Origin of the sequence: Stenotrophomonas sp. Bg11-02, assembly GCF_002836635.1 — a bacterium.
GTDB lineage: Bacteria > Pseudomonadota > Gammaproteobacteria > Xanthomonadales > Xanthomonadaceae > Stenotrophomonas > Stenotrophomonas lacuserhaii.
The window spans coordinates 113,475-171,001 of record NZ_PJAY01000070.1; the positions used below are offsets into that span (position 1 = coordinate 113,475).

The window sequence follows — 57,527 nt, forward strand, 5'->3', positions numbered from 1 at the left end:
CCCATCGCCACGGCGGCCCAGGCCAGTGAGGCGATCGCTGCCTGGTCAATGCCGCGCGAGCCCATCAACCTCGCCTCCAGGCCCCCTTGGCCGGTCAACAGCGCGCCGCCCGCGCCGAGCGTGAACAGTGCCAGCCCTGCAGTGAAGGCCGCCAGCAGCCACTGGAACGCGCGCTTGCGCAGCAGGCCGGGCAGCAGCGGCGCCAGCGCCAGGCAGAACATCGGCAGCGAAGGCAGGATATAGACATCGCGCTTGCCATCGGGGATGGAGAAGAACAGCACGATCAACGCCCACCAGCCCAGCAGGACCAGATAGCGCGGGTCACGCCGACGCAGCCTTCGCCACCACGCCGGGATCGCCCAGGGAACGGCCAGGAACGCCGGGATCCACATCGACGGCATGGTCGCCAGGAAGTACCACCACGGCTGGTGGTGGTCCCAGGACTGCGCATAGCGGCCAGCGGTCTGGCGGAACAGGATGTCGTCCATGTAGGCGCGGTACTCGACCGACCCCGTGGACAGCGCGACGACCACCATCGGCACCAGCCACAGCGCGATCGCCAGCAGGAACAGCAGCGGCGCCACCCAGAACCGCCAGTGGCGGACACTCAGCCCCACCCCACGCCACCCCCATACCGATGCCAGCGCGGCCGGGATGATCATCAGCAGCGCGACCACGCCCACGCCCTTGGTGATCACCCCCAGCCCGGCGGCGAACCAGCCGAACCACCACCAGCCCCACGCAGGCCCCAGCAGCAGATGCCGGATCAAGCCATAGTTGGCCAGGGTGATGAAGAACACGATCAGCGGATCGATCTGCGCCTTTTTCGACTGGAAGGTGAAATGCAGTGCGAACAGCAGCAGCCAGGCCGCGTACAGCCCTACCCGTCGCGTCCACAGCCGCCGTCCCAGGTCATGCACGCACCATAGTGTGCCCAGCGCAGCCAGCATCGAGGGCAGCAGGAAGGCGATGCGCCAGTTGCCGATGACCGAATACAGCGTGGCCTGCAGCCACATCAGCATCGGCGGCTTGTCCGAATACAGCTCCAGCCCGCGATGTGGGAACAGCCAGTCGCCGCTGGTCACCATCTGCTTGGCGACCAGCGCGAAACGCGGCTCGTCCGACGGCCAGGGATCGCGCAGGCCCAGGCCTGCGCCCAGCACCAGCAGGGCCATCAGCACCAGCAGCGAGGTCTCACGGGAAGCGCGTGTGGTCAGCATGGGCACCGCAGGCTCGGAAAAGGTATCAGGCGCTTTTTAGCAGACGCGCATAGAAAAAGCCGTCGCCGCCATCATCACCGGGCAGTCGCTGGCGTGCCACTCCCGCACAATCAATGCCGAATCCGTCATCCAGCGTGTCGGCAGAGGCATCCGGATGCCACTTCAGGAACGCCTGCACCTGGTCTATGTTCTCCGCGCGCAGTATCGAGCAGGTGGCGTACAGCAGCACGCCACCCGGACGCAGCATCGACCAGCACGCTTCAAGCAACCGTGCCTGCACGCCCACCAGCGCGTCGACGTCCTCGGCGCGACGATGGAACATCACGTCGGGCTGGCGACGGATGATGCCGGTCGCCGAACACGGAGCATCGAGCAGGATCGCGTCGAACGGCACCCCGTCCCACCACGCACCGGGATCACTCGCATCAGCTGCCTTGACCTGCGCATCGGCACCCACGCCAGTGCGGGAGAAGGTGTCCTTGACCCGCGCCAGCCGGCGCGCATCGATGTCCAGCGCCAGCAGGCGCAGCGACGGATCACGTTCCAGCAGGTGCGCGGACTTGCCGCCCGGGGCGGCGCAGGCATCGAGCACGCGCGCACCCGGCGGCGGCGCCAGCGCATCGGCGGCGCACTGCGCGGACAGGTCCTGCACCGACAGCGCGCCCTCGTTGAAGCCGGGCAGCTGGTTGACCGCCGCCGAGGACGCCAGCCGGATCGCATCGGCGCTCACCGGACCGGCCTCGGCGCTGATGCCGGCGGCCTCCAGCGCGGCCAGCGACGCTGCACGATCACCCTGCTGGCGGTTGACGCGCAGCCACAACGGCGCCGGCTGCAGGCTGGCAGCGAAGATCGCCTCGGCCTGGACCGGCCAGTCGCGCTCGATGCTTTCGGCCAGCCAGGCCGGGAACGCATCACGCGGCGGCTGTACCGGGAAGCCTTCGCGCTGCGCCCGGCGCAGGATCGCGTTGACCAGGCCCGCCTGGCGCTCACGCCCCAGCGCGCGCGCGGCGTCGACCGTGGCCGACAGCGCGGCATGGGCCGGCAGTTCCAGCACGTCCAGCTGCGCAAAGCCGACCATCAGCAACGTGCGCAGGTCGGCATCGCGCGCCGACAACGGCTTCTGCATCCAGCTGGCCAGCGCCGCGTCGTACGTACTACGCCGGCGCAGCACCGCAAAGCACAGCGCTTCCAGCAGCGCACGGTCGCGGGTGTCGGCCAGCTTGGGCAGCGCCCAGGCCAGCTCGGCCTTCAGCGAACGCCCACGGGTGAACACCTGCGCCAGCACGCGCGCGGCCAGCATGCGGGTGGCGGCTCCCGGCGCGGCGTGGGAAATCTTGAGGTCATCCTGCTTGCTCACCGGCTCAGGCTCCCACGCGCAGGTCGCGGCGCGCGTTGAGGTAGTCGGCGGCAGTGATCGCCTTGCCACCCTCGCGCTGCAGCACGCGCAGGCGCAACGCGCCCTGCCCGCAGGCGATGTCGATGCCTTCGCGGGCAGCGCCGATCACCGTGCCCGGCGCATGGCCGCCGTTGTCCTCCAGCGCCACCGCGCCATGGATGCGCACCCGTTCGCCGGCCAGTTGTGCTTCGGCGATCGGCCACGGATTGAACGCCAGCACGGTTCGCGCCAGCGACGCGGCATCCATGCTCCAGTCCAGCCTTGCTTCGGCCTTGTCCAACTTGTGCGCATAGGTCACCCCTTCAACCGGCTGCGGCTGCACGACCGGCTTCAGGCCGGCGCGCAGCAGGCCCAGGCCATCGGCCAGCACCTGCGCACCCAGTTCGGCCAGCTTGTCGTGCAGCTGTCCGCCGGTGTCCGTCGGCAGGATCGGCAGCGCCTGCTGCAGCAGCACCGGGCCGGTATCCAGGCCGGCTTCCATCTGCATCAGGCATACGCCGGTCTGCGCATCCCCGGCCTGGATGGCACGCTGGATCGGAGCGGCACCGCGCCAGCGCGGCAACAGCGAGGCGTGCACGTTCCAGCAGCCGTGGGTGGGGATGGCCAGCACCGCGCGCGGCAGGATCAGGCCGTAGGCCACCACCACCATCAGGTCCGGCTGCAGCGCGCGCAGCTGCTGCTGGGCAGCCTCATCCTTCAGGTTCTCCGGCTGCAGGACCGGGATGCCTCGGGCCACCGCTTCCAGCTTCACCGGCGACGGCGCAAGGCCGCGTCCGCGCCCGGCCGGACGGTCCGGCTGGGTATAGACGGCCACCACTTCGTGATGGCGCGCAGCCGCGCGCAGCGACGACACCGCGAACTCCGGCGTACCGGCAAAGACAATCCTCATGGTCACCCCATTGCGCAGGCCAGCGACCTGCAGGTCAGAAAACGGCACCGCGCTCCGGTGCCGCAGGGTCCGCGCAGGCGCGGACGGTCGGCACGGCAGCGGCCGTGCCCGGTGATGGATCAGGCGACGTGCTTGCGCGCCTTGGCCAGCTTCTTGCGCACCATCTCGCGCTTCAGCGGCGACAGGTAATCGATGAACAGCTTGCCGTCCAGGTGGTCCATTTCATGCTGCACGCAGACCGCCAGCAGGCCGTCGGTGGCCAGCTCCTGCGGCTGGCCCTGGCGGTCCAGGTAGCGCACGGTGATCTGGTCGGCGCGGGTGACGTCGGCAAAGATGCCCGGCACCGAAAGGCAACCTTCCTGGTACACCTGGCCACCGTCCTGCTGGACGATCTCCGGGTTGATGAAGACCATCGGCTGGTTCTTCTCTTCGCTCACGTCGATGACCATGAAGCGCTTGTGCACGTCCACCTGGCTGGCCGCCAGGCCGATGCCGGGTGCGTCGTACATGGTCTCGAACATGTCCGTCAGCAGGGTCTGGAAGGCCGGCGTGGTGACCTCGGCGGCGTCGACCGACGCGGCCTTGGTGCGCAGGCGCGGATCGGGAAACTCGAGAATTGGGAGCAGTGCCATGGCAGTAATCATCTGGGTGGGGGCCGGTCAACGCCGGCCTGCGTTGTAATTCTATCGCCAACGCTTGCCCTGCGCCCCGGTTTCTGGACTATAGTGCGCCAACCTGTTGGGGAACCGGGCTGACCACTCCTATGTTGCTACGAATCCGCACGGTCGTCGCCGCGGCGATGTTGACCGTTGCCGCCTATGCTACCGCCGTCGAAATGAACGGGCACCCGACCACCTATGTCGTCCAGAAGGGCGACACACTGTGGGATATCTCTGCGCGATTCCTGAAAAAGCCTTGGCTTTGGCCGGAAATCTGGCAGGCAAATCCCCAGGTGGCGAACCCGCACCTGATCTACCCGGGCGATGTGCTGAGCCTGGCCTACCTGGACCGCGTCGTGGCGCGCCAGGAGCCCGGACCGCGCCAGGAAGCGCCGATCACCGGCATTCCGCTGTCCGAAGTCGAGCCTTTCCTGAAAGAACTGAGCGTGGTCGATCGCATCGATCACCTGCCCTATGTGGCCGGGCTGGAAGACAACCGCCTGCGCGCCACCTCGGGCCAGCTGGCTTACGTGCACGGGCTGGACGGCGCCGCCGTGGGCCAGCGCTACGCCGTGGTCCGGCCGACGGTGCGCTATGCACTGCCCAAGCCCACCGAGGACCTGGACGCCAGCGGCCGCACCACGCCGGGCAGCGGCAACCTGTGGAAGGACTTCACCGTCCCGAACAAGCGTCCGCACCAGCAGCTGGGCTATGAACTGGCCAAGGTCAACGTCGGCACCATCACGCGCGTGCCCTCGGGCAACGTGGATGTCGCCACGCTGGCGCTGCAGGGCACCGGCGATGGCCGCGAGGTGCGCGCCGGTGACCGCCTGGTCCCGGTGGAAGCCACGCCGTACGACCTGCAGTTCTTCCCGCATGTCCCGGCGCCGGGTACCGACGGGCTGGATGTCCGGGTACTGGCGGTAGCGGACATGCTGCTGTCCGGCGGCGCACGTGATGTCATTGCTCTTTCCGCAGGCAGCGCGCAGGGCGTGGACAACGGCACGGTGTTCTCGCTGTGGCGGCAGGGCAGCCACGTCAAGCACGTGATGAAGGCCCCGAATTCGTCGCAGATGGACGATTCGCGCGTCGATGGCAACAACCGCCTGACCATGCCGGATGAATATGCCGCCCATGCCATGGTGTTCCGTACGTTCGACAACGTCAGCTATGCGCTGGTGATGGAAGGCATCAAGCCGGTGCTGGTGGGCTACAACGCCCGCCACCCCGACGCGACGGAGTAAGTGGACTGACGGCCGGCGGCCGTCTCCCACTGACAGCACACCGCAACGGCGCCCTAGGGCGCCGTTGCCGTATGCGCGGCAGGCTGGGCCATGGATGAGGAAACCCGAGCCCTGTTGAACCTGGTCCTTGCCGGCGGCGGACTGCCGGCGCGGCGCGCGCTGGCCTGCGCTCGCCCCAGCGTGGCCGCCGCGCTGGACGCCGGGCCGGTCGCCTGGCGGCAGGCCGGCTGCTCGCCCGGCCAGCTGCGCCGCCTGGCCGCGCCGGATCCGGCTGCACTGCAGGCCGCCCTGCGCTGGCTGAAGCAAGACGGCCACCACCTGCTGCCGCTTGGCGATCCACGTTTCCCGGCCCTGCTGCGCACGATCCCGGAGCCTCCCCTGGCGCTGTTCGTGCACGGAGACCCCGCCCCGCTGTGGCATCCGTCCATTGCCGTGGTGGGCAGCCGTTCGCCCACACCGAGCGGGCGCGCACTGGCCGCCGAGTTCAGCACCGCATTCTGCAATGCCGGCCTGGCCGTCATCAGCGGACTGGCCGCCGGCGTCGACGCGTCGGCCCATCGTGCCGCGCTGGCCGCAGGCGGCATCACCCTTGCGGTGATCGGCAGCGGGCCGGACGCGGTGTTTCCATCGCACCACGTCGCATTGCAGCGCGAGATCGCCGACCACGGCGTGGTCGTCAGCGAATATCCTCCCGGCACGCCGGCCCGGGCAGCACATTTTCCCGCCCGCAACCGGCTGGTGGCTGGGCTGGCGCTGGCGACGGTGGTGATCGAAGCCGCCAACCGCTCCGGCGCACTGATCACCGCACGATTGGCCGCCGAAGCCGGACGCGAGGTCTGCGCCCTGCCCGGCTCGGTCCGCAATCCACGGGCCGCCGGTTGCCACCGCCTGATCCGCGACGGTGCCGCATTGGTGGAAACCCCCGGCGAGGTGATGGCCCTGATTGCCGCGCAGCTGGCCACCGCCCTGCCCGACTTGCAAAGTCGCCTCCAGGCCCCCACTGAACAGGGACGGCGAGCCCATCTTCCTGCACACCTGGCATCCGAACCGGACTACCAGACCTTGTGGAAAGCGCTCGACCACGACCCAATCCCTATGGATTCATTGATCATGCACTGTGGATTGACGGCCGCCCGGCTGTCCTCCATGCTGCTGGCCATGGAACTGGCGGGTATCGTGGTGTGCGAACACGGCCGCTACTGTCGAAACCCTGGTTTCCCAACCTCCACAGCGTCCAGATGACGCAGGCCGAGGGGCAATGAAAGAGAGCATTCTCGATGTGCTGCTGTACCTGTTTGAACACTATTTCAGCGAAGACGCTGATCTCATCCGCGACCGCGACTCCCTCCAGAACGGCCTGATCCAGGCGGGCTTCAGCCCGGCCGAGACCGCCAAAGCGTTCGATTGGCTGGACGCACTGGCCGCCCAGCGCCCTTCCGTGTCGCAGGCCCGGGTCGACGGCCCGGTACGCGTCTACCACGGTCCGGAGCTGGACAAGCTGGACGTGGAATGCCGCGGTTTCATCCTGTACCTGGAGCAGCACGGCATCCTGGATGCCGACCAGCGCGAGCTGGTGCTGGACCGTGCCATGGCGCTGGACCAGGACGAACTGGATCTGGACGACCTCAAGTGGGTGGTCCTGATGGTGCTGTTCAACCAGCCCGGCTCGGAAGCCGCGTATGCCTGGATGGAAACGCAGATGTTCATGGACGAGCCAGAACCCCTTCACTGACCGTACACTGCATGCCTTGCGCATACAGGGGGCGTTCACGTGAGCGAGTGGTTCCATGCCGAGGGCAGCCGCCAGGTTGGCCCGGTTTCGGCTGAAGACATGGGGGAGCTGTTCCGGGGCAACCGGATCGGACTGGATACACTGGTGTGGCGCGAGGGCCTGCCGGCATGGCAGCCGCTGCGCACCGTGGTGGACGAGCTGGGGCTGACCGCGGTCCCAGCTGCCACTGCTGCGGCCAACGTCCCACCGTTGCCACCGGGCAGTCCTCCTGCCCCTCCTTCGCCCGCTGCGCCCTATGCCGGTGCGCGCGTGCTGCCGATGCAGGCCCAGAAGAAGCCACTGTCCGGCTGTGCGATGACCGCCGTCATCGGCGGTGCGGCGTTGCTGGTGCTGGTGCCGGTGTGCGCCATCCTGGCGGCCATCGCACTGCCGGCCTACAAGGACTACACGATCCGCGCCAAGGTGGCGCAGTCGGTGGCGGCGCTGCAGCCACTGCAGGTGCAGGTGGCGGAATTCGTCAATCGTGAAGGCCGTTGCCCGACCAGCGCCGACCCCGATTTCCCGGCCCACGACCATTACACTGGGCAGGGCCTGTCGAGCGTGCAGTTCGGTCAGTTCGAGAACGATCACTGCGGCATCGAAGCGACGTTGGCGGTAGGCGAGTCAAAGGTCGACGGCGACCTGCTCTGGCAGGAGTACGATCCCCAGGCGTCGCGCTGGGAATGCAGTAGTGACGGCGCCGACAAATACCTGCCCGTGAACTGCCGCGACTGAGCCGGCAGGCGGGCACGGACCGATTTCCAAGGAAGACCCACAGGGGATGATGATGAGTGAGTGGTATTACGCCGAAGGCCAGCAACGCCAGGGCCCGGTAGCCGAGCAGGAAATCCGCCAGCTGTTCCAGCGCAGCCAGATCACGCTGGATACGCTGGTATGGCGCGAGGGAATGGGACAATGGGCCGCACTGCGCACGGTGGTCGATGAGCTGCAGCTGCAGACCCTGGCTTCGGTTGCCGCCGAGCCGAGCACCGGTTTCGACCTGCGCGGCGACTACGCGGCGATCGACAACGGCACCGCGCCGCTGCCGGGCAGTGGCCCGCTGAGCGCGTCGCCGTACGGCGCATCGGCCGCATCGGTGGGCTACGGCAATGCCGTGCCGGTACACGGTGCCGAGGTGCTGTATGCCGGCTTCTGGAAGCGGTTCGCCGCCTACATGATCGACTACGTCATCCTGACCGCGAGCTCGATGATCATCGGCGCTATCGTTGGACTGGGCATCGGTGGCGCGGCCAGCCTGACCGGTGGGGGTTCGACCACCGCAGGCGTGCTCAGCCAGCTGCTCGGCGCGCTGATCGGCTTCGGCATCAGCCTGGCCTATTACGGCTGGTTCCACGCCTCCATCGGCGGGGCGACCCCGGGCAAGATGGCGCTGGGCATCAAAGTGGTGCGCAGCGATGGCGACCGGATCTCCGGCGCGCGCTCGATCGGCCGCTACTTCGCGACGCTCCTGAGCAGCCTGACCCTGCTGGTCGGCTACATCATGGCCGCCTTCACCGAGCGCAAGCAGGCCCTGCACGACATGATCTGCGACACCGTCGTGGTCGACAAGTGGGCCTTCACCGACCAGCCGCACCTGCAGCGTCCGCAACTGGGCGCGGTCGGCGTGGTGGTGCTGGTACTGACCGGCATCCTGTTCATCGGCCTGATCATCGCGATGGTGGTGGCGGTCGGCGCGATCGCCAGGATGGCCGGCTGAATACAGGCGGATGCGGCCGGGACGCTTGACAGAGCGCTCACGACGTGATTCCTCTAATAAGGTAAAAGCTGAACGCCCGGCTCATCCCCGGGCGTTCAGTTTATGGAAATCGACCCGGCCGCTTCACTAATGCGGCCATTTGCTCCACCCTAGCGGCCCTTCCCGGCCGTGCGCACACAAAAGCGACCCCATGCCCAAGCACCTGCTCATCGTCGAATCGCCCGCCAAGGCCAAGACGATCAACAAATACCTCGGCAAGGACTACACCGTCCTGGCCTCGTATGGGCATGTGCGCGACCTGATACCCAAGGAAGGCGCGGTCGACCCGGACAACAATTTCGCGATGCGTTACGACGTCATCGACAAGAACGAAAAGCACGTCGATGCCATTGCCAAAGCCGCAAAGGGCGCCGACGACATCTTCCTGGCGACCGATCCGGATCGCGAGGGTGAAGCGATCAGCTGGCATATCGCCGAGATCCTGAAGGAACGTGGCCTGGTCGGCGACAAGCCGATGCAGCGGGTGGTGTTCACCGAAATCACCCCGCGGGCCATCAAGGAGGCCATGAACCAGCCGCGCGCCATTGCCGCCGACCTGGTCGATGCGCAGCAGGCTCGCCGCGCGCTGGACTACCTGGTCGGCTTCAACCTGTCCCCGGTGCTGTGGCGCAAGGTGCAGCGCGGCCTGTCCGCCGGCCGCGTGCAGAGCCCGGCGCTGCGCATGATCGTGGAGCGCGAGGAAGAAATCGAAGCCTTCATCGCCCGCGAGTACTGGTCCATCGCCGCGGCCTGCGCGCATCCTTCGCAGCCGTTCAACGCCAAGCTGATCAAGCTGGACGGGCAGAAGTTCGAACAGTTCACCGTCACCGACGGCGACACCGCAGAAGCCGCACGCCTGCGCATCCAGCAGGCCGCCCAGGGCAGCCTGCATGTCACCGACGTGGCCAGCAAGGAACGCAAGCGCCGCCCGGCACCGCCGTTCACCACCTCCACCCTGCAGCAGGAAGCTTCGCGCAAGCTGGGCTTCACCACGCGCAAGACCATGCAGGTCGCGCAGAAGCTGTACGAAGGCGTGGCGATCGGCGAGGAAGGCACGGTCGGCCTGATTTCGTACATGCGTACCGACTCGGTCAACCTGTCGCAGGACGCGCTGGCTGAAATCCGCGACGTGATCGCCCGTGATTACGGCATCGCCTCGCTGCCGGACCAGCCCAACACCTACCAGACCAAGTCCAAGAACGCGCAGGAAGCCCACGAAGCGGTGCGTCCAACCTCCGCGCTGCGGACCCCGGCGCAGGTATCGCGCTTCCTGACCGACGACGAGCGCAAGCTGTACGAGCTGATCTGGAAGCGGTCGGTGGCCTGCCAGATGATCCCGGCCACGCTCAATACCGTCAGCGTGGACCTGTCTGCCGGCAGCGAGCATGTGTTCCGCGCCAGCGGCACCACCGTGGTGGTCGCCGGTTTCCTGGCCGTGTACGAAGAAGGCAAGGACACCAAGAGCGCCGATGACGAAGACGAAGGCCGCAAGCTGCCGCTGATGAAGCCCGGCGACCGCGTGCCGCTGGACCGCATCGTTGCCGACCAGCACTTCACCCAGCCGCCGCCGCGCTTCACCGAAGCGGCGCTGGTGAAGGCGCTGGAAGAATATGGCATCGGCCGTCCGTCGACCTACGCCTCGATCATCCAGACCCTGCAGTTCCGCAAGTACGTGGAAATGGAAGGCCGCAGCTTCCGCCCGTCCGACGTGGGTCGCGCGGTCTCCAAGTTCCTGTCCAGCCATTTCACCCAGTACGTGGATTACGACTTCACCGCCAAGCTCGAAGATGAGCTGGACGCGGTGTCGCGTGGCGAAGAGGACTGGATTCCGTTGATGGCCCGCTTCTGGGAGCCGTTCAACAAGCTGGTGGTGGAGAAGAACGAATCGGTCGACCGCGCCGAAGCCAGTGGCGCGCGCGAGCTCGGCACCGATCCCAAGACCGGCAAGCCGGTCAGCGTGCGGCTGGGCCGTTTCGGGCCGTATGCCGCGATCGGCAGCACCGCCGAAGATGCCGAAGACAAGCCGAAGTTCGCCTCGCTGCGCCCCGGCCAGAGCATGCACACCATCAGCCTGGAAGATGCGCTGGAGCTGTTCCTGATGCCGCGCGCGCTGGGCCAGGACAAGGGCGAGGACGTCAGCGTGGGCATCGGTCGCTTTGGTCCGTTCGCCAAGCGTGGCAGCACCTATGCCTCGCTGAAGAAGGAAGATGACCCGTACACGATCGACCTGGACCGTGCGGTCTTCCTGATCGAGGAAAAGGAAGAGATCGCGCGCAACCGGATCATCAAGGAATTCGACGGCAGCGAGATCCAGGTACTGAACGGTCGCTTCGGCCCGTACCTGAGCGACGGCAAGATGAACGGCAAGATCCCCAAGGATCGCGAGCCGGCCTCGCTGACCCTGGCCGAAGCGCAGCAGTTCATGGAAGAAACCGGCAAGCCGGTGCGCAAGGGCTTCGGCAAGAAGGCCGCCAAGAAGACCGTGAAGAAGGAGGCCGCGCCGAAGAAGGTCGCCGCCAAGAAGATCGCGGTGAAGAAGGCCACCAAGAAAGCGACCAAGAAGACCGCCAGGAAAGCGGTGAAAAAGGTCGCCAAGAAGGCCGTGGCGAAGAAGACCGCCGGCTGATCCGGCAGGCTCTGGTAGCGCCGGGGCATCCCCGGTCTCCTGGTAGCGCCGAGCCATGCTCGGCGGAGATCGGGAAACGTGACGACCAACGGTCGTCACCCACCAGGATCGACGGTCGTCACCCACCAGGCGCTACCGGTTTTCGCGTGGCAGGCGGATACTGCGTCCATGAAAGAACTCAACCTGATCAGTGCGGTGGCCAGCCTGCGCGCCGGCGGGGTCATCGCCTATCCCACCGAAGCGGTGTGGGGCCTGGGCTGCGACCCCGGCCATCAGATGGCGGTGCATGCCCTGCTCAAGCTCAAGCAACGGCCGGTGGAGAAAGGCATGATCCTGGTCGCCGCCGAACTGCAGCAGCTGCAGGGCTGGGCGGTGCTGGACGCCTTGCCGGACGAACGACAGCGCGAAGTGCTGGCCAGCTGGCCTGGCGCCAACACCTGGATCCTGCCTGCCGGCCCCCGCGCCCCGAAGTGGGTCACCGGGGAGCACAGCGGGCTTGCCGTGCGCATCAGCGCGCATCCGCTGGTGGCAGCGCTGTGCCGGGCATGGGGCGGGCCGCTGGTGTCCACCAGCGCCAACCTGGCCGGCGAGCCGCCTGCACGCACCCGTGCCGAGTTGGACCCGCGTCTGCTGTCGCTGCTCGACGGCCTGCTGGATGGCGATACCGGCGGCCTGGCCCAGCCCACGCCGATCCGCGATGGGCTTAGCGGCAACGTACTGCGCTTCTGAGCCGCTGGCGCCGCCGCGCCGGATCCCGCACGATGGGCCATGCGCGCATTCCCTGCCCTGCTGATCGTCCTGCTGCCGGCGCTGGCCCTGGCGGCCCCGGCGCCCCCTGCCGCTGACAGCGTGCGGATCTACCGCTGCGTCGGCAGCGATGGTGCGGTTACATTGCAGGACAGCCCCTGCAGCAGCGGGCGACAGGAAGTGCGACAGATGCAGCGGCCGCAGGATCCCCCGCCGCGCCGTGCCAGCACCGGCGACGTCGCCACGCCTGCCGCCAGCAGCGCGCAGGTGCAGCGCGAAATCCGCCATGTCTACGTGCGGCCGCCGCAGCCGATGTACGAATGCGTGACCGAAGAGGGCCGGCGGTACCTGAGCGACAGCAACGAGGGCAATCCGCGCTGGGTGCCGCTGTGGACCAGCGCGTGGGTCGGCGGCGGGCACCGTCCGTGGCACGGCCCGGGCCAGCCCGGACTGCCGCCGATCCGCGCCGAAGGCCGCGGCAACGCAGGGCCCGGACAGCGGCCGCCGCATGGCATCGGCCACGGCATCAGTTTCCCGGCGGGCAACATCCTGGTGCGCGATACGTGCAACGCATTGCCCCCACAAGAGGTCTGTGCGCGCCTGCGTGACCAGCGCTGGGAGCTGGACCGACGCTACAACAGCGCCCTGCAGGGCGAGCGCCAGGCGATCACCCGCGAGCAGCGCGGCATCGACGCGCGCCTGGACCAGGACTGCGGCGGACGCTGATCGCGCGCCCGCGCCGCTACAATCAGCGGATGAAGACCTGGATCTGCCTGGCCGCGCTGGCGCTGCTGACCGCCCTGCCGGTGTCCGCCAACGAGGACATCGTGTTCCGCTGCACCGATGCCAATGCGAAAGTGACCGTGCAGGATGCGCCGTGTCCGTCCGGCACGGCACAGATCATCCAGCGGCGTGGCGCGTCGAGCGCGTCCACGGCCTCCACCGCGCTGGGTGATTCGCCCGTACCCGCCGCGGCGGCGGTGCTGGACAGCGACCAGCTCGACGCGTCGGCAACCGGCGCTGCAGCCGGCAGCGGCGAGGCGATCCTGGACAGCGACGTGCTGCGCGCACGCGCCATCGCCGATGCCAGCGCCGTGCCGGACCGGCCTCCGCCGCCGGTGATTTTCCGCTGCACTTCCAGCGGCGGCGGCCAGTACTTCCACGAATACGAGGCTGCGCCGTCACACTGCACGGTGTTGCCGATCGCCGGCCTGGGCGGCGGCATCGCCCCCTACAACGCGGCCAGCTGCGAAGTCGTGCGTGATGCCTGCAGCGAAGTGGAGCTGGCGCAGCGCTGCGGTGCCTGGCAGCAACGACTGCGCGATGCACGCGGCCGCGAAAGCTTTGCAGCCGCCGACGCCCAGCCAAAGGCACGCGACGAGCGCCTGCGCGTGCAGGCAGTGCTGGAAGCCAGCAGCTGCGCGGTGCCCTGAGCGGTCGGCACCGGTGGCCTGGCGCGGCGTAGCTGACGCGCTGCCCCCGCCCTGTCGCTGCACCTACCCTGCAGCCGCGTCGTGCCTTGTCGTGCGAAGAACAGCGGCCGCGCCGGACAGTGCCGTCGATCACAGCACGATCGCACGGCGCTTCCACGTTCCGGCATGCGCATTCAGTGTGGCCTCGCCGCGCCTCTGCGGCGAAGCCAGACTGCACGAGGAACCGCACCGTGGATCAGCTCGCAACGTCACCCATCGCCCGGGCCATCCGCCCGCTTCTTTTCGCCCCGGCGTTGATCCTGTTCACATCCGCCGCACACGCAGAACCGCCCTTGCTGGACGTGACGGATGATCATTCAGTGGTCGTCGCGGTGCCATGGGGTGTTCCGCGCGCCGAAGCCGATCGCGAGAATCGATGGTTAGCACACAGCAACCTGCAGCCGACGGGACGTTTCGTGCGCCGTGGACAGCGCCTGAGCGTGACCGTCGCAGGGCCCCACGCCGCCGTCATCGCGATCGGATTGTTCGGTGTCTACAAGGATCTCAATGGCGGCGTGGCGCAGTCTTCGTTCAATCACCAGACCGTGCGGCCCGGCGTCCCCACGTGGATAACCGCACCGCTTGATGGGCTGGTCTACGTGAAGAACGAGGGCAGCCAGCCGCTTCAGGTCACCCTCGAAGGCGGTGAGCCGATACCGACCTTCGTAGGCGGGGTAACGACGAAAGCCAGCTTCGACGCGCAGATGACGCGCTGGCCGCGGGCTCCGTTCGCGACCTTCATCGGCGAACAGGTTTTCGCCGACATCCAGTACCGCTGGGTGCGCGACAACCTGGCGTCGGTCACCGCAGGCCGCATCGCGGGCTGGGACCAGGCAGCCAGGCTCACCAACGAGGTGTATGGGCTGTCCGCAATGGCCAGCGGCCTGGACCGCAAGTCCAGCAACCGTATCCATATCACCAATCCGGACACTGGACCCGGCGCCGCCAGCGCCACCAACTATCGCCTGACCTTCCACGGCACCGGCGGCGCGGTCCTGCTGCAGCGTGAAGCAGATGCCCAGTGGGGCCTCTGGCACGAGATCGGGCACACTTACCAGACACCGCAATACCGCTGGGCCGGATTGACGGAGGTAACCGTCAACCTGTCTTCCATGGCAATCGAAGAGCGATTGACCGGCCGCAACCGGCTGGACACCGCCGACTATCGAGCCAAGCGCACGGCCTACTTCGGGCGTGCACCGGCGCAGCGCGACTTCGACAAGCAGACAGACATCTGGTTCAAGCTGCTGATGTTCGACCAACTGCGTCGTTCGTTTGGCGAAGCGTTCTACCCACGCCTGTCGGCCCGCTATCGCCAGCTGCGACGCGACGGAGTCAATCCGCGTACCGACCAGGAAAAGCGGCAGCTGTTCGCCCTCACCGTCGGCCAGGTCGCCGAGCGCAACATGACCCCCTTCTTCGAACAGTGGGGCATCGCGCTGGACAGCAGTACGCGGGCCGCACTGGCACGACTGCCTGCGCTGGCCCACCCGATCTGGAACAACCACGACCGGGCCACCGATGTGGTGGAAAATGCGTTGCCGCCGCTGTGACCCGGGTCAGAACCCGTAGCGCAGGAAGCCGCCGTCCACCGCGATGCACTCACCGGTGACATAGCTGGCGGCAGGCAGGCACAGGAACCCCACTGCGGAGGCGACCTCTTCCGGTTCACCGATACGGCGCATCGGCGTGCGGTCGATCACCTGCTCGTAGTAATCCGGGTCGGCCAACGGCCCGGACGTGCGTCGGGTACGGATGTACCACGGCGCCACGGCATTCACCCGGATCCCGTCTTCGGCCCATTCGACGGCCAGGTTGCGCGTCATCTGGTGCATGGCGGCCTTGGTCATGCCGTAGACCGCCCCGCTGCGCACGTGGGTCAGGCCGGACACGCTGCCGACGTTGACGATCGCCGAAGCGGCATGCCGTGCCAGCAGCGGATGCGCGTAGCGCGACAGCTCGAAGGCCGAGAACAGGTTGGTCTCGAAGATGTTGCGCCATTCGTCTTCGGTGTAATCGATGGCCGGCCGGGTGATGTTGCCACCGGCATTGTTGACCAGGATATGCAGCCCGTCGGCATGGTCTTCGACCCAGTCCAGGATCTCACGCCGGTCTTCGTCATCGGACACGTCGGCGGCCAGGGCGTGGATCGCCTGTGCGGGGAACTCATCGGCGAGGTCGTCGCGGGCACTTTCCAGCATGTCGATATCGCGGCCCACGATCATCACGTCGGCGCCGAAGCCGAGCAGTTCACGTGCGATGGCCAGGCCGATGCCGGCACTGGCTCCGGTGATGAGGGCGGTCTGTCCATCCAGCCGCCAGCGCTGCGCAGTCACGATCTTGAACTCCCATCCGGGCGCTGCCCGTGTAACGATGCGGCAAGCATAGCGCCGTCGCCGGGAGATCTTCGATGCACCAGCTGAAAACCGTCGCCCTGATCGTCACACTGGCCTCGCTGGCCGCCTGCCAGCGCCCCGCGGTCCCGCCGCAGGACAAACCACCGGAGCCCAAGGCGCTGGCGCGCAGCGTGCAGGCGCCACTGGAAAAAGCGCGCGGCGTGCAGCAGACGCTGGAGGATGCCGAACAAAAACGGCGCGCCCAGGAAGAGCGCGCCGAGAAGGAATGATCAGTGCCAGGTAGAGCCGACCGAGGTCGGCTGCTACCGTCTGAAGACAGTCAGAAACCGCAGAAGCAGTACGCCAGCGCCTTGACCGGGGTGCCCTTGCCCTGCTCGCGCGCGGCGTTCTGCACGAAGCGCAGCTGGGTATCCACTTCCGGCATCGTCCGCGCCAGCACCATCCGGCCCACGCCGGATTCGGCCAGCATCCAGGCACCGGCGTGGCTGCCGGCGAAACCGCCCACGAACTGTGCGAACGGGGTAGCGGGCTTTTCGATGTAACGCACGCGGTACTTGTCATCGGCACCGAGCTTGGCCCGGCCCGCAGCGTCGGCCACGGCGTCCTTCAGGCCGCCGAAGGCATCGACCAGGCCGCGCTCCTTGGCCTGGGCACCGGACCAGACGCGGCCACGGGCCACTTCGTCCACGGCCTCGACCGGCTTCTTGCGCGCATCGGCCACGCGACCGGTGAAGTCCGCGTAACCCTTGTCGATCACCGACTGGATCACCTGGCCCACGGCCGGGTCCAGCGGCTTGGTCATGTCGAACGCGCCGGCGAAACGGGTGGTGCCCACGCCGTCGGTATGCACGCCGATCTTGTCCAGCGCGCGCGCCACGTTCGGCACCATGCCGAAGATGCCGATCGAACCGGTGATGGTCGAGGCATCGGCATAGATGCGGTCGGCATTCATGCTGATCCAGTAGCCACCGGAGGCAGCCAGGTCACCCATCGACACCACCACCGGCTTGCCGGCGGCCTGCAACGCCACCACTTCGCGGCGGATCTGCTCGGAGGCGAACACTTCGCCACCCGGCGAATCCACGCGCAGCACCACGGCCTTCACGTCATCGTCGTCGCGGGCTTCGCGCAGCAGCGCGGAGGTCGACTCGCCGCCGATGCGACCGGCCGGCAGGTCACCGCCGCTGATCTCGCCCGATGCCACCACCACGGCCACCTGCGGACGCGAATCCACCGGGCTGCGACGTGCGTCGACCTGGCCCAGGTAGGCGCCCAGGTTGATGCTGCGGAAACCACCTTCGGCATCGCCGTCGGCCACGCCGCGTTCAACCATCAGGTCTTCGAACTCTTCGCGGGTCTTCAGCGCGGTGACCAGCTTCTGCTGCAGGGCGAACTTGGCCAGGTCACCGCCGGCGGCGGCCACGCCTTCGGGCAACGTATCGATGCCGGCGGCCAGCTGTGCCGGATCCAGGCGACGTGCCTTGGCGATGTCACCGAGGTAGCGCTGCCAGACATCGTTCATCCAGTACAGGTCCGCTTCCTTGGCCTGCGGCGATGCGGCGTCCAGCACGTACGGTTCGGCGGCGGACTTGTACTCGCCCACCTTGAACAGGTGCACGTCCACGCCCAGTTTGTCCTGCAGGCCGGTGCGGAAGTACTGGCGATAGCGGCCGAGGCCTTCCAGCAACACCGCGCCCATCGGGTCCAGGTAGACCTCGTCGGCCTGTGCGGCCAGCAGGTACTGCGACTGGCCCATGCTTTCGCTGAAGGCCACCAGCTGCTTGCCGGACGCACGCAGCTGCTGCAGGGAAGCGGCGACTTCGCGCAGCGAGGCGAAGCCGGACGGCTGCAGCTTGTCCAGTTCCAGCACCACCCGCTCGATCTTCTTGTCCTCGCGCGCGGCGTCGATGGCCCGGATCAGATCGCGCAGCTGGATCTCTTCGGCACTGGTATCTCCCATCGCCTTGGCGAAAGCGCGGCTGACCGGATCAGCGCTGAACTGCTCCACCAGGCGTCCTTCCGGGGCGATCACCAGGGTGGTGCGGTCCTGCAGCGACTTGCTTGCGCCCGCACCCATGCCGGCCGCCACGACCAGCGCGACCAGGATGAAGAACAACAGGCCGAAGAACAGCACGTTGAGGATCAGCCGCCGCGTGAAGTTCATCACGTCCCACAGCCCGATGAAGAAAGCCGCGATGGGATTGCGTCGCGCGGGGGGCAGCGGTGGCACGGTTTGGTTCATGGATTGCTCCGGTTGGCGTCTTGCCGTGGAAATTGCGGGATCAGCATAACGGGTGTGGTTGCCTGCAGCATCGGACACAAGTAAGGGTGCCACCGTGAAGCGCGGCCGACGCTGCTGGCATTCAGGACAGCGCTGACTGGCCCACGCGCGCGCCGCTGCGATGCAGGCGCCAGCCCATCAGGAGGGCGGCGGCGGTCAGCCCGACAATCAGGCCAATCCACATGCCCTGCGGCCCCATGCCCAGCCCCAGGCCAAGCCCGGCACCGAGCGGCATGCCCAGCCCCCAGTACGCGAACATGGCGATGAACATCGGCACGCGGGTGTCTTTCAGCCCGCGCAGCGCGCCGGCCGACAGCACCTGGATGCCGTCGGGGAACTGGAAGGCAGCCGCGTACAACAGCAGCGTGGAGGCCAGCCCGGCGACCGCCAGGTCATTGGTGTACACCCCGACGATGGCGTCGTGGCCGAACAACAGCGCCAGCGCCGACACTGTCTGCGTGCCCATGATGATTGCGTAGCCGGCCCACGCCGCGCGGCGCACGCCATGGCCATCGCCGCGCCCGACGCAATGGCCCACGCGCACGGTGGTGGCCTCGGCCACGCCCATCGGGATCATGAAGCACAGCTGGGCCACGTTGATCGCGATCTGGTGCGCGGCGGCCTCGTTGGCACCCAGCCGGCCGATCAGCAACGCGGTGACGATGAACAGCCCACCTTCCATCAGCACGGTGATGCCGATCGGCAGGCCGGTACGCAACAGGTCCCAGATGGCACGCCAGCGCGGGCCTTCGAAATGGCTGAACAACTGCAGGTGTTCGAAGCGCCGGGTCTTCCACAGATAAGCGCCGAAGCACAGCGCCTGCAGCCACATCATGATCGCCGAGGCGATGCCGAGGCCTTCGGCGCCCAGCTCCGGGAAACCCAGTCTGCCATTGGCCAGTACGTAGCCCATCGGCGCCAGCACCAGCAGCCCGCCGAAGCCGATCAGCATGGTCGGCAGGGTCCAGTGCATGCCCTCGCTGAGATAACGCATGCAGAAGTACAGGGTCAGCGCCGGGCCGCCCCAGCGCACCGCATGCAGGAACGCGGTGGCGCCCGGCACGATATCCGGCGCGATGCCGAAGGCAGGCAACAGCGGCGGCACCACGCTGAGGAAGGTGAACATGATCAGGCCCAGGCCCAGCGCCAGCCACAGGGCCTGGCGGAACAACGGCCCGATCTCGCGCTCGCGGCCGGCGCCGTGCAGCTGCGATACCGACGCGGTGAGCGAAATCAGCGTCCCGATCGGGATCAGCATCGGCAGCCACAGCAGCGCGGTGCCGATGGTCACCGCCGCAAGCGTGTGGGTGCCGTGGTGGCCGGCAATCACGTTGTCGACGAAGGAGATCAGGCCGGTGGAGACATGGCCCAGGACGAGCGGCAGGGCAAGGATGCCGGTGGCACGCACTTCTTGGCTGAAGCGCGGGGCAGGGGATGCGATAGACATGGTGCTGCAGGGGGTCGGCGACTACGGCTGCGCGCGAAGGGCACAGACACCGGGTTGCGGGGCGCCATCTTACCCGTTCCGGGGACATCGCGGCCGGGCCGGGTGGGTGACGACCGCCGCCCGAGTGGGTGACGACCGCTGCCCGGGTGGGTGACGACCGTTGGTCGTCACGCTTCTCCCGCCGGACCCGGGCGGCCTGACGCTAGCGCCCGACCTGCCGGGCCAGCCAGGCATCCCGCTGGGCCGGCGCCACGGACAGGAATTCGGTCCGCACCGCATCGCGCTGCTGCGGCGGCGTGCGCTGCGCCACCAGCGTCAATTGCGACACCTGCGCCGGAGTGAGCTGCCGCAGCGTCGCCAGGGTGGCGTCGCGTTGGTTTTCCGGCACATAACCGAACATCCCCTGCAGCCGGCTGAAATGCTCGCCCAGCAGCGGGCCCAGGCGCCAGCCATCACGGAATGCCTGGTCCTGCGCAGTGAACTGGTCACGCAGCTCCTGCTGCCTGGCGGGCGGCAGGGCCGCGAAACGCCCGGCGGCCTCGCGCACGCGCGCACGCTCGGACTCGCTCATGGCCCGCCACGCCGCGTACTGGCTGCGGCGCTCGCGCTTCTGTTCCGCGCTGAGCTGCTGCCACGGCATGGCCACCGGGGCGGCGGGACTGCCGATGGCGCCCGGGCTTGCGGGCCCGGAGAGCGGCAGCGCGGTGCGGTCAGGGGCGCCGTGTGCCAGCCCGGCACCGCCCAGCAACACCAGCGCGCATAGACGCTTACTCATCAGCCGCCGCCGTTTCCAGCGCGGCCGCCACCGGCTCCGGCCGGGTCGGTCTGGCCTGGGACTCATCGACGGGCAGCGGACCACCCGCGGCCGACCAGGCATGCAGGTCTGCGTCGGCGAGCAGCGGGAAATCGCGGTCTGCCAGCATGGCCGCATCTTCTGTCGCCATCGGATCGGCGGCGGCGGCGGCGACCTTCGGCGCATCGCCTTCCAAGGCTTCCACGGTGACCGGACCGGCCTCGCCCACCGCGCCTTCCGGGACGACGGCAGGTGCATCGGGTACCCGCCCCTGCCAAGCGCGCCATCCGAGCCCGGCCAGCAGCAGTACCAGCACGGTGCCGAGCAGGATCACCGGCCCACGCCAACGGCGTTGCTGCGAGGACCGACGGCGTGGCGGTGCCGAGGGCGTGCGCTGTTCGGCTGCGGGGGCGCGCCAGGTCTTGGGTGCATCGTCCTTCCTGCCCGCCACCACCGGTTGCTGCAGTTCCTTCAGTCGCTGCGCGGGCAGTTCCCGGATCTGCTGCTGGACCTGCTCGGCCAGCCCCCGCCAGGCCTGCGCGTCGGGATTGCCTTGCCGATCACGCGGGCAGGCAGCGGCCAGTGCCTCCTGGTAACCGTCTACATCGGTATCCAGCAGGCGCGCGGCGGTGTCTTCATCCAGCCCGGCACCGATACGCAGCAGCAGCGCCAGGCGGATCAGCGGCTCCAGGTTGCCCAGATGGGCCAACGGCCCCTCCCAGCGGCCGGTGGGGGTGTCGCGCAGTGCCTGCCGGGCCGCCAGCAGCGCCCAGAAGCGGGGTGGCCACTGGGCCATCGGCAGGTCACTGGCCACTGCGGCGAACGCGCGCATGACCGCAACCAACGCCTGCTCTGCCCGCGCTCCGTCACCGGTCTGCAGCTCGGCGACCACCAGGGCACGGCGCTCGACGCCACGTAGAAATGCCGACAACGCACCGGCCGCAGTAGGGGATGAAGAGGCGGACGCTGCCGTCATCGGGGACTCCAGGAATTCACGCGGAATGATAGCCGCTCCCAACCAGAGTCGCCGAGGGCTTGCTACCGACAAGCGTTCGTGCTGCACGTTGTGCACAGCGTCAAGAAAACCTGGCGACACTCATGCCCAAACCCCTCCCACTTCGTGTTTCAGCGGTATTTCACACCTAAGTAATTGATTTTAATGATCAATATCATGTGGCTATTTTTTGACCACGAGAACATCAAGGCTGTCGGCATCGGCACTTGCCGTGTTCCACCCTCGCTAACACACAGACTTATCCACAAAAGATGTGGATAACCCTGAATCTCCAATGCAGTCCGATATTTACCTCTTGTTTAGACTGTCTTCACTGAGGATCGACGCCCCTGAATGCGCACTGCGGTGGTCCCGGACGGGTCGGTACACTGCGCACCATGGAAGCTCCCCTGCCCACCCTGCGCATCGCCCTGCCGGTCCCGTTGCCGCAGTTGTTCGACTATCTGCCGCCAGAGGGTGCTGCACCGGAAGCGGTCGTTGGCTGCCGGGTCCGGGTGCCGTTCGGCCCGCGCGAGCTGGTCGGGCTGGTGGTGGAACAGGGCAGCGCGGATCCGGCGTCCAGCCTGCGCCAAGCGCTTGCCTGGCTGGATTGCGCACCACTGCTGCAGGGCGAACTGTGGCAAAGCCTGCAATGGCTGGCACGCTACACCCACGCGCCACTGGGCGAAGTGGTGTCCACCGCCCTGCCCGGCCCGCTGCGGCACGGTGAGCCGCTGCCGGAAACCCACCACTGGGGCTGGCAGCTCACTGCCGCCGGGCACGAACAGCGGGGCAGCCTGCGCGCCGGCAGCCGGCCGCGCCAGTTGGCCGAACTGCTGGCCGAAGCGGTGGTCGACGAAGACGTGATCGCCGCGCGGATGGACGACTGGCGCGCGCCTGCGCGCAGCCTGGCCAAGCGTGGCCTGGCCGAGCGCGTGGCGCTGGCAGTGGCACCGCTGCAGGCCAGTCCACTGGGCGGCCCCACCCTGAACCCGGAGCAGGCCGCCGCAGTGCAGGCGATCACCGCCGCGCAGGGTTTCGCCCCGTTCCTGCTGGACGGGGTCACCGGCAGTGGCAAGACCGAGGTCTATCTGCAGGCCATCATCCAGTGCCTGGCCCAGGGTCGGCAGGCCCTGGTGCTGGTGCCGGAAATCGGCCTCACCCCGCAGACCCTGGCGCGCTTCCGCGGCCGCTTGGGGATCGCCGTGCACGCCTTCCACTCCGGCCTCAACGACAACGAACGCGCGCGGGTCTGGGCGGCGGCATCGCGCGGCGAAGCGCGGGTGGTCGTCGGCACCCGCTCGGCGATCTTCATGCCGCTACCGGAAGCCGGCCTGCTGATCGTCGATGAGGAACACGACAACAGCTACAAGCAGCAGGACGGCATCCGCTACCACGCGCGCGATTTCGCCCTGGTGCGGGCCAAGGCGCTGGGCATTCCGGTAGTGCTGGGCAGCGCCACCCCGGCCATGGAGACTCTGCACAATGCGCATGCCGGCCGCTTCGCCCACCTGCGCCTGAAGGTACGTGCCGGTGACGCGATGCCACCGCGCGTGCGCATCCTGGATGTACGCAAGCGACCGCTTCGGGACGGCCTGTCGCCGCAGGTACTGGAAGGCATCGCCGAGCATCTGCGCAACGGACAGCAGGTGCTGGTCTTCAAGAACCGCCGTGGCTATGCCCCGGTACTGCTGTGCCACGACTGCGGTTGGACTGCGCCCTGCCAGCGCTGCGATGCGCCGATGACCGTGCATGGCGCGGGCCGGCGCCTGCAGTGCCACCACTGCGGTGCGCGGCAGGCCGCCCCGCTGGCCTGCCCGGCCTGCGCCAGCCTGGCGCTGCAGCCGCAGGGGATCGGCACGGAGCGGCTGGAGGAACACCTGGTACAGGCGTTCCCGGACGTGCCGGTGCTGCGCATCGACCGCAGCACCACTTCGCGCCGCGATGCGCTGGAACAACAGCTGGCCCGGCTCGGCGACCAGCCCGGCATCCTGGTCGGCACGCAGATCCTGGCCAAGGGCCACGACCTGCCCAAGCTGACCCTGGTGGTGGTGGTGGGCATCGACGAAGGATTGTTCTCTTCGGATTTCCGCGCCACCGAGAAACTGGCCCAGCAGCTGATCCAGGTGGCCGGCCGCGCCGGGCGCGCGCGCGATCCCGGCGAGGTCTGGCTGCAGACCCACCATCCTGGCCACCCGCTGCTGGAAACCCTGGTCAACGGCGGTTACCACCCGTTCGCCGCAGCCGAACTCAACCAGCGCCAGGCCGCCGGCTTCCCGCCGTTCGCGCATCTGGCGCTGCTGCGCGCCGAAGCGCAGCAGGTCGAACATGCCAATGCGTTCCTGCTCGCCGTGCGTGCGCTGGTGGGCGAACAGCCGCACCTGGAAGCGTTCGGGCCGATGCCCGCGCCGATGCCACGGCGGGCGGGCTACCAGCGTACGCAGCTGCTGCTGTCCAGCGCGCAGCGCCCCGCGCTGCATGCCGTGCTGGATCATGTGGCGCCCTTGCTGCAGGGCTTGCCGGAGGCCCGCAAGGTGCGCTGGTCGCTGGATGTGGATCCGGTGGACCTGTACTGACCGGCCATCGTTGATGACGGGCCGCCTTTGGCAGCGACGGCCGCTGGCCGTCGATCCCTCCTGCGAACCTCAGCTCATCCCGGTCATCACGCCGCGCTGGTACGCCGGGCGTTCGCGCAGGCGCGCATACCAGTCCGCCAAGTAGGGCAGGTCCGGACGCTGGATCGGCATCTCGAACCAGGCATACACCAGCGCACCCAACGGAATATCCCCCATCGCGAAGCGGTCGCCGGACAACCACGGCTGTTTCGACAGCTCGGTATCGGCCATCGCCAGCAGATCGCCGGCCTTGACCAACGCGGCATTGATGCGGACCTCATCGCGATCCGCCGGTGCGGTACGCATCACCCCCCAGATCAGCTCGCTGTACACCGGCGCCATCCGCGAGGTGGTCCAGTCCATCCACTTTTCACCGCGCGCGCGCTCGGCCGCGTCTTCCGGGTACAGCGTGCCCAGCGCATAACGCGCGGACAGATAGCGCACGATCGCATTGGATTCCCACAGCGGCAGGCCGTTGTCTTCGATCGCCGGTACCAGCCCGTTGGGATTCATCGCCCGGTAGTCGGCGGCCTGGGTGCCGCCGAAACTGCCGCCGACTTCGATCGACTCATACGCCAGTCCGATTTCTTCAGCACACCAAAGCACCTTGCGCACGTTGCTGGAATTGCGGCGGCCCCAGATCTTCAGCATGTGGTTTTCCTTGCAGGCAAACGTGCGCCGGCATGGCGCGGGACCGCTACGATACGCCGGTCAGCCTACCGTGGTGTTGCCGGTCCTGGCGGCCCTTTTGGTTGCCTGCTTGGCCACCGGCTTCTTCGCCAGCGCCCGCACGTACGACGATTTGCCGTCCTTCTTCATCTCGAACAGGCCGATGGCCGCCAGCAGGTCGCTTAGCTTGCCGTAGCCATAGTTGCGCGGATCGAACGAGGCCTGGTTGCCGATCTGGCTGCCCACCGGCCCCAGGTGCGACCAGCCGTCCTCACCTTCGGCTGAGGCCACCGCACGACGCAGCAGGTTGACCAGCTTGGTATCGCTGCGCATTTCCGCACCGGTCTTGCGCGGCCGTGCTTCGCTGCCCGCCTCGCCGGTCTCGCCCGTGCCCGCGCCTTCGGGATGGGCATCCGGCGCACTGGCATGGGCCTGCCCCAATGCTTCCAGATAGGTGAATTTCGAGCACGCGTTGACGAACGGATCCGGAGTCTTCTTCTCGCCGAAGCCATACACCTTGACCCCGTCGGTGAGCAGGCGCATCACCAGCGGAGTGAAGTCGGCATCGCTGGACACGATGGCGAACCCATCCAGGTTGCGCGCGTACAGCAGGTCCATCGCATCGATCACCATCGCCATGTCCGATGCATTCTTGCCGCGGCTGTAGGCAAACTGCTGGATCGGGCGGATCGCATACTCGTGCAGCACCGCTTCCCAGCCCTTCAGGCTGGGGCTTTTCCAGTTGCCGTAGGCGCGACGGACGTTGGCCACGCCGTGCCGGGCCACTTCGGCCAGCACCTCTTCGATCTTCGACGCGGGTGCGTTGTCGGCGTCGATCAACAGGGCAATGCGCTTTTCCGGCTCGGACATACCTGCTCCAGGCTGACGATGGTGTGCGGACAGTATGTTCCACACCGGCAGCGGGCCGTGTGACATGCGATCATCCCAACGCCCCCCTACTGGAGCCACGCGAATGACGCGCGAGCGCACCCCCCACCTGGTCATCGTCGGCGGTGGTTTCGCCGGCCTCTGGGCGACCCGCGCCCTTGCCAGTGAGCGCATCCGTATCACCCTGGTCGATCGCCGCAACCATCATCTGTTCCAGCCGCTGCTGTACCAGGTCGCCACTGCGGGCCTGTCCGCCCCGGACATCGCCGCCCCGCTGCGACATATCCTCGGCCACCAGCGCAACGTGGAAGTACGGCTGGGCGAAGTCACCCGCATCGACAAGCAGGCCCGCAGCGTGCAGTTGGTCGATGGCACATCGCTGGAGTACGACACCCTGCTGTTGGCCAGCGGCGCCACCCACGCCTATTTCGGCCACGACGAATGGGCCAAGGATGCGCCCGGCCTGAAGACGCTGGATGACGCCATTGCCTTGCGCCGCAAGCTGCTGCTGGCGTTCGAGCGTGCCGAGGCCGAGCCGGACCCGGAAAAGAAAGCCGCGTGGCTGAGTTTCGCGGTGGTCGGCGGGGGGCCTACCGGCGTGGAACTGGCCGGAACCTTGGCAGAGATCGCCCGGCATACGCTGCGCAACGAGTTCCGCCACATCGACCCGGCGTCGGCCAGGGTGCGGCTGGTGGAAGCCGGACCGCGGGTGCTGTCCACCTTCCCCGACGTGCTTTCGCTGAAGGCGCGCCGGCAGCTGGAAAAGCTGGGCGTGGAAGTACTGACCGGCACGCCGGTGACCTCCATCGACAGCCTGGGCTTCCAGCTGGGCGAACAGTTCGTCCCTGCGCGCACCGTGGTCTGGGCCGCGGGCGTGGCCGCATCGCCGCTCGGCGCCACGCTGGATGTCGCGCTCGACCGCGCCGGACGCGTGCTGGTACAGCCCGACCTGACCCTGCCCGGCCACCCGGAGGTGTTCGTGGCCGGCGATCTTGCCGCCCTGACCCAGGCCGATGGCCGGCCGGTGCCCGGCGTGGCGCCGGCCGCCAAGCAGATGGGCAAGCACGTGGCCGACACCATCCGTGCGCGCCTGCATGGCAAGCCGGTGCCGGGTCCGTTCAAGTACGCCGACTACGGCAACCTGGCCACCATCGGGCGCATGGCCGCGATCGTGCACCTGGGCAGACTGCAGCTGTCCGGCGTGCTCGCCTGGTGGTTCTGGCTGGCCGCCCACGTGTTCTTCCTGATCGGCTTCCGCAACCGGATGGTGGTGCTGCTGAACTGGGCGGTGGCGTACTGGAGCTACCAGCGCAGCGCGCGGATCATCTTCGGCGACGTGAAACCACCGAAGGACCCAACGCGCGGGTGACCGGCACACACCCGCTGCGCTCGCCGAGCATGGCTCGGCGCTACCGCGGCGGTCTGGGTAGCGCCGAGCCGTGCTCGGCGGACGCACTGCGGTGTTACAGCGCTTCGCTCAGCCACGCCAGCTTGCGCGCACGTGGCTGCTTTTTAAGCTGCCACTCCGCGCGCGAGGCTTCGGCGCGGTCCGGATACTGGCGCACCGCAAGGATCTGCAGCGGTGGGCGCGCACGGGTATAGCGCGCGCCCTTGCCGGCCTGGTGGGCGGCAAAGCGCGCCTGCACATCGGTGCTGATGCCTGCGTAATAGCTGCCGTCCCGGCATTCGAGCAGGTACAGGAACCAGGGCGTGTCAGGGCGGGCCATGCCCTGATTATCGCCCAACCGCCGCCAGCGGCTACACTACGTGCCGGATGCAGGAGAGTGGTGCCACGCTGGCACCCGCCGAAGGCGCAGGCTCCCATGATCGCTCAGGCCGGTGGAATGGCATTCCACCAACCATGTATCCGAATCGCCGAGCTGGAGAGAGATCCGCAGGGATCCGCCGAAGGGGCACGCGGGCACGCCCGCTGAACTCTCAGGCAAAAGGACAGCGGGAGCGGCACCGGTCACCTTCGTACGGCGATGCACCTGCATCGGCGCTGCGTGCTGCGTGGCCGGCCCCACCGCATCCGGAGCCTGCCCATGTTGTTGTCCATCATCTACCTGATCGCCATTTCCGCCGAAGCCATGACCGGCGCGCTGTCTGCCGGCCGCCGCCGCATGGACCTGTTCGGCGTGGTGATGATCGCCTGCGTCACCGCCCTCGGCGGCGGATCGCTGCGCGACATCATCCTCGGCCACTATCCGCTGGCCTGGGTGAAGCATCCCGAGTACCTCGGCTTCACCGTGTGTGCCGCGCTGATCGCCACCTGGGTGGCGCGCTGGATGCATCATTTCCGCCGCACCTTCCTGGTGCTGGACGGGCTGGGCCTGATCGCCTTCACCCTGATCGGCTGCGCGATCGCCCGCGATGGCGGCCATGCCACGCCGATCGTGCTGATCGCCGGCATGCTGACCGGCGCCTTCGGTGGCGTGCTGCGCGACATCCTGTGCAACGAAGTACCGCTGATCTTCCAGAAGGAGCTGTACGCGATCATCTCGCTGCTGACCGGCGCGGCCTACCTGCTGCTGCTGCACTGGAACGTGGCCGACACCACCGCCATCCTGTGCTGCCTGGCTGGCGGCTTCGCACTGCGCCTGCTGGCGATCCATTACCGCTGGGAAATGCCGAAGTTCGTGTACCACGACGAAGTGCACTGAGAATGGGTAGGCTGCCTGCTGGGCGCCCGCTCGGCATCGCCATCGTCGGCGGGCTACCGATGAGCCAGCTGCTCACCCGGTACACCAGGCCGGCGATGTACCCGGCGCTGGCCAGGCTGCGCCGGGATCCCGCCTGGCCCGGATTACCTACACCGCGTACGTCGCCTCATCCCACCTGGGCGCCCGCACCGCCTCGTCGTCCCAGCGGATGATCTCCAGCTGCAGCAACCGGCCGTCTTCATCGGCGAACAGGATGATGCTCAGCGCCTCGCCATCGGCGTCGGGCACCTCGATGTCCACCGGATAGGGATGATCACCGGGCGGCGTTGGACGCGCGTGGCCGGCCAGCACGAAGCCCACCAGCAACGTGCTTTCATCCACCGCCATCGCAACGCCCGCATCCGCGCGCAGCTGCGCTGCCGGGTCGGCAGGCAACACAGCGGCGACGGCCTCGATCAACAGGCGTTCGTGCGCATGCAGGGTGCGTAATGGACTGGCGATGTCATGGGATGGCATGCCCTGCAGGATACGCGTGTTGGTGTGCAGCACACTTGCCTTGGTAGCGCCGAGCCAGGCTCGGCGTCACCTGCTGGCAACCGTTGAATCCCAGGAAGAAACCCGCCCCCCGGCGATGGACCTGGCGCCGGGTCATTGCCCAGCGCCAGGCGCATCGCCGGTGCGGCTGCAGTGGCTGCCAACTCCGCCAGCCACCGCTGGTGACGGCGCGCCCCCGCAGGCAGCAGCCGTCACCCACACGCGTTGCACCGCTCAGGCGGCTTCGGTTTCCACTTCCTCGGCGAGCGCCGCGATTGCTTCACGGCGTGCGCGCACGGCAGCGGCCAGTCGTTCCAGCACCACTTCAGTGGTCGCCCAGTCGATGCAGCCATCGGTGATGCTCTGGCCATGCACCAGCGGCTGGCCTTCCACCAGTTCCTGGCGTCCGCCGACCAGGTTGCTTTCGATCATCACTCCGACGATGCGCTGTTCGCCGCCGGCCATCTGCACGGCGATGTCCTCGATCACCTTCGGCTGGTTGTCCGGGTTCTTCAGGCTGTTGGCATGGCTGGCATCGACCATGAGGCGCGTTTGCAGCCTGGCCTTGGCCAGTACCTGGCAGGCATCGGCGATGCTGGCTGCATCGTAGTTCGGCTGCTTGCCGCCGCGCAGGATCACATGGCAGTCCGGGTTGCCGGCGGTGGCCACGATGGCGGTATCGCCCTGCTTGGTCACCGACAGGAAGTGATGCGGATTGGTCGCCGCGCCCACCGCGTCTGCGGCGATCTTGATGTTGCCGTCGGTGCCGTTCTTGAAGCCCACCGGGCACGACAGTCCCGAGGCCAGTTCGCGATGCACCTGGCTTTCGGTGGTACGCGCCCCGATCGCGCCCCAGGCCACCAGGTCGGCGATGTACTGCGGCGAGATCACATCGAGGAATTCGACGCCGGCCGGCAGGCCGAGCTTGTTGATGTCGCGCAGCAGGCCACGCGCGATGCGCAGGCCCTTGTTGATGTTGAAGCTGCCATCCAGGTCCGGATCGTTGATCAGGCCCTTCCAGCCCACCGTGGTACGCGGCTTTTCAAAGTACACGCGCATGACGATTTCCAGTTCGCCGGCCAGCGCATCGCGCAGGGGCTTGAGCTTCTGGGCGTACTCGATCGCCGCGGCCGGGTCGTGGATCGAACATGGTCCGACCACCACCGCCAGGCGGTCATCGGTTCCGTGCAGGATGGCGTGCAGCGACGCGCGCGAGGCACTGACCGTATCGGATGCTTCATCGTCGCAGGGCAGCATCGCCAGCAGCTGCGCCGGCGGGGTCAGGGGTTCGATCTTGCGGATGCGGAGGTCGTCGGTATGGGGGGGCATGGCGGGGGTCTCTCGAACGTGTGGGGGTCCCCAGCGTGGCGGCAACAAAAAAGCCGCCAGGGTCGCTGGCGGCTTTCGGGAATGCGGCTGAAGGGTTTCTTCAGGGTGAACGCAGTCCTTCCTCCGCCGGTGGCTTCGGAAAGTAATACCAAAAGTACGAGTTGGCGTGACGTGCGTTCATTGGGGAGTATTGATAACACAGGGTTTCAGGGCTGCCAACTGTTACATCGGCAACTGCGGAAGCGATTGAGCCGGCTCTGCAACATCTGCACGGCATGCGTCGAACATCGCGATGCCGAAACGGAGAGTCAACAGCGTGACGACCAACGGTCGTCACCCACCACGACCCACGGTCGTCACCTACCACGAGCAGCGGTCGTCACCCACCAAGAGCCGCGGTCGTCACCCACCACGGCCACAAAAAAACCCCGCCGTTTCCGGCGGGGTTTTTGATGATGCAGGTGCTACGGGAAGCGTTGGACTTAGAAGTCCATGCCGCCCATGCCACCCATGCCGCCCATGCCACCACCGGCGCCGCCGGCAGCTTCTTCCTTGCGCGGGGCTTCGGCCACCATGGCTTCGGTGGTGATCATCAGGCCAGCGATGGAAGCGGCGTTCTGCAGGGCCGAACGGGTCACCTTGGTCGGATCCAGGATGCCGAACTCGACCATGTCGCCGAACTCGCCGTTGCCGGCGTTGTAGCCGTAGTTGCCGGTACCTTCCTTCACCTTGTTCAGGATGACCGACGGCTCTTCACCGGCGTTGGCCACGATCTCGCGCAGCGGGGCTTCCATGGCGCGCAGGGCGATCTGGATGCCGTGGGTCTGGTCTTCGTTGGCACCCTTCAGATCGCCGACGGCGACCAGCGCACGCACCAGGGCCACGCCGCCGCCCGGGACCACGCCTTCTTCGACGGCTGCGCGGGTTGCGTGCAGGGCGTCTTCAACGCGGGCCTTCTTTTCCTTCATTTCGATTTCGGTCGATGCGCCGACCTTGATCACTGCAACGCCGCCGGCCAGCTTGGCAACGCGTTCCTGCAGCTTCTCACGGTCGTAATCGGACGAGGTGTCTTCGATCTGGGTCTTGATCTGGGTGACACGCGCCTGGATGCCTGCAGCGTCGCCGGCACCGTCGATGATGATGGTGTTTTCCTTGGAAACCTGCACCTTCTTGGCGCGGCCCAGGTCAGTGATGGTGGCCTTCTCCAGCGACAGGCCCACTTCTTCGGAAATCACGGTGCCGCCGGTCAGCACGGCCATGTCTTCCAGCATCGCCTTGCGACGGTCGCCGAAGCCCGGAGCCTTCACGGCCACGACCTTGACGATGCCGCGGATGGTGTTGACGACCAGGGTCGCCAGCGCTTCGCCTTCGACTTCTTCAGCCACGATCAGCAGCGGCTTGCCCGACTTGGCGACGCCTTCCAGCACCGGCAGCAGGTCGCGCACGTTGGAGATCTTCTTGTCGTGCAGCAGGATGAACGGGTCATCCAGGTCAGCGGTCTGGCCCTGCTGGTTGTTGACGAAGTACGGGGACAGGTAGCCGCGGTCGAACTGCATGCCTTCGACGACGTCCAGCTCGTTGTCCAGGCCCGAGCCTTCTTCAACGGTGATCACGCCTTCCTTGCCAACCTTCTTCATCGCTTCGGCGATGATGTTGCCGATCGACTCGTCCGAGTTGGCCGAGATCGTGCCGACCTGGGCAATCGCCTTGTCGTCAGCGGTCGGCTGGGAGATCTTCTTCAGCTCGGCGACGGCGGCGATCACGGCCTTGTCGATACCGCGCTTGAGGTCCATCGGGTTCATGCCGGCAGCAACGGCCTTGGCGCCTTCGCGGATCAGGGCCTGGGCCAGCACGGTGGCGGTGGTGGTGCCGTCGCCTGCGTCGTCATTGGTGCGCGAAGCAACTTCCTTCACCATCTGCGCGCCCATGTTCTCGAACTTGTCAGCCAGTTCGATTTCCTTGGCAACGGACACGCCGTCCTTGGTGATGGTCGGGGCGCCGAAGCTCTTTTCGAGCACGACGTTGCGGCCCTTCGGGCCCAGGGTTGCCTTCACGGCATTGGCGAGCACGTTGACACCACGCACCATGCGGGCGCGGGCGTCTTCACCGAAACGAATATCTTTGGCAGCCATTGAATTCACCTGTTATGTAGCGCCGGGACAAGCCCGGCAGCATTGATATGAAAGGGGTCTACGGGGTAACGGATCGCGCGACAGCAGCTCAGCCGATGATGGCGAGCACGTCGTCTTCGCGCAGGACCTTGTATTCCACGCCAGCTTCCTTGTAGCTGCTGCCGGCGTACTGGCCGTAGATGACCTTGTCGCCGACCTTCAGGGACGGGGCGCGCACGCTGCCATTGTCCAGCGCCTTGCCCGGACCCACGGCAACCACTTCACCCTTGGTCGACTTTTCCTTGGCCGAGTCCGGGATCAGGATGCCGCCGGCGGAGATTTCGTCGGCTTCGATCGGCTTGACTACGACGCGGTCGTGAAGCGGCTTCAAGTTGCTCATGTGAGACCTCTCAAGTTGTTGATTGTACGGAAGTATTCCGGCGACTTTAGCACTCACCCCAGGTGACTGCCAGAACCGCGCGAGAAAAAAGCCCGGCAGACCGGGACACAGCAGAGATGGAGCCCGGACCTGCCCTTTCAAGGGCCTCGGAAAGAATTTTTTTGGTGACCACCGTCACGGCATTGGGCTCAACCGTGCCGAATACGACAGAAGTGTCACGCAATCGGCTTAGATTCCCCCTTCAGGGGATCCGCTCACAAGGAGTAGTCGATGCGAATGCTGTCACCACTTGCCGCTGGCTGCCTGCTGGCGCTGGCGATCTCGCCCGCCCGGGCCGATGTCTTCATCAACGAACTGCACTACGACGACAGCACCCCGGCCGGGGACGTCGGCGAGGCGATTGAAGTGGTCGCCACGGCCGGCGAGGACCTGTCCGCTTACCGCCTGTACCTGTACAACGGCAGCACCCCGTCGGCAGCCAGCGTGTATGCCAACAACCCGGTCCCGGCCGGCACCACGGCCGCCTGTGGCAGCGCCCGTATCGCGGTGGTCAGCTACCCGACCAATGGCCTGCAGAACGGGTCCAACGATGGCATCGCGCTGGTCGATGCCAGCGGTGCGGTGGTCCAGTTCCTCAGCTACGAGGGCACCATCACCGCCGCCAGCGGCCCGGCCGCCGGCCTGACCAGCCAGAACATCCCGGTCGCCGAAAGCAACAGCACCGCAGCCGGCACCTCCCTGCAGCTCACCGGCAGCGGCAGCCAGTACACCCATTTCACCTGGGCCGAGTCCGCCGCCCAGACCTTCGGCGCCTGCAATGCCGGCCAGACCTTCAGCGGCAGCCCCGGCACCCCGGGCCCGAATACGCCGCCGTCGGTGTCCACCACCACGCCGGCCCAGGGCAGCAGCAGCTTCCCCGCCGCCGGTGATCTGGAAGTGGTGTTCAGCGAGAATGTCACGCTGGCCAGCGGCGCCTTCGCGCTGAGCTGCGGCCAGTCCGGCAGCGTGCCGCTGAGCCATCCGTCCAGTGGCCGCACGCTGAAGATTTCCACCAACACCGCGCTGGTGGCCGGCGAGGCCTGCCGCTTCGACATCCGGGCCAGCCGCATCAGCGACAGCCAGGGCGCCCGGCCCGCCGCTGATTCGCGCATCGGCTTCACCGTGGCCAGCAGCACCGGCAACCCGGACCCGGGCAACCCGGGCAATCCCGGCGCGTACTACGCGCGGGTAAATACCTCCAGTCCGAGCCAGTTGCGCTGTTCGCTGCATGAAACCATCAAGGGCCACACCGCGTATCCGTACAGCGGCTCGGGCACCAGCACCTGGACCATCCTGGAGATCGCCGACGAAGATCCCAACAACGCCGGCAACGTGCTCGATGCCTACCGCAACCGCAGCTACGTCAAGGGCAGCGGCCGCGCAGGCACCGGCAGCGGGTTGACCTACAACCGCGAGCACACCTGGCCCAATTCGCTGGGCTTTGCCAGCACCACCGGCGACAAGGGCCTGCCGTATGCGCCCTACACCGACACCCACATGCTGTACCTGACCGATGCGCAGTGGAATGCCGACCGGGGCAACAAGCCCTTCGCCAAGTGCGACAGCAACTGCGGCGAGCGCGCCACCGAGTCCAACAATGGCCAGGGCGGCGGCAGCGGTGCCTATCCGGGCAACTCCAACTGGGTGCGCACCCCCGATGGCAACCAGGGCACGTTCGAAGTGTGGGGCAAGCGCAAGGGCGACATGGCGCGCGCGGTGATGTACATGGCCATCCGGTATGAAGGCGGCAAGGATGCCGCAACCGGCCAGTCCGAACCGGATCTGGAGCTGACCGATGACCGCAGCAGGATCATCAAGACCAGCAGTTCGCCGGCCTACATGGGCCTGCTGTCCACTTTGATCAACTGGCACCTCGCCGACCCGCCGACCGAGGCGGAGCGGGCCCGCAACGAGGTGATCTACAGCTTCCAGGGCAACCGCAATCCGTTCATCGACCACCCCGAATGGGCCACCCCGGCCCTGTTCACCTCGGCCAAGCCCAGCAGCTGCCAGCTGGCCAACTGATCATTTTCCGATTTGCCTCATGCCCCGGTCCGGCCTTCTGCCCGGACCGGGGCCCTATACTCGGCGGCGATGTCGACCGCCGATCCCGTCCTGCTGCTGTTCACCACCTGCCCTGACCTGGCCAGCGCCGAGCGCATCGCGCATGCGCTGGTCGACGAGCGGCTGGCGGCCTGCGTCACCCGTCAGGAGGGTGCGCGCTCCACCTATCGCTGGCAGGGCGAAGTGACCACCGACAGCGAACTGCAGCTGCTGGTCAAGACCACCGCCAGCCGGCTCGATGCCGCGATGGCGCGGCTGGTCGAACTGCATCCGTATGAACTCCCCGAGTGCATCGCGGTCGAACCACGCGCCGGCTTGCCGGCCTATCTGGATTGGATCCGGGCACAGACCCGGGAGGAACACAGTTGATGAAGGCAGCTTTCATGAAGTCAGGTTGGATGGCGTCGCTGCGTCGTAGCGTTGCGGTGTGCGCGTTGCTGGCGCTTGCCCTGCCCGCGTGGGCACTGAGCGAAAAGGACCTGCTGCCGGTGGACGAAGCGTTCGCGCTGAGCGCCACGGCGACCCAGCGCGACCAGATCCAGCTGCAATGGAAGATCGCCCCGGGCTACTACCTGTATCGCCATCGCACCAGCGTCAAGGCAGATCCTTCGTTCAATGCCGGCGCGTTGAAAATGCCGGCGGGCGAGCGCCACCATGATGATTTCTTCGGCGAAGTAGAGACCTATCGCGAGCGTCTGGCCGCGACGTTGCCCGGCCAGCCGGCGCCCGACGCCGGCACCGTCAGCGTGGAAGTGCGCTTCCAGGGCTGCGCTGATGCGGGCGTGTGCTATCCGCCGCAGAAGCGCGTGATCCAGGTCGCGCTGCCCGGCGGCGGTGCAGGCGCCGGCATCGCTTCTACAGGCATTGCCGCAGCAACCGGCACTTCGCCGTTGGGCAGCCCGCTGGGTGGCAACAGCGGCGGCCTGCGCCTGCCCGGCACCGCCGCGGCCGTGCAGGGCCTGCCGCTGCCTTCGGAGAAGGCCTTCGGCTTCGAAGCCATCGTCGACGATGGCAACACCCTGCTGCTGCGCTTCACCCCGGCCAAGGGGTATTACCTGTACCGCGACCGCACTTCGCTGAAGCTGGAAGGGGCCAACGGCATCCGCGTGGATGCGCTGCGCTGGCCGCAGGCGAAGTCGCATCGCGATGAACATTTCGGCGACGTGGCGGTGTTCTTCGACCAGACCGACGCCACCCTGCCACTGCACCGCAGCCGCGCCGAGGCACTGGATGCCACCCTGGTGGTGACTTTCCAGGGCTGCCAGACCGATGGCATCTGCTACCCGCCGATGACCCGCCGGGTGCGGCTGGATATTCCCGCGGGCAAGGTCGACGCGACGGCGGCGACCACCGCGGCCGGCAATGAACTGCCAGCCGCATTGCCGCGCGAGGCACAGCGCACCGACGGCACGGGCGGCGAAAAGACCGACAACCGTCGCGTGGTGCCGATCATCCCCGACAGCATTCCCGCTGACGCTGCGGGTCTGGATGCGGCCACCGCGGGTGCCACGGCACCCAGCCCGGATGCCAGCGCGGACAACGCACAGCGCACGCGCCCACCGGAACCGACCAGCGCCAAGGGCCTGCTGGTGGTGCTGCTGCTGGCACTGGCCGGCGGCCTGGTGCTGAACCTGATGCCGTGCGTGCTGCCGATCCTGTCGCTGAAGGTGCTGGGCCTGGCGCAGAGCGGTGAGAGCCGCCAGCGTGCACGCGCGCATGCGCTCTGGTACACCGCCGGCGTGCTGGTGGCGTTCGCGGTGATCGGCGGGCTGGTGCTGGCCCTGCGCGCAGCTGGCCAGGCCGCAGGCTGGGGCTTCCAGCTGCAGCATCCGTGGTTCATCGCCGCGCTGGTGTACCTGATGTTCGCCGTCGGCCTGAGCCTATCCGGGGTGTTCACCCTGGGCGGCAACGTGGGCGGCATCGGCCAGTCGCTGGCCTCGCGCAGCGGTCCGGTCGGTGATTTCTTCACCGGGGTGTTGGCCTGCGTGGTAGCCAGCCCGTGCGTGGCGCCGTTCATGGGCCCGGCGTTGGCCTATGCATTCGCGGCCCCCGCGCTGCAGTCCATGCTGGTGTTCCTGGCGCTGGGACTGGGCCTGGCGCTGCCGTTCCTGCTCGTCGGTTTCGTGCCCACGCTGGCGCGTCGCCTGCCGCGTCCTGGCGCGTGGATGGAAACGCTGAAACATGTGCTGGCGTTCCCGATGTACGCCACCGCGCTGTGGCTGCTGTGGGTGCTGGGCAAGCAGCGCGGCGTGGATGCGATGGCGCTGGTGCTGGGCGGGCTGGTCCTGCTGGCGCTGGGGCTGTGGTGGTTCGAGCGCAGCCGCTGGCGCAGCCAGCGGATCGGTGCGCTGCTGGCCGGCGTGGTGATCCTGGCTGCGCTGGTGCCGGTGTGGGGCGTTGCCCGACTGGCCCCGCCGGCAACGGCAGCGCAGGCTGCCGGCGAGAACGTAGTGGCCTATTCGCCGGAAATGCTGGACCGTCTGCGCGCGGACAACCGCGTGGTGTTCGTCAACATGACCGCCGACTGGTGCGTGACCTGCAAGGCCAACGAACGCGCGGTGCTGTCGCGGCCTGATTTCCAGGAGCTGCTGCGGCGGACCAACGCGGTGTACATGCGCGGCGACTACACCAACGTGGACCCGCAGATCACCGCCTTCCTGGATGAACACAAAGCCGTGGGCGTGCCGCTGTACGTGGTGTACGGCCCCGGCGCGCCGCCGATCGTGCTGCCCAGCGTGCTGACCCAGGCGCTGGCCGAAGAAGCGCTGCTGCGTACCGCGCGATGAAGCTGAGGCCGGCACTGCTGTGGACAGCGGTGCTGGCCGGTGGATTGGGCCTGTGGGCCGGGCAGCAGCTGGATACGTCTTCGGAGGAGGGGTCAGGTTCTTTTTCCGGTGCGGAAAAGGAACCTGACCCCACCAGTAAAGCGGCCACGGCGGGCATCGGCGATCCGCTCCCGCCCATCGTGCTGCCGGATCTTTCCGGCGCGCCGGTGGACCTGCAACGGTTCCGTGGCCGGCCGCTGCTGATCAACGTATGGGCAAGCTGGTGCGCCCCATGCGTGGAAGAAATGCCCGAGCTGGCCCACTTCGCCGCCGCCCAGCGCGACCAGGGCGTGCAGGTGCTGGGACTGGCGCTGGATACCGCCGAAGGCGTGCAGGACTTCCTGCGCCGTGTGCCGGTGGACTACCCCATCGTGCTGGAAACCCCTGGCCCGGCCGACGCCAGCGTGCGCCTGGGCAACACGCAGGGCCTGCTGCCCTACACGGTGCTGGTGGACGCGCAGGGCCGCATCGTGCGGCAGAAGCTGGGACCGTTCGCCAAGGGTGAGATCGAAGGCTGGGCGAGCGGCGGCTGAGCGCGCTTGACCCGGCGCCCGTCGACCGGAACACTACGCGAGTGATTCTCATTTGCCGATGGAGATCGATACCTTCGGCCCTCCCTCGTGATACCCGGACCCTCGGCCCGGCGCTACCGGCTTTCTTCTCCCCCGATGTTCAAGACCGTTCTCTTCCAGGTGCACTGGTTCCTCGGCATCACCGCCGGCACCGTGCTCGCCCTGATGGGTCTCACCGGCGCCACCCTCTCCTTCGAGGACGATCTGCTGCGCGCGTTGAATCCGCACTTCGCCGCAGTTGCCGCCCAGCAGGGCGATGGCCGCCAGACGCTGCCGCTGGACACCCTGGCGGCCACGATGGCCGAAGGCAGCCACACCGCCCTGCAGCGTCTGCGCGTGGATGCCACCGGCCAGCGCCCGTCGGTGGCCCGCTTCGATGGCGGCCGCGACAACTGGGTGTACTTCGACCCCTACAGCGGCGAACGCTTCAGCGCGCTGCGTGGCCAGGGCTTCTTCGATTTCACCGAGGACCTGCACCGTCGCCTGGTGGCGGGCGACCGCGGCCGGCTGGTCACTGGCAGCTGCACGATCATCCTGCTGGTGTTCGTGCTGTCGGGCATCTACCTGCGCTGGCCGCGGCAATGGTGGAGCTGGCGGAGCTGGTTGTCGGTGGAGTGGAAACACAATGGCCGCAGCTTCCTGTGGAGCCTGCATTCGGTGATCGGCACCTGGGTGCTGCCGGTCTACCTCCTGATCGCCCTGACCGGCCTGTGGTGGTCCTTCGACTGGTACCGCGATGGGCTGACCCGCCTGCTCGGCGGGCCACCGGTTGCCACGCCCGCGCTGCAGGCAAGCGGGGCGCTGGACCTGCAGCGCGTGCAGGCCAGCCTGTATGCGCTGCCCGGCGTGCGCGAAGGCTACATCGACCTGCGCCTGCCGGCGCGCGGCGACCGCCCGGTCACCGCACGGGTGATGTCCGTCGGGCGTTCCCACCATGACCGCGCCTACGACACCCTGCAGATCGATCCCGCCAGTGGCGCCGTGCTGGACCGGCGCGCATATGCCGATCTGGATGGCGGTGAAAAGGTGCTGGGCAGCATGTTCGCGCTGCATTCGGGCAGCTTCTTCGGTCTGCCCGGGCGACTGGTCGTGATGCTGTCGAGCCTGCTGATGGTGCTGTTCTTCGTCACCGGCTGGATGCTGTACCTGGATCGCCGCGCGAAGAAGCACGCAGTGCGCGCCTCACGCGTGGACCTCGCCGCAGCGCTGCCGGCGGGCGATGCGGACGGGCCGGCGTGGCTGGTGTCCTTCGCCAGCCAGAGTGGCCAGGCCGAACAACTGGCCTGGCGCGCGGCCGGGCAGCTGCAGGCGGCCGGCATGCGCGTGCAGGTCACGCCGATGGCGCGCCTGGATGGCGGCATGCTGCAGCAGGCGCGCCGTGCGTTGTTCGTGGTCAGCACCTTCGGCGATGGCGAAGCGCCGGACAGCGCGCGCGCCTTCGAACGCAAGGTGCTGATGCAGGCGCAGGCGCTGCCGGAACTGGGCTACGCGATGCTGGCGCTGGGCGATCGCCAGTACGCGCGTTTCTGCGGCTTCGCGCGGCGGGTGGAACAGTGGCTGGGCGAACAGGGCGCGGCGGCGTTGTTCCCGTGCATCGACGTGGATGGCGATGACGCCGGTGCGCTGCAGCGCTGGCAGGCCCAGCTTTCCTCGCTGACCGGCGTGGAAGTGGCCGAGGACGCCGAGGCGCGCAGCGTGCTGCAGGAGTGGACGCTGCACGAACGCAGCCTGCTCAATCCCGGCAGCCAGGGCGGCGCGATCTGGCAGGTGACGTTGCGGCCGCCGGACGGCGCGGGCTGGCAGGCCGGCGACATCCTGCAGGTGGCACCGCGCCATGCTGCGGACGATGTCACTGCGGTGCTGGCCGCGGCCGGGCTGGATGTCGACGCGCCGGTGCATGTGGATGGGCTGGAACAGCGCGTGCACGATGCGGCGGCGCGGCGCGTGTTGCCGCCGATCGACCAGGTGCAGCCGGTGCATGACGCCGCGCAGTGGCTCGACCAGCTGCCGGCGCTGCCAACGCGCGAATATTCAATCGCCAGCTGCCTGGCCGATGGCCACGTGCAGCTGGTGGTGCGCCTGGTGCAGGGTGAGGATGGCCGGCCCGGCATCGGTTCGGGTTGGTTGTCCCTGCATGCGGGCATTGGCGGCGGCGTGCCCGCGCGCGTGCGGCGCAATGCGGGCTTCCACCGGCACGACGATGCGCCACCGATGATCCTGATCGGCAACGGCACCGGCATTGCCGGCCTGCGCAGCCTGCTGCGCGAAGCCGACGGCGCAGGCCAGCATGGCCATTGGCTGCTGTTCGGCGAACGCCAGCAGGCCTGCGATGCGCTGTACGCGCAGGAAATCATCGCCTGGCAGCAGCAGGGGCACCTGGCCCGGGTGGACCAGGCGTGGTCGCGCGATGGCAGCACCCGGATGTACGTGCAGGATCTGCTGCGCGCGGCCAGCGCGGAGCTGCGTCATTGGATCGCCGACGGCGCCTGTGTGTACGTGTGCGGTTCGCTGCAGGGCATGGCGCAGGGCGTGGACGAGGTGCTGCGCGAAACCCTGGGCGAGGAGGCGCTGGATGCGCTGAGTGCCGAGGGCCGCTACCGGCGCGACGTGTATTGAGTAGTGTCGAGCCTGCTCGATACCGCCCCTGTGTCGAGCAAGCTCGACACTACGAGGGCAACAGATGCGGCTGCAGCAGCGCGGCCACCCAGTCCATGAACACCCGCGCCCGTGCGGGCAGATGTCGGCGCTGCGCGTACAGCAGGGTGACCGGCATCGGTTCGGACGGCAGCTGCGGCAGGATTTCAACCAGCGTTCCGTCACGCAGCGCCTGGCGCACGCCCAGCCGTGGCACCTGGATGATGCCCAGCCCGGCCAGCGCGGCGGCGGTGTAGCCATCGCCGCTGTTGACGGTCACCGCACCGGCCATCGGCAGGCTCCGGTAGTGGTCGCCATCGCGGTATTCAAACCCTGCGGGCCGTTGCCCCAGCGTGCTCACGTAGTGCACCAGGCGATGCCCGCCCAGCGCCTGGAGTGTGAGCGGCGTGCCACGCGCGGCGAGGTAACCGGGGCTGGCACAGTTGACCATGTCCATGCTGCCCAGCGGTCGCGCCACCAGCGTGTTGTCGTCCAGCGCACCGACCCGCAGCACGCAGTCGAAGCCTTCGCGCACCAGGTCGACACGGCGATCGGTGCCGCTGAGTTCGATCTCCAGCCCTGGGTGCTGTTCCAGGAAGGCCGGCAGCTGCGGCAGGATCAGGTGCCGTGCGAGCCCACTGGACATGTCCACCCGCAGCCGCCCGCGCAGCTGCGCGGTATCGCGGCGGAACATGCCCTGCAGGTCCTCCATGTCATCCAGCAGGTCGCGGGCGCGCTGGAATAGCTGTTCACCGTCCGCCGTCAGCTGCACGCGGCGCGTGGTCCGGTGCAGCAGCTGGGTGCCCAGTGCTGCTTCCAGACGCTGTACCGCCAGCGACACGCTGGCCTTTGGCAGCCCCAGGCTCTCTGCCGCGCGGGTGAAGGAGCCACGCTCGGCCACATGCAGGAAGGTACGCAGTTGCGACACGCTGTCCATTGATTGTCGGCCATTGTTGAACAGTCATATCAGGATCACGCAGTTTATTCGCCCTCGCAAGCCCAATAGGCTGGTCACCTACCCGCCCGTTGGAGTTGGACATGTCCGTTTCCCGCACCCTGCTGATCACCGGTGGCAGCCGTGGCCTCGGCCGCAACGCCGCCCTCGCCCTGGCCGCCGACGGCGCCGACATCGTATTGACCTACCGCAGTCAGTCGTCCGCCGCCGACGAGGTCGTGGCGCAGGTTGAAGCACTGGGCCGACGCGCTGCCGCGTTGCCACTGGACGTGGCCGACAGCGCCTCGTTCGCCGCGTTCGTCGAAAGGCTGCAGGCCCAGCTTGCCGACTGGGGCCGTGGGCGCCTGGATGGCCTGGTCAACAATGCCGGCGAAGGCCACTACGCGCTGATCGCCGACACCACCCCGGCCTCGTTCGACCACCTGGTCAACGTGCACCTGAAAGGCCCCTACTTCCTGACCCAGGCGCTGCTGCCGCTGCTCGCCGATGGCAGCCGCATCCTCAACGTGTCCAGTGGGCTGGCGCGCTTTTCGCTGCCGGGCAGTTCGGCCTACGCGATGATGAAGGGCGGCATCGAAGTGTTCACCCGCTACCTGGCCAAGGAACTGGGCGCGCGGGGCATCAGTGCCAACACGCTGGCGCCCGGTGCGATCGAAACCGATTTCGGCGGCGGCCGCGTGCGTGACGATGCCGGCATCAATGCGATGGTCGCCTCGTCCACCGCGCTCGGCCGCGCCGGCAAACCCGATGACGTCGGCCCGGCCGTGGTCGCGCTGATGTCGGCGGACACGCGCTGGATCAATGCCCAACGCGTGGAAGCCTCTGGGGGCATGTTCATCTAGGCGATCCGCAACGGCGGGCTCAGCCCACGACCGGCGTCCTTTTTCCCGATGGGGAAAGGGGCGCCGACCGCACTTCGCCGACACCGCGCAGCTGGAACACCGCCACCGCCTCGGCCAGCACCTCCGCCTGCGCTTCCAGTGCACGCGCCGAAGCCGTGGCCTCTTCCACCATCGCCGCGTTCTGCTGGGTACTTGCATCCATCTGCACGATGGTCTGGTTGACCTGGCCGATGCCGTTGCGCTGCTCCAGCGAGGCATCGCGGATCTGCGCCATGATCGCGGCCACCTGCTGCACGCTGGCCTGCAGTTCTTCCATGGTGGCACCGGCCTGGCTGACCGCACGCGTGCCCTGCCCCACCTGCTGCACCGAGTCCTCGATCAGTCCCTTGATCTGCCTGGCCGCATCGGCGCTGCGCTGCGCCAGCAGGCGCACTTCACTGGCGACCACCGCGAAACTGCGACCCTGCTCGCCGGCACGTGCCGCCTCGACGGCGGCATTCAACGCCAGGATGTTGGTCTGGAAGGCGATGCCGTCGATCAGCGCGGTGATCTCGCCGATGCGTCGCGACGACGCGCTGATGTCCTGCATCGAACGCTGCACCTGCCCCACCGCCTCACCACCGCGCGTCGCCACGTCCGCGCTGGCGCGTACCAGTGTGTCGGCCTGTCCGGCGGCGTCGGCATTGCGCGATACGGTACCGGTCAGCTCGTGCATCGAGGCGGCGGTCTCTTCCAGGTTGGCCGCCTGCAGCTCGGTACGGATGGAAAGATCCGCATTGCCTGCGCTGATTTCACCGGCCGCATCGCCGATCGAGCGCGCCGCGTCCTGGATGCCCGCCACGATGCCCGCCAGCTGGTCCACGGTCGCGTTGGCATCATCGCGCATGCGCGCGAACACCCCGTCCAGCTCACCCTCCATGCGTACGCGCAGGTCGCCCCGCGCCAGTGCCGCCAGCAGGACCTGCAGGTCGCCGAGGTTGTGTTCGAAGGTCGCCAGCAGGTGGTTGATGCTGGCTGACAGGCGATGCACGTAGCCCTGCTTTCCCTGCAGCGGAATGCGGCCGGCCAGCTCACCCTGGGCCGCCGCATCCACCAGCGCGCCGACTTCGGTTTCCAGCAGGACTTCCAGCGCACGGCTGCGCCACTCCACCACCTCGCCGAGTGACTGGCCGGCCTCGAAGATCGGCGTGGTCACCAGCTGCCAGGTGGTGCCGCCGTGCTGGATGTCGTACTCGCGCCGGCCGCTGCCGTCGATCCGCGCCAGCGCGGGATGCAGCTGTCGGGCAGGCCGGCCCAGCACGTCGTTCCCGCCCGCCCCCAGGGTCTGCAGCAACGCCGGATTGGCATGGGTCACTTCGCCCTGCGGATTGACCACCATCAGGCCGGTGGAGGCGCTGTCCAGTGCCTGCCGCGCACGGGCGTTCTCCTGCGCCACCGCCCGTTCGTGTTCGATGCGTGCGCGCAGCTGCTGCTGCATGTGGCCCAGCCGCTGCGCCAACTGGCCGATTTCATCGTGCGGGTTATGCACGCGCAACACCGTATCCAGGCGGTCCTCGGCGATGTCCTGCGCAAAACGCAGGGTGTCCTGGATCGGTCGGCGCACGGCATGCAGCACCATCAACAGCGTGCCGATCAGCACCACGGCCACCACCAGCAGCGAGGCGGCGAACAGCACACCCAGGCGTGTGGCCTGCGCCTGCTGGCGGCTGCGCGCCTGCTCCAGGCTGGCTGCCTGCGCCTGTTGGAAGGCCTGCAGCGCGGGGGTGATGCTGGCCGCCGTATCCACCAGCGACTGCGCTTCCACGTCCAGCCCCATGCGGGCGGCGGTGTAGGTCAGCAGCGCGCCCTGGTAGGTATCCATCAGATCGCGCAGCTGCTGCTGCGCATCGTCCGGCAGGCCCGCCAGCGCGAGATCGAACGGGAGTTTCTCCTCGCTGGCGCGGTCTGCATGCCGGGAGTCGCCGCTCAGCAGCAGCAGGCTTTCCTGCCGGCGCATGCGCTGCACGTGCAGGGCCAGCAGCGGGCGTTGCGTTGCGTCCACCGCCGCCTGCACGGCGTCGGCCGCCTGCGCCAGCTGCGCCGACATCGCTTCGTCACCACGTCCCATTTCATCCACGCGCGCGTTGAGCGCGGCGATGCCTTCGGCGAACGCGTCGGCCTGGGTGGTCAGTTCGGCCAATGCCTGCCGACGCGTCGCGTCCATCGGCAGTGCCCGCAGCTGCTGCAAGGTGGCCCGCAGCCGCTGCTGGGCAACCTGCAGCGCATCGCGGTCGGCGGCATCGAAACTGCGTGCATACTGGGTCTGCAGCCGCCTGGCTTCGGCGATGTCGGCGGCCAGCGTGGCGGCCAGTCCGGTGCCCTGCTGGTAGACCGCGAAGCTCTGTGCGGCACGTTCGCTGCCGTGGCTGGTCCAGCCGTACATCGCGGCAATGGTGACCAGGCCCAGGCCACAGACCAGCAGGCTGGCCTTGATCTTGGCAGCCACGCTGAGCCGGGCCAGGTGGTGCAGGGAAGGCCACGCGCGCACCGCAAGGCGGCGCAGGCGGAGGGAGGCGGAACGCAGGATGTGGGGGGCAGCCGGCATGACAGGATCCGAGGCGGAATGACGCATCGGTATCGGCGTGCCCTGACCAGACTTTAGCCCGCTGTTGCCGGAATGTGCCGCGCTGCACGCGGGACGCTGCTCGTTGTAACAGCGCCGCAAGTCGCATCGATGACAGTGCACGCTCCAGGCTGTGGCCTGGTTCGCCGCAGCACCCCGGTCATTGCGTACTCCACCGCGATCCGGCAAGGCCGGAAACGAACTGGCCGAAGCGCTCACGCGCTCCGGCCATTCCGATGTACCGCTCGTGCGTGGGGCCTGATCAGGCCCTGGCGAAGGCCAGCAGGTCGGCGTTGAACTGATCGGCGTGGGTCGAGGTCAGGCCATGCGGCGCACCCGGGTAGACCTTCAGCGTACCGTTGGCGAGCAGCTTGATCGACTTCTCGGCAGCGGCCTTGATCGGCACGATCTGGTCGTCGTCGCCGTGGATCACCAGCGTCGGCACGTCGATCTTCTTCAGGTCTTCGCTGTAGTCCACTTCAGAGAACTCACGGACGCAGTCGTACTGGCCCTTCACACCGCCCAGCATGCCCTGCAGCCAGAACGAATCGCGCATGCCCTGGGTGACCGCGTTGCCATCGCGGTTGGCACCGAAGAACGGCGTGGCCAGGTCCTGGAAGAACTGCGAGCGGTCACCTCCGGTGCCCTTGCGGATGCCGTCGAAGACATCCAGCGGCGTGCCTTCGGGGTTGCCGGCGGTCTGCAGCATCAGCGGCGGCACCGCACCGACCAGCACCACCTTGGCCACGCGGCTGCTGCCATGGCGACCCACGTAATGCGCCACTTCACCACCACCGGTGGAATGCCCGACCAGGATCGCGTCCTTGACCTCGGCCTGCTCCAGCACGGCGGCCAGGTCGTCGGCGTAGGTGTCCATGTTGTTGCCGTCCCAGGTCTGGCTGGAACGTCCGTGGCTGCGACGGTCGTGGGCGATGACGCGGAAGCCGTTCTGGCCCATGAACAGCATCTGCGGGTCCCAGGCGTCGGAGCTGAGCGGCCAGCCATGCGCGAACACGATCGGCTGGCCGGTGCCCCAGTCCTTGTAGAAGATGCGGGCGCCGTCTTTGACGGTAACGAAGTGGCTCATGGGGTTGGCTCCTGTCGAAGTGGATGGAACAGTGGGTCAGATGTCACTGTGGGTGTGCGGCACGGCGGCTTCGAGGGGATCGCTGCCGCCGACGAAATGACGTACCACCGGGTGCCGCTCGCCCCGGTGCAACGCACGCAGCTGCTCCTGTACGGCCTTGTCATCGGAGGTGATGCGCTCGTGCTGGCGCAGGTGCTCCAGCCACGACGCGGTGAGGAAATACTCCAGGTGCACGCCGGGGCTGGCGACATCTTCGGCCACGCCCCACAGCACTGCGCCATCGCGGCGGCGCACGCGGCCAAGCAGCCGCATGCACGCATGGAAAGCCGCACGGTCGGCGGCATCGATGCGGTATTCCACCGTCACCAGCACCGGTCCGCGGTCATGCGCCACCGCCACCGACAGTTCCGGTGCAGGCCAATGGCCGGCCGGACGCAGGTCCAGTTCTTCGGTCCCGGAGATGCGCACGCGCCATACCAGCAGGCCCGCCACCACCGAACCGACGGCCGCCACCAGCAGCGCCAGGGTGGGCGTGCTGCGCTGGGCGAGTGCGCCCCAGCACAGTCCACCGGCCGCCATGCCGAGCGAAAACACCATGATGTACAGCGCCAGCGCACGCGCCCGCACCCACGCCGGAACCGCGGTCTGCGCGGCGATCTGCAGCGAGGACAGCACGGTGATCCAGGCAAAGCCGTTGACCAGCATCGCCAGCGGCAACAGCACCCAGCTGCGCAGCAGGGCCAGCCCGACCAGGCTCAGCGCCAGTGCCAGCGTGGCCAGCAGCACCAGCAGGTCACGGTCCAGCCGCGCGCGCAGTTTCGGCAGCAGCAGGGCACCACTGACCGCGCCGATGCCCACGCAGCCCAGCAACATGCCGTACTGCCCTGCCCCGCCCTGCATCTGCCCGCGCACCACCACCGGCAGCAGCGCGGTCATCGCACTGGCGAAGAAGAAGAAACCTGCGGATTTGATCAGCACCGCCTGCAGGTGGCCGGCCCGGCTGGCATAGCGCAGGCCGGATTTCAGCCCGGCGCCGAAGCCCTCCGGCGGCAGGCTGGCGACCTTCGGATCACGCTTCCAGCGCAGCAGCACCACCAGCATGGCGGCGAAGCTGATCGCATTGAAGCCGAACGCCCACGTAGCCCCCAGCTGGGCGACGATCACCCCGCCGATGGCCGGGCCCAGCGAACGCGCGATGTTGATGCCGATCGAGTTCAGCGCCACTGCCGAGGCCAGCATCGGCGGCGGTACCAGTTCGGACACGATCGCCGCCTGCGCCGGCATCGCCATCGCCGCGCCGCAACCCATGCAGAAGGTGAGCACCACCAGCAGGGTCGGGCTGAGCATGTCCAGGTGGGTCAGCACGGCCATGGTGCCGGCCACCGCCAGCATCCAGCCCTGGGTGGCCAGCAGGTAGCGGCGACGGTCGACGATGTCGGCCAGCGTGCCGGCCACCAGTGCCAGCAGCACGATCGGCACGGTGGTGGCCGATTGCACCAGCGCGACCATCAGCGGCGAGCCGGTGCGTTCGGCCATCACCCAGGCCGCGGCCACGTCGTTGACCCAGGTGCCGATGTTGCTGCCCATGATGGCCAACCACAACGCGCGGAACATGCTGATCTGCAGCGGCGCCCAGGCGCCGGGTGCAGCGGGGGAAGCGGTGTTTACCATTGCCACGCTCCTACGATGGAGGCAAAAAGAGTGTTGCGGCCACCGGCCTGGCGCAGTGCCGGACCGGCATCCACCCAGGCCAGCTGCCATTGCCATAGCCAGTCCTCGCTGGCCTGCCAGCGGGTTTCGGCCTTGTACTGGGTGCCGATGCGGCGCGCGCCACCGGCACTGCCGGGCAACGGCAGCAGCGGTGCCGGCGTGGTGTACACCGCATCGCTGCGCTGTTGTTTCCAGGCCAGCTGCACGCCCAGCTGGGTGCTGAGGCGCTCGCTGAGCTGCAGGTCCAGGGTCGGCTGGACGTCGAGCAGGTTGGCCGGCGCCAGCAGGCTGGCCTCGCTGAAATAGGACGACTTCGGGTACAGCGCATTGAAGGTCTGCAGGCGCCCATCGCCCGCATCGCGGTCACCGCTGGCGATGTCCAGCTTCACCCCCAGCCGTGGTTGCAGCGGCGCCTGGTGCCAGCGCCAGCCGGTATCGCTGGCCAGCGTCCAGGCACGGACGTGCAGCCGCTGCGTGGCGGTGTCCAGATGACCCCGCTGTGCCACTGCCTCCACGTTCCAATCAAGTGCATCGGCCTGGCCGAACCAGCGCGTGCCCAGCGTCTGCCGCCGTTCGCGCCCGTTGCCGTCGGCGAAGCGTGCGCCGTCGCGCTGGTAATCCAGCAGGTAGCCATCCCATTGGCCGCTGCTGCCCCTTGCGGCGCTGGTCGCGCACGCGCCCCACAGGTGGGCACCCGGCTCGCCGCGGTCGTCGAACGCGCCGGGGCGGTTGTCCACCGCGCGCAGCGCCAGCAGATCCAGCCGGCCGACTGCGCCACGCCAGCCCAGCCGCACGCCATCGAACGCCAGCCGGATGTTCGGTCCATCGCGCACCGACAGCAACCGCGAACTGCCGTAGCTGGCTTCCTGCCGTCCCAGCTGCAGCCAAGCGTGCCGCCCCTGCCAGCGCCAGTAGGCCTGCTGCACGTCCAGCGCACCTTGATCGGTGCCGCCGGGTCCACCGGCGCGTCCCTGTTCGGCATGCACGCCCAGCTGCACGCGCGCCTGCCAGTCATCGCGGCGATACGTCGCCGATCCCAGCCCGCGCAGCAGGCCATAGCCGTCTTCGCTGCCGCCAATGCCGAAGCGGGTGGGGTCGAAGTACATCCCACGCAGCCGCAGCGAGGCATCCCACTGCACATCGCCGTTGCCCAGTGCGCTGCAATGGCCCGCCTCGCAGCCGGCCTGCGCCCGCGCCTGTGCCAGCGCAGGCAGTGCCAGCACGGCGAGGGTCAGAACGCGAAGCACGAGCAGCCCATGGCGCCCCAGAACGCCTGCAGGTCACCGGTCGGTGGCGCATGGTGGGCCGCATGGCCGTGTGCGCCGTGGGTGGCACAGGACGCGCCGTGATGATGGTGATGCGCCATCGCCAGACCCGTGGCCGTGCCGCCGACGTGGTAGCCGCCGAAACGGTTGACCGGTGACCAGTCCGGCATTGCCGGCGGCAGTACCGGTGCCAGCCCGTCGTAGTCTTCGGCGGCGTGCACGATGCGTCCGCCCAGCACGGTCAGCACACTGGTGATGTCGGCGATCTGGTTGTCGTCCACGCGGAAGTAATCAGCCGACAGCACGATGAAATCGACCAGCTGGCCGGCCTTCAGCGTGCCCTTGTGGTCTTCATCGCCGGAGAACCACGCGCTGCCCTGGGTCCACAGGCGCAGCGCCTGTTCGCGTTCCAGCAGGTTCTCATCGCCATACAGTGCCAGCCCGCCCACGGTACGGCCGGTGACCAGCCACGACAGCGCGACCCACGGGTTGTAGCTGGCTACGCGCGTGGCGTCGGTGCCGGCACCCACCGGGACGCCTTCGGCCAGCATCCGCTTCACCGGCGGCGTGTGGCGTGCCGCCTGCACGCCGTAGCGTTCGACGAACGCCTCGCCCTGGTAGGCCATGCGGTGCTGGATCGCCAGCCCGCCACCCATCGCGCGGATGCGCTCGATGTTGCGCGGGGTGATGGTCTCGGCGTGGTCGATGAACCAGTGCAGGCCGTCGAACGGCACCTCGCGGTTGACCTGCTCGTAGACGTCCAGGATGCGCGAGATGCTTTCGTCGTAGGTCGCATGGATGCGGAACGGCCAACGCTTTTCCACCAGCAGCCGCACCACGTCATGCAGTTCCGGCTCCAGTTCCGGCGGCAACTCCGGTCGTGGTTCGTTGAACAGTTCGAAGTCCGCCGCGGAGAACACCAGCATCTCGCCCGCGCCATTGTGGCGCAGCAGGTCGTCGCCCTGGCGTGGTTGCAGGATCTCGCTCCAGCGCTGGAAGTCACCGACTTCACCACCCTTGTTCTGGGTGAACAGGTTGTAGGCGATGCGCACGCTGAGCTGGTCATCGCGGTGCAGCTGTTCGATGACCTGGTAATCCTCGGGATAGTTCTGGAAGCCACCGCCGGCATCGATCACCGAGGTGATCCCCAGCCGGTTCAGCTCGCGCATGAAATGGCGTGTCGAATTGGCCTGGTACTCGATCGGCAGCTTGGGGCCCTTGGCCAGCGTGGCGTACAGGATCACCGCGTTCGGCTTGGCCAGCAGCAGGCCGGTGGGATTGCCCAGTTTGTCGCGCACGATCTGCCCACCGGGCGGATCCGGCGTGTTCTTGTCATAGCCGCAGGCCCGCAGCGCAGCACGGTTGAGCAGCGCGCGGTCGTACAGGTGCAGCAGGAACACCGGCGTATCCGGGGCGATGGTGTTGATTTCTTCCAGCGTCGGCAGGCGCTTTTCGCTGAACTGGGCAGCGGTGAAGCCACCGACCACGCGCACCCATTGCGGTGCGGGCGTGCGATCGACCTGCACTTTCAGCATGGCCAACGCATCGGCCAGCGAGCGCAGGCCGTCCCAGCGCAGTTCCAGGTTGTAGTTGAGTCCACCGCGGATCAGGTGGGTATGGCTGTCATTGAGCCCGGGCACCAGCCCGCGCCCCTGAGCATCAATGATTGTTGCCTCAGCGGACCAGCCTCGCATGATGTCCTCGTCGCTGCCGACGGCGACGATGCGCCCGTCCTGCACGGCCAGTGCCTGTGCGTGCGGCTGCGCCGGGTCGAGGGTGGTGATGCGGGCATTGCGGATGACCAGCGTGCTCATGCGACGCTCCTGCGATGAGGGGGAAGAAGCCGCTGCCAGGTCGCGGCCGGCCAGGCCCAGCGCGAGTGCCGCGCCAGCCCCCAGCAGCACCTCGCGGCGGCCAGGCAGGGTGGGGTCGGGGCTCATGACGGCACTCCAGGGGAAGCAAGGAAGGAATCAAGCGAGAACGTACCGGCGCCAGCCAGCGCGACCGACAGCAGCAGCAGCGTCCACATCACCGGGTACTCCACGCCGCCGCGCATCCAGAACCACCCGCGTGGCAGCGCCAGCAGCGCGGTGAACGCAATGAACGCTGCGCCGACCAGCGCGGCGAGGTGGGTCTGCCAGCCGAGCAGCACCGACAGCCCGGCCAGCACCTGTACCCCCGCCAGCAGCAGCGGCAACGGTGCCGCGGCAGGCAGGCCGAACCCGCGCAGCTCGCCGGCAAAGCCGGCAAGGCCCGGGCCGTTGAACCAGCCGAACAACTTGCCCAGCGCGTGTGGCAACAGAAATCCTCCCGCCGCCACGCGCAGCATCAGCAGCGCCACGTCCAGGGCATGGCTGCTGCCCATGCTCAGTGACCGCCTTCCTGTGCGCCGAACATGGTCTTGGCGTACTGGATTCCCACCCCGTAGCCCCCTGCATGCTCGCGGGCGATGCCGGTGGTGAGGTCGTAGGTTTCACCGCGCGCCCAGTCGCGCTGCAGCTCCAGCAGGTACTGCACGCTGGTGATCGGCACCGCGCCGGCCTGCACCATGCGGGTGACGGCGCGCTCATGCGCCTCCTCGCTCACGTCGCCGCAGGCGTCGGTGATGACATAGATCTCGAAGCCCTGCTCGATCGCCGACAGGGTCGGGCCGACGATGCAGACGCTGGTCCACAGGCCGGCGATGACCAGGCGCTGCTTGCCGATGCGGTTGATCTCATCGATCACGCCCTGGTCTTCCCAGGCGTTCATCGAAGTGCGGTCGAACACCGGCTGGCCCGGGAAGATCGCCGGCAGTTCCGGGAACAGCGGACCGGAGAACGACTTCTCCGCCACGGTGGTCAGCACCACCGGCACCTTGAAGCCTTTGGCGCCCTTGCTGATCAACGAGACGTTGTTGCGCAGCGCGGAGATGTCGATGGTGTGGGTGGCAAACGCCATCTGCGACTGATGGTCGATCAGCACCAGCGCGTGGTCGGTCGGGGACAGCAGCGCGTTGCCGGGGACGGCGGTGGCCTTGTTCATGCGGTTGGCTCCAGGGAGGGTGGCAGGGAATCAGTAAGGAGACGCAGCGTGCAGCGCGTAACGGCGCGGACTGCAACCGGTGGCGGCGCGGAAACTGCGGGTGAAATGGCTCTGGTCGAAGAACGCCAGTTCGCTGGCAATACGGCCGACCGGCTGCGAGCCTTCGCGCAACCAGTGGCGGGCCTGGTCGATGCGACGCTGGCGCAGCCATCCGGTCGGGCTGAGCCCGGTGGCGCTGCGGAACAAGCGGGCGAGGTGGAAGCGGCTGACACACGCAGCGGCGGCGATCTGCACCACGTCGATCGGCTGGCCGAGGTTCTGCTCCATGAACGCCTGCGCGCGGCGGACCGCTGCCGCCTGCCCCGCATTGAGGCCAGGCATCGCCGAAGGTGCGCCGCGGCACGGGGTGTCGGTGGCCATCGGCAGTGCTCGTGGTGGGGAGTGCATAGCGTGGCGGCAGACGCGCCGAGGCCCTACCCCCGACGGGGTGGGCAGCTCACTCTTTCGGGGGGGGGCACCCGCCGGGCGGCCAGCAGCACCCGCCGACCGAACAGGCAGGCATCCAGCGAGTAGGCGCCGGGACCGAGCAGCAACAGGCAAGCAGGCAGCAGGACCAGCGCCGCGCCGCCCTTCCCGGTCCACAACACTAGCGTAGCCAACGCCACGGCCAGCGGGGTCAGCCCGCCGAGGGCCAGCAGCAGCGCCGCCGAGGCCGCGCCCCATTGCTGCCACGCGGCCACCGGCCAGGGCGAGCACATCGCAACCGCCAGGCACAGCCGTATCCACAGCAGGCCGATACCCGGGGCACGATCAGGAAACATCACGAACAGACGCTGCATTCCACCCTCCCGTGGACAGGCCTGCATGGTTACCTGATCCAGCACCGGCCCACCTGCCCCGATCGGGTAGGCCGCCAGTGCCCCCGGCCTGCGAGAATGCAGCATGCCGCTTGCACCTTCCCTGCTGCTGCGCCACGTGTGCACCTGCCTGCTGCAGGGGGTGTTGCTGTGCGTCGCGGTGCCGATGGCCGCGCGTGCGGCGCTGCCGGTGCCACCGCAGGCGCAGGCCGGGCTGCCCGGCTTCCAGCACAGCGCCTGGCGCGTCGGCCAGGGCGCGCCGGGAGATGTGTGGGACATCGCGCAGGATCGCCAGGGCACACTGTTGTTGGCGACCGGATCCGGGCTCTACCGGTTCGATGGCCACCGCTTCGAGCGCGACGCGGCGCCGCCGGACAGCAGCTTTCCATCCACCAACATGGTGTCGTTGCTGCTGGACCACGACGACAGCCTGTGGATCGGTTATTTCCAGGCCGGCATCAGCCATCTGCAACCAAACCGGCTGCGCAGTTTCCTTACCGGGCGCGATGTCCCCAACGGCCCGGTGCCGCGCATGGCGCGCGATGGCGGTGGACGGCTGTGGGCGGCGCTCAAGGGCGGCCTGCGCTGGTACGACGGCCAACAGTGGCAGCCGCCCACGCCCGCGATGCAGGTTCCCTCCCAGCCCGCGCACTGGCTGCAGCGCGACCACCAGGGAACGCTGTGGCTGCTGGCCGGCAACGCACTGTGGCGGCTTCCGCGTGGCGCCAAGCGGTTCGAGCCCACCGAGGTGGAGGCATCACCGCAGTCGGTGCTGGCCGAGCGCGCCGATGGCAGCCTGTGGCTGGCCGACCGGCGACGCGGCATCCTGCCGGTGGCGCGCAACGGCACCGTGCTGTCGCCCGCGCAACGCGAATCCCGACGCCTTGCCGACCTACGCGCCGATCGCATCCTGTTCGCGCGCGATGGCAGCCTGTGGGGCACCCGCATCGGCAGTGGCGGCGTGTTCCGGCTCAGCTTCGACGGCACCCAGCCCACACTGCTGGAAAACTTCGACGTGGCGCAGGGACTGACGTCGACCTCGGCCTCGCCGCTGCTGGAAGACCGCGAAGGCAACATCTGGATCGGCACCAACCTGGGCCTGAACCGGTTCCGTGCGCGCAGCGTGCATGCGCTGCAGGATGTCGGTTCGTCGGGGCCGTACCGGACCCTGTACCGCACCGCGGGTGGCCAGGTGCAGGGCTACGATGACGACCTGCGGATGTTCGACCTGCAACGCAGCCTGGTCCATGCCGGCGCGGCGGCGATGCAGCGCGCCAGCCTGCGGTCTGCTGTTCCACTATGGCTGTTCCATGATGACGTGCTGTACCGACGTACCGCTGGCCGGACGGTAGCGTTCGCCGCGCCGAGCTGGACCGCCGGGCAATCCTTCAATTCGGTGTTCTTCGCCACGCAGGACGAAGCGTGGGCGTGTGCCGGCCCCTACACGCTGCACTTCAAGGACGGTCGATGGCGCAATGATCCGCGTCTGCCCGCACGCAGTTGCAGCCTGGTCAGCGTGGACGAGCGCGGGCGTGTGCTGGTCGGGCATGACGATGGAACGCTGCACGTGGTCGATGGCCACTCGGTACGCGCTTACGGTCCGGCGCAGGGCCTGGATGTCGGTCCAGTCACCGCCGTGTACGCACGCGGTGAGGAACTGCTGGTCGCCGGCGAATCCGGCCTTGCCGCACTGGAAGGCGCGCGCTTCCACGTGCTGCAGGCCGATATCCCCGGCGTGCTGGAAGGCATTACCGGCATCGCCGGTGAAGCAACGGGCACGCGCTGGTTGAACGGCAGCCGCGGCCTGCTGCGCACCGATGCCGATGCGCTGCGGGCGGCGGCAGGCAGCGCTCGCGCGCTCTCCCCGCGCCTGTTCGACGATGCCGACGGCATGCCGGGCATCGCGCTGCAGAGCAGCCCCACCGCCACGGCGATGCTGGCCGATGATGGGTTGCTGTGGCTGGCGACCAACCAGGGCCTGGCGTGGCTGGACACCACCCTGCCCCATCGCAACGAACGTGCGCCGGACGTGCGCATCGGCGAGGTGTCCTTTGATGGGCAGCATGCACTGCTGCGCGACGGACTGCGGCTTCCCGCCGGCACCGACCAGGTGCAGATCGACTACGTGGCGCTGTCACTGGCGCGACCCGAGCGCACCCGCTACCGCTACCAGCTGTCCGGCGTGGACAGCAGCTGGCAGGAGGCAGGCAGCCAGACCCGCGCGCACTACACCAACCTCATGCCCGGAACCTACCGCTTCGAGGTGATGGCCGCCAACGAAGATGGAATCTGGAGCAGCACCCCGGCGGCACGCACTTTCCAGATCGCCCCCACCTTCATGCAGACGCTGTGGTTCAAGCTGCTGTGCGTGCTGGCGGTGCTGGCCCTGCTGGTGATGGCCGTGCGCATCCGCAGTGGGCAGCTTGCCGCGCTGGTGCGCGCCCGCCTGCAGGAGCGCCACGGCGAACGCGAGCGGATCGCGCGCGACCTGCACGACACCCTGCTGCAGGGCAGCCAGGGCCTGATCCTGCGCCTGCATGCCATCAGCCAGTCCGCCCACGCCTCGCCCGCCGTGCGCAGCAGCCTGGAGGCGGCCATGCAGCTGGCCGAGCAGAACCTCGCCGAAGGCCGCGAACGCGTTGCGGCGCTGCGCGACGGCCCGGCTGCCGGCCAGGACCTGGTGACCGCCTTGGCCCATGTGCATGAAGAGTTCGCCGGCCAGGGCGTCAATCCGCTACGGCTGACCATCGAAGGGGCGGCACCGCCGTTGCAGGCCCACGCGGCCGAAGAAGTCTTCCTGATCGGTCGCGAAGCGATCCGCAACGCCCTGCACCATGCCCAGGCCGGGGCGATCGAAGTGGAACTGGCCTACGGGCGCAGTTGCCTGCTGCTGCACGTGCGCGATGACGGCCGCGGCATGACCGACACCCACGGCGCCGCCGACGGCCACTGGGGCATGCAGGGCATGCGCGAGCGCGCGCGCCGACTGGGCGGAGAACTACGCGTCTGGTCGCGTCCCGGGCTGGGCACCGAGATCGCGCTGTCGGTGCCCGCCAATCGCATCTACCGGCAACGCCCCTCCCCATGGCGACGCTGGCTGCCCAACAGGAAACCTCCAGCATGAACCCCAACGATTCCATCGGCGTGCTGATCGTCGACGACCATCCGCTGCTGCGCGATGGCCTGGGCGCGCTGCTGTCCACCCAGTCGGACATGCATCTGGTGGGCGAAGCCGCCGATGGCGAACAGGCGGTGGAATGCTATCTGCGGCTGCACCCGGAGGTGGTGCTGATGGACCTGCAGCTGCCTGGCATCGATGGCGTTGAAGCCATCATGCGCATCCGTGCACAGGATCCCAAGGCCCGCATCATCGTGTTGACGACGTACCGCGGCGATGTCCGCGCGGTACGCGCGCTGCAGGCCGGCGCCAGTGCCTACCTGCTCAAGGACATGCTGCGGCATGAGCTGATCGACACCATCCGCAGCGTCGCTGGCGGTCGCCGCGCTGCCATTCCGGCTCAACTGGCCGCCAGCATCGCGGCCCACGTGGTGGAAGACCGGTTGTCCCCGCGCGAAACCGAAGTGCTGGTCCACGTTGCGGCCGGCATGTCCAACCGGCGCGTGGGCGAGCAGATGCAGATTTCCGAGCAGACCGTCAAAGCGCACATGAAAAGCATCATGGAGAAGCTGGGCGTCGGTGACCGCACGCATGCGGTCACCATGGCCCTGCGCCGCGGCATCATCAGCCTGGATGATGAAACCGGCGAACGCTGAGACGGCTCAGAAGCGCACGTCCGCCTTGAAGCCTACGACCACCGCATCCTTGCGCGATGCCAGCCCACCGGGGTGGCGCACGTACTGGACACCGGGCTGCAGGTCCAGTCCGGCGGCGGGCTTCCAGCCGTAGAAGACCTCGGCGACCTGCTCGCGCCTTGCGGGCGGACCGCGGTGGCGCTGTCGCTGGCTGTCGGCCACGCGCGGATTGACCCGGGTACTGGCAAGCCCCAGGCCGATGCGGTCATCCGGCCGCGAGCGGGTGGTTCCGGTGTGGACGAGCTGCAGGCTGATCATCTGGTCGATCTCGCCAGTGCGGCGATCACCCTGTGCGAAGGCCAGCTGGGTCCGCAATCCCGCTGATTCGCTGCTTGCGTTGCCGTGGGTCAGCTGCTGCTGCGCGCTGGCCCATCCGC

Annotated in this window: 48 protein-coding genes, 1 pseudogene and 2 riboswitches (2 of these 51 cut by a window edge); of the genes and pseudogenes, 22 read left to right on the plus strand and 27 right to left on the minus strand. The window is 68.0% G+C overall.

The genetic code is table 11. The features are described from left to right. The 4 genes from CXG43_RS17695 to def all read right to left on the minus strand — a co-directional run. A protein-coding gene (locus CXG43_RS17695) for a glycosyltransferase family 39 protein (protein ID WP_101101332.1) crosses the window boundary here: on the minus strand, positions 1-1,220 show its 5' portion. It extends 502 nt beyond the left edge of the window; 1,220 of the gene's 1,722 nt are visible here — the first part of the coding sequence; its start codon is at positions 1,218-1,220; its stop codon lies off the left edge, out of view. 25 nt (positions 1,221-1,245) lie between these two features. After that, entirely contained in the window at positions 1,246-2,577 is a 1,332-nt protein-coding gene (gene rsmB, locus CXG43_RS17700; RefSeq protein WP_101101334.1) for a 16S rRNA (cytosine(967)-C(5))-methyltransferase RsmB, read from the minus strand. Between the two features lie 4 nt (positions 2,578-2,581). After that, positions 2,582-3,505 (minus strand): methionyl-tRNA formyltransferase, encoded by a 924-nt coding sequence (gene fmt, locus CXG43_RS17705; protein ID WP_101101487.1) that lies wholly within the window; start codon positions 3,503-3,505, stop codon positions 2,582-2,584. Positions 3,506-3,624: 119 nt separating this feature from the next. Continuing rightward, entirely contained in the window at positions 3,625-4,137 is a 513-nt protein-coding gene (def, locus tag CXG43_RS17710) for a peptide deformylase (RefSeq protein WP_101101336.1), read from the minus strand. 131 nt (positions 4,138-4,268) lie between these two features. Here def and CXG43_RS17715 point away from each other — a divergent pair, with 131 nt between their 5' ends. From CXG43_RS17715 to CXG43_RS17760, 10 genes are all read left to right on the plus strand, one after another. Next, positions 4,269-5,408, plus strand: a complete 1,140-nt coding sequence (locus tag CXG43_RS17715) for a LysM peptidoglycan-binding domain-containing protein (RefSeq protein ID WP_042614478.1) — start codon at positions 4,269-4,271, stop codon at positions 5,406-5,408. 90 nt (positions 5,409-5,498) lie between these two features. After that, a complete protein-coding gene (gene dprA, locus CXG43_RS17720; RefSeq protein ID WP_101101339.1) occupies positions 5,499-6,650 on the plus strand; it encodes a DNA-processing protein DprA in 1,152 nt (383 codons plus the stop codon). A 16-nt stretch (positions 6,651-6,666) separates the two neighbouring features. After that, positions 6,667-7,140: a DUF494 family protein gene (locus CXG43_RS17725; protein WP_042614480.1), complete on the plus strand. Its 474-nt coding sequence runs from the start codon at positions 6,667-6,669 to the stop codon at positions 7,138-7,140. A 39-nt stretch (positions 7,141-7,179) separates the two neighbouring features. Further along, positions 7,180-7,914, plus strand: a complete 735-nt coding sequence (locus tag CXG43_RS17730; RefSeq protein WP_101101341.1) for a pilin — start codon at positions 7,180-7,182, stop codon at positions 7,912-7,914. 52 nt (positions 7,915-7,966) lie between these two features. Further along, positions 7,967-8,896 (plus strand): RDD family protein, encoded by a 930-nt coding sequence (locus tag CXG43_RS17735; RefSeq protein ID WP_101101489.1) that lies wholly within the window; start codon positions 7,967-7,969, stop codon positions 8,894-8,896. A gap of 190 nt (positions 8,897-9,086) precedes the next feature. After that, on the plus strand, positions 9,087-11,561 hold the full coding sequence (locus CXG43_RS17740; protein WP_101101344.1) for a DNA topoisomerase I: 2,475 nt from the start codon (positions 9,087-9,089) through the stop codon (positions 11,559-11,561). A 168-nt stretch (positions 11,562-11,729) separates the two neighbouring features. Then, positions 11,730-12,290 (plus strand): Sua5/YciO/YrdC/YwlC family protein, encoded by a 561-nt coding sequence (locus CXG43_RS17745; RefSeq protein WP_042614483.1) that lies wholly within the window; start codon positions 11,730-11,732, stop codon positions 12,288-12,290. 39 nt (positions 12,291-12,329) lie between these two features. Next, on the plus strand, positions 12,330-13,034 hold the full coding sequence (locus CXG43_RS17750) for a DUF4124 domain-containing protein (protein WP_101101346.1): 705 nt from the start codon (positions 12,330-12,332) through the stop codon (positions 13,032-13,034). 29 nt (positions 13,035-13,063) lie between these two features. Further along, positions 13,064-13,741, plus strand: a complete 678-nt coding sequence (locus tag CXG43_RS17755) for a DUF4124 domain-containing protein (RefSeq protein WP_101101348.1) — start codon at positions 13,064-13,066, stop codon at positions 13,739-13,741. 230 nt (positions 13,742-13,971) lie between these two features. Next, positions 13,972-15,333 (plus strand): M60 family metallopeptidase, encoded by a 1,362-nt coding sequence (locus CXG43_RS17760; RefSeq protein WP_157825089.1) that lies wholly within the window; start codon positions 13,972-13,974, stop codon positions 15,331-15,333. A gap of 6 nt (positions 15,334-15,339) precedes the next feature. Here the strand turns inward: CXG43_RS17760 and CXG43_RS17765 are convergent, their stop codons facing one another. Further along, positions 15,340-16,116, minus strand: a complete 777-nt coding sequence (locus CXG43_RS17765; RefSeq protein WP_042614487.1) for an SDR family oxidoreductase — start codon at positions 16,114-16,116, stop codon at positions 15,340-15,342. A gap of 74 nt (positions 16,117-16,190) precedes the next feature. Here CXG43_RS17765 and CXG43_RS17770 point away from each other — a divergent pair, with 74 nt between their 5' ends. Beyond that, positions 16,191-16,406: a hypothetical protein gene (locus tag CXG43_RS17770; RefSeq protein ID WP_101101352.1), complete on the plus strand. Its 216-nt coding sequence runs from the start codon at positions 16,191-16,193 to the stop codon at positions 16,404-16,406. 50 nt (positions 16,407-16,456) lie between these two features. Here CXG43_RS17770 and sppA read toward each other — a convergent pair whose 3' ends face one another. From sppA to CXG43_RS17790, 4 genes are all read right to left on the minus strand, one after another. Next, the gene (sppA, locus tag CXG43_RS17775; RefSeq protein ID WP_101101354.1) at positions 16,457-18,379 is read right to left on the minus strand and encodes a signal peptide peptidase SppA; all 1,923 of its coding nucleotides are present in this window, start codon (positions 18,377-18,379) and stop codon (positions 16,457-16,459) included. Between the two features lie 121 nt (positions 18,380-18,500). Next, positions 18,501-19,865 (minus strand): MATE family efflux transporter, encoded by a 1,365-nt coding sequence (locus CXG43_RS17780; protein WP_101101356.1) that lies wholly within the window; start codon positions 19,863-19,865, stop codon positions 18,501-18,503. A gap of 202 nt (positions 19,866-20,067) precedes the next feature. Further along, positions 20,068-20,640 (minus strand): DUF3106 domain-containing protein, encoded by a 573-nt coding sequence (locus CXG43_RS17785; RefSeq protein ID WP_101101358.1) that lies wholly within the window; start codon positions 20,638-20,640, stop codon positions 20,068-20,070. After that, the gene (locus CXG43_RS17790; protein WP_101101360.1) at positions 20,633-21,634 is read right to left on the minus strand and encodes a hypothetical protein; all 1,002 of its coding nucleotides are present in this window, start codon (positions 21,632-21,634) and stop codon (positions 20,633-20,635) included. The genes CXG43_RS17785 and CXG43_RS17790 overlap by 8 nt, the downstream gene beginning before the upstream one ends. 416 nt (positions 21,635-22,050) lie before the next feature. On the opposite strand from CXG43_RS17790, the gene CXG43_RS17795 reads away from it, so the two are divergent. Beyond that, positions 22,051-24,228: a primosomal protein N' gene (locus tag CXG43_RS17795; RefSeq protein ID WP_101101362.1), complete on the plus strand. Its 2,178-nt coding sequence runs from the start codon at positions 22,051-22,053 to the stop codon at positions 24,226-24,228. 69 nt (positions 24,229-24,297) lie between these two features. On the opposite strand, the gene CXG43_RS17800 is transcribed toward CXG43_RS17795, so the two are convergent. After that, on the minus strand, positions 24,298-24,918 hold the full coding sequence (locus tag CXG43_RS17800) for a glutathione S-transferase family protein (protein ID WP_101101365.1): 621 nt from the start codon (positions 24,916-24,918) through the stop codon (positions 24,298-24,300). A 135-nt stretch (positions 24,919-25,053) separates the two neighbouring features. Beyond that, positions 25,054-25,806, minus strand: a pseudogene (locus CXG43_RS17805) (NYN domain-containing protein); the annotation flags it as partial. Positions 25,807-25,909: 103 nt separating this feature from the next. Here CXG43_RS17805 and CXG43_RS17810 point away from each other — a divergent pair. Beyond that, positions 25,910-27,193, plus strand: a complete 1,284-nt coding sequence (locus CXG43_RS17810) for an NAD(P)/FAD-dependent oxidoreductase (RefSeq protein ID WP_101101369.1) — start codon at positions 25,910-25,912, stop codon at positions 27,191-27,193. Between the two features lie 94 nt (positions 27,194-27,287). Here the strand turns inward: CXG43_RS17810 and CXG43_RS17815 are convergent, their stop codons facing one another. After that, positions 27,288-27,551 carry a GIY-YIG nuclease family protein gene (locus CXG43_RS17815; protein ID WP_101101371.1) on the minus strand — a complete coding sequence of 88 codons (264 nt, stop codon included), beginning with the start codon at positions 27,549-27,551 and terminating at the stop codon, positions 27,288-27,290. Between the two features lie 40 nt (positions 27,552-27,591). Beyond that, positions 27,592-27,682, plus strand: a riboswitch (glycine riboswitch). Between the two features lie 12 nt (positions 27,683-27,694). Beyond that, positions 27,695-27,788: riboswitch (glycine riboswitch) on the plus strand. Between the two features lie 81 nt (positions 27,789-27,869). On the opposite strand from CXG43_RS17815, the gene CXG43_RS17820 reads away from it, so the two are divergent. Beyond that, the gene (locus CXG43_RS17820) at positions 27,870-28,487 is read left to right on the plus strand and encodes a trimeric intracellular cation channel family protein (RefSeq protein ID WP_101101491.1); all 618 of its coding nucleotides are present in this window, start codon (positions 27,870-27,872) and stop codon (positions 28,485-28,487) included. Between the two features lie 147 nt (positions 28,488-28,634). Here CXG43_RS17820 and CXG43_RS17830 read toward each other — a convergent pair whose 3' ends face one another. From CXG43_RS17830 to CXG43_RS17845, 4 genes are all read right to left on the minus strand, one after another. Continuing rightward, positions 28,635-29,036 (minus strand): hypothetical protein, encoded by a 402-nt coding sequence (locus tag CXG43_RS17830; RefSeq protein ID WP_101101373.1) that lies wholly within the window; start codon positions 29,034-29,036, stop codon positions 28,635-28,637. Between the two features lie 219 nt (positions 29,037-29,255). Continuing rightward, positions 29,256-30,350 carry a 3-deoxy-7-phosphoheptulonate synthase gene (locus tag CXG43_RS17835; protein WP_101101375.1) on the minus strand — a complete coding sequence of 365 codons (1,095 nt, stop codon included), beginning with the start codon at positions 30,348-30,350 and terminating at the stop codon, positions 29,256-29,258. Between the two features lie 482 nt (positions 30,351-30,832). Then, positions 30,833-32,482, minus strand: a complete 1,650-nt coding sequence (groL, locus tag CXG43_RS17840; protein WP_042614503.1) for a chaperonin GroEL — start codon at positions 32,480-32,482, stop codon at positions 30,833-30,835. An 88-nt stretch (positions 32,483-32,570) separates the two neighbouring features. Continuing rightward, positions 32,571-32,861 carry a co-chaperone GroES gene (locus tag CXG43_RS17845; protein ID WP_042614504.1) on the minus strand — a complete coding sequence of 97 codons (291 nt, stop codon included), beginning with the start codon at positions 32,859-32,861 and terminating at the stop codon, positions 32,571-32,573. Positions 32,862-33,131: 270 nt separating this feature from the next. Between CXG43_RS17845 and CXG43_RS17850 the strand changes: the two genes are divergently transcribed. From CXG43_RS17850 to CXG43_RS17870, 5 genes are all read left to right on the plus strand, one after another. Then, positions 33,132-34,925, plus strand: coding sequence for an endonuclease (locus CXG43_RS17850; protein ID WP_101101378.1), 1,794 nt, complete (start codon positions 33,132-33,134; stop codon positions 34,923-34,925). A gap of 69 nt (positions 34,926-34,994) precedes the next feature. Further along, positions 34,995-35,333 carry a divalent-cation tolerance protein CutA gene (cutA, locus tag CXG43_RS17855; RefSeq protein WP_101101380.1) on the plus strand — a complete coding sequence of 113 codons (339 nt, stop codon included), beginning with the start codon at positions 34,995-34,997 and terminating at the stop codon, positions 35,331-35,333. A gap of 29 nt (positions 35,334-35,362) precedes the next feature. After that, positions 35,363-37,750, plus strand: a complete 2,388-nt coding sequence (locus CXG43_RS17860; RefSeq protein ID WP_101101382.1) for a protein-disulfide reductase DsbD — start codon at positions 35,363-35,365, stop codon at positions 37,748-37,750. Continuing rightward, the gene (locus CXG43_RS17865; protein WP_101101384.1) at positions 37,747-38,322 is read left to right on the plus strand and encodes a TlpA disulfide reductase family protein; all 576 of its coding nucleotides are present in this window, start codon (positions 37,747-37,749) and stop codon (positions 38,320-38,322) included. Before CXG43_RS17860 ends, CXG43_RS17865 begins: the two co-directional genes overlap by 4 nt. Before the next feature lie 135 nt (positions 38,323-38,457). Continuing rightward, entirely contained in the window at positions 38,458-40,977 is a 2,520-nt protein-coding gene (locus CXG43_RS17870) for a PepSY domain-containing protein (RefSeq protein ID WP_101101386.1), read from the plus strand. A 49-nt stretch (positions 40,978-41,026) separates the two neighbouring features. On the opposite strand, the gene CXG43_RS17875 is transcribed toward CXG43_RS17870, so the two are convergent. Further along, complete coding sequence (locus CXG43_RS17875; protein WP_101101389.1) at positions 41,027-41,932, minus strand: LysR family transcriptional regulator; 906 nt, start codon at positions 41,930-41,932, stop codon at positions 41,027-41,029. 101 nt (positions 41,933-42,033) lie between these two features. Between CXG43_RS17875 and CXG43_RS17880 the strand changes: the two genes are divergently transcribed. Next, positions 42,034-42,792, plus strand: a complete 759-nt coding sequence (locus tag CXG43_RS17880) for an SDR family oxidoreductase (protein ID WP_101101391.1) — start codon at positions 42,034-42,036, stop codon at positions 42,790-42,792. Positions 42,793-42,811: 19 nt separating this feature from the next. Here the strand turns inward: CXG43_RS17880 and CXG43_RS17885 are convergent, their stop codons facing one another. The 9 genes from CXG43_RS17885 to CXG43_RS17925 form a co-directional block, all read right to left on the minus strand. Further along, positions 42,812-45,376, minus strand: coding sequence for a methyl-accepting chemotaxis protein (locus CXG43_RS17885; protein WP_101101393.1), 2,565 nt, complete (start codon positions 45,374-45,376; stop codon positions 42,812-42,814). Between the two features lie 280 nt (positions 45,377-45,656). Further along, a complete protein-coding gene (locus CXG43_RS17890) occupies positions 45,657-46,481 on the minus strand; it encodes an alpha/beta hydrolase (RefSeq protein ID WP_101101395.1) in 825 nt (274 codons plus the stop codon). 36 nt (positions 46,482-46,517) lie between these two features. Beyond that, the gene (locus CXG43_RS17895; RefSeq protein WP_101101397.1) at positions 46,518-48,152 is read right to left on the minus strand and encodes an MFS transporter; all 1,635 of its coding nucleotides are present in this window, start codon (positions 48,150-48,152) and stop codon (positions 46,518-46,520) included. Beyond that, the gene (locus tag CXG43_RS17900; protein ID WP_101101399.1) at positions 48,146-49,444 is read right to left on the minus strand and encodes an alginate export family protein; all 1,299 of its coding nucleotides are present in this window, start codon (positions 49,442-49,444) and stop codon (positions 48,146-48,148) included. The genes CXG43_RS17895 and CXG43_RS17900 overlap by 7 nt, the downstream gene beginning before the upstream one ends. Further along, the gene (locus tag CXG43_RS17905) at positions 49,423-51,270 is read right to left on the minus strand and encodes an amidohydrolase (RefSeq protein WP_198551476.1); all 1,848 of its coding nucleotides are present in this window, start codon (positions 51,268-51,270) and stop codon (positions 49,423-49,425) included. The genes CXG43_RS17900 and CXG43_RS17905 overlap by 22 nt, the downstream gene beginning before the upstream one ends. Positions 51,271-51,392: 122 nt before the next feature. Beyond that, the gene (locus CXG43_RS17910) at positions 51,393-51,821 is read right to left on the minus strand and encodes a DoxX family protein (protein WP_101101403.1); all 429 of its coding nucleotides are present in this window, start codon (positions 51,819-51,821) and stop codon (positions 51,393-51,395) included. 2 nt (positions 51,822-51,823) lie between these two features. Then, entirely contained in the window at positions 51,824-52,480 is a 657-nt protein-coding gene (locus CXG43_RS17915; RefSeq protein ID WP_101101405.1) for a hydrolase, read from the minus strand. Positions 52,481-52,510: 30 nt separating this feature from the next. Beyond that, positions 52,511-52,900, minus strand: a complete 390-nt coding sequence (locus tag CXG43_RS17920) for a helix-turn-helix transcriptional regulator (RefSeq protein WP_101116329.1) — start codon at positions 52,898-52,900, stop codon at positions 52,511-52,513. 53 nt (positions 52,901-52,953) lie between these two features. Then, positions 52,954-53,319: a hypothetical protein gene (locus CXG43_RS17925; protein WP_101101493.1), complete on the minus strand. Its 366-nt coding sequence runs from the start codon at positions 53,317-53,319 to the stop codon at positions 52,954-52,956. A 103-nt stretch (positions 53,320-53,422) separates the two neighbouring features. On the opposite strand from CXG43_RS17925, the gene CXG43_RS17930 reads away from it, so the two are divergent. Beyond that, a complete protein-coding gene (locus tag CXG43_RS17930; RefSeq protein WP_101101409.1) occupies positions 53,423-56,461 on the plus strand; it encodes a sensor histidine kinase in 3,039 nt (1,012 codons plus the stop codon). Then, entirely contained in the window at positions 56,458-57,111 is a 654-nt protein-coding gene (locus CXG43_RS17935) for a response regulator transcription factor (protein ID WP_101101495.1), read from the plus strand. Before CXG43_RS17930 ends, CXG43_RS17935 begins: the two co-directional genes overlap by 4 nt. Before the next feature lie 6 nt (positions 57,112-57,117). Here CXG43_RS17935 and CXG43_RS17940 read toward each other — a convergent pair whose 3' ends face one another. Further along, positions 57,118-57,527: the 3' portion of a carbohydrate porin gene (locus tag CXG43_RS17940; protein ID WP_157825087.1), read on the minus strand. The gene runs 850 nt beyond the window's last position; 410 of the gene's 1,260 nt are visible here — the last part of the coding sequence; the start codon falls outside the window, past its right edge; its stop codon occupies positions 57,118-57,120.

What these genes read in the sequence shown, in the direction of transcription:
- fmt (WP_101101487.1), bottom strand. Translation starts at nt 3,505, where the DNA reads ATGAGGATTGTCTTTGCCGGTACGCCGGAGTTCGCGGTGTCGTCGCTG.
- def (WP_101101336.1), bottom strand. Translation starts at nt 4,137, where the DNA reads ATGGCACTGCTCCCAATTCTCGAGTTTCCCGATCCGCGCCTGCGCACC.
- CXG43_RS17715 (WP_042614478.1), top strand. Translation starts at nt 4,269, where the DNA reads ATGTTGCTACGAATCCGCACGGTCGTCGCCGCGGCGATGTTGACCGTT.
- dprA (WP_101101339.1), top strand. Translation starts at nt 5,499, where the DNA reads ATGGATGAGGAAACCCGAGCCCTGTTGAACCTGGTCCTTGCCGGCGGC.
- CXG43_RS17725 (WP_042614480.1), top strand. Translation starts at nt 6,667, where the DNA reads ATGAAAGAGAGCATTCTCGATGTGCTGCTGTACCTGTTTGAACACTAT.
- CXG43_RS17735 (WP_101101489.1), top strand. Translation starts at nt 7,967, where the DNA reads ATGAGTGAGTGGTATTACGCCGAAGGCCAGCAACGCCAGGGCCCGGTA.
- CXG43_RS17740 (WP_101101344.1), top strand. Translation starts at nt 9,087, where the DNA reads ATGCCCAAGCACCTGCTCATCGTCGAATCGCCCGCCAAGGCCAAGACG.
- CXG43_RS17745 (WP_042614483.1), top strand. Translation starts at nt 11,730, where the DNA reads ATGAAAGAACTCAACCTGATCAGTGCGGTGGCCAGCCTGCGCGCCGGC.
- CXG43_RS17750 (WP_101101346.1), top strand. Translation starts at nt 12,330, where the DNA reads ATGCGCGCATTCCCTGCCCTGCTGATCGTCCTGCTGCCGGCGCTGGCC.
- CXG43_RS17755 (WP_101101348.1), top strand. Translation starts at nt 13,064, where the DNA reads ATGAAGACCTGGATCTGCCTGGCCGCGCTGGCGCTGCTGACCGCCCTG.
- CXG43_RS17770 (WP_101101352.1), top strand. Translation starts at nt 16,191, where the DNA reads ATGCACCAGCTGAAAACCGTCGCCCTGATCGTCACACTGGCCTCGCTG.
- sppA (WP_101101354.1), bottom strand. Translation starts at nt 18,379, where the DNA reads ATGAACCAAACCGTGCCACCGCTGCCCCCCGCGCGACGCAATCCCATC.
- CXG43_RS17780 (WP_101101356.1), bottom strand. Translation starts at nt 19,865, where the DNA reads ATGTCTATCGCATCCCCTGCCCCGCGCTTCAGCCAAGAAGTGCGTGCC.
- CXG43_RS17785 (WP_101101358.1), bottom strand. Translation starts at nt 20,640, where the DNA reads ATGAGTAAGCGTCTATGCGCGCTGGTGTTGCTGGGCGGTGCCGGGCTG.
- CXG43_RS17790 (WP_101101360.1), bottom strand. Translation starts at nt 21,634, where the DNA reads ATGACGGCAGCGTCCGCCTCTTCATCCCCTACTGCGGCCGGTGCGTTG.
- CXG43_RS17795 (WP_101101362.1), top strand. Translation starts at nt 22,051, where the DNA reads ATGGAAGCTCCCCTGCCCACCCTGCGCATCGCCCTGCCGGTCCCGTTG.
- CXG43_RS17800 (WP_101101365.1), bottom strand. Translation starts at nt 24,918, where the DNA reads ATGCTGAAGATCTGGGGCCGCCGCAATTCCAGCAACGTGCGCAAGGTG.
- CXG43_RS17810 (WP_101101369.1), top strand. Translation starts at nt 25,910, where the DNA reads ATGACGCGCGAGCGCACCCCCCACCTGGTCATCGTCGGCGGTGGTTTC.
- CXG43_RS17815 (WP_101101371.1), bottom strand. Translation starts at nt 27,551, where the DNA reads ATGGCCCGCCCTGACACGCCCTGGTTCCTGTACCTGCTCGAATGCCGG.
- CXG43_RS17820 (WP_101101491.1), top strand. Translation starts at nt 27,870, where the DNA reads ATGTTGTTGTCCATCATCTACCTGATCGCCATTTCCGCCGAAGCCATG.
- CXG43_RS17835 (WP_101101375.1), bottom strand. Translation starts at nt 30,350, where the DNA reads ATGCCCCCCCATACCGACGACCTCCGCATCCGCAAGATCGAACCCCTG.
- groL (WP_042614503.1), bottom strand. Translation starts at nt 32,482, where the DNA reads ATGGCTGCCAAAGATATTCGTTTCGGTGAAGACGCCCGCGCCCGCATG.
- CXG43_RS17845 (WP_042614504.1), bottom strand. Translation starts at nt 32,861, where the DNA reads ATGAGCAACTTGAAGCCGCTTCACGACCGCGTCGTAGTCAAGCCGATC.
- CXG43_RS17850 (WP_101101378.1), top strand. Translation starts at nt 33,132, where the DNA reads ATGCGAATGCTGTCACCACTTGCCGCTGGCTGCCTGCTGGCGCTGGCG.
- cutA (WP_101101380.1), top strand. Translation starts at nt 34,995, where the DNA reads ATGTCGACCGCCGATCCCGTCCTGCTGCTGTTCACCACCTGCCCTGAC.
- CXG43_RS17860 (WP_101101382.1), top strand. Translation starts at nt 35,363, where the DNA reads ATGGCGTCGCTGCGTCGTAGCGTTGCGGTGTGCGCGTTGCTGGCGCTT.
- CXG43_RS17865 (WP_101101384.1), top strand. Translation starts at nt 37,747, where the DNA reads ATGAAGCTGAGGCCGGCACTGCTGTGGACAGCGGTGCTGGCCGGTGGA.
- CXG43_RS17870 (WP_101101386.1), top strand. Translation starts at nt 38,458, where the DNA reads ATGTTCAAGACCGTTCTCTTCCAGGTGCACTGGTTCCTCGGCATCACC.
- CXG43_RS17875 (WP_101101389.1), bottom strand. Translation starts at nt 41,932, where the DNA reads ATGGACAGCGTGTCGCAACTGCGTACCTTCCTGCATGTGGCCGAGCGT.
- CXG43_RS17880 (WP_101101391.1), top strand. Translation starts at nt 42,034, where the DNA reads ATGTCCGTTTCCCGCACCCTGCTGATCACCGGTGGCAGCCGTGGCCTC.
- CXG43_RS17885 (WP_101101393.1), bottom strand. Translation starts at nt 45,376, where the DNA reads ATGCCGGCTGCCCCCCACATCCTGCGTTCCGCCTCCCTCCGCCTGCGC.
- CXG43_RS17890 (WP_101101395.1), bottom strand. Translation starts at nt 46,481, where the DNA reads ATGAGCCACTTCGTTACCGTCAAAGACGGCGCCCGCATCTTCTACAAG.
- CXG43_RS17895 (WP_101101397.1), bottom strand. Translation starts at nt 48,152, where the DNA reads ATGGTAAACACCGCTTCCCCCGCTGCACCCGGCGCCTGGGCGCCGCTG.
- CXG43_RS17905 (WP_198551476.1), bottom strand. Translation starts at nt 51,270, where the DNA reads ATGAGCACGCTGGTCATCCGCAATGCCCGCATCACCACCCTCGACCCG.
- CXG43_RS17910 (WP_101101403.1), bottom strand. Translation starts at nt 51,821, where the DNA reads ATGGGCAGCAGCCATGCCCTGGACGTGGCGCTGCTGATGCTGCGCGTG.
- CXG43_RS17915 (WP_101101405.1), bottom strand. Translation starts at nt 52,480, where the DNA reads ATGAACAAGGCCACCGCCGTCCCCGGCAACGCGCTGCTGTCCCCGACC.
- CXG43_RS17920 (WP_101116329.1), bottom strand. Translation starts at nt 52,900, where the DNA reads ATGGCCACCGACACCCCGTGCCGCGGCGCACCTTCGGCGATGCCTGGC.
- CXG43_RS17925 (WP_101101493.1), bottom strand. Translation starts at nt 53,319, where the DNA reads ATGCAGCGTCTGTTCGTGATGTTTCCTGATCGTGCCCCGGGTATCGGC.
- CXG43_RS17930 (WP_101101409.1), top strand. Translation starts at nt 53,423, where the DNA reads ATGCCGCTTGCACCTTCCCTGCTGCTGCGCCACGTGTGCACCTGCCTG.
- CXG43_RS17935 (WP_101101495.1), top strand. Translation starts at nt 56,458, where the DNA reads ATGAACCCCAACGATTCCATCGGCGTGCTGATCGTCGACGACCATCCG.